This window comes from Enterovibrio gelatinilyticus (assembly GCF_028683095.1).
Taxonomy (GTDB): domain Bacteria; phylum Pseudomonadota; class Gammaproteobacteria; order Enterobacterales; family Vibrionaceae; genus Enterovibrio; species Enterovibrio gelatinilyticus.
Window position 1 is genome coordinate 1 of record NZ_JAJUBC010000021.1, and the last position, 57,671, is coordinate 57,671.

General features: G+C 46.4%; 46 protein-coding genes and 5 tRNA genes (1 of these 51 running past the window's edge). 30 read left to right on the forward strand and 21 right to left on the reverse strand.

Annotated features, from left to right (window positions below; translation table 11 throughout):
* Positions 1-82: 82 nt before the first annotated feature.
* Entirely contained in the window at positions 83-952 is an 870-nt protein-coding gene (locus tag LRP50_RS16860) for a DUF3943 domain-containing protein (protein WP_420791234.1), read from the reverse strand.
* A gap of 482 nt (positions 953-1,434) precedes the next feature.
* Here LRP50_RS16860 and LRP50_RS16865 point away from each other — a divergent pair, with 482 nt between their 5' ends.
* Complete coding sequence (locus tag LRP50_RS16865; protein WP_274165635.1) at positions 1,435-2,685, forward strand: CinA family nicotinamide mononucleotide deamidase-related protein; 1,251 nt, start codon at positions 1,435-1,437, stop codon at positions 2,683-2,685.
* 103 nt (positions 2,686-2,788) lie between these two features.
* Here LRP50_RS16865 and glsA read toward each other — a convergent pair whose 3' ends face one another.
* From glsA to ubiG, 8 genes are all read right to left on the reverse strand, one after another.
* On the reverse strand, positions 2,789-3,727 hold the full coding sequence (gene glsA, locus LRP50_RS16870) for a glutaminase A (protein ID WP_274165636.1): 939 nt from the start codon (positions 3,725-3,727) through the stop codon (positions 2,789-2,791).
* A complete protein-coding gene (gene gadC / locus LRP50_RS16875) occupies positions 3,724-5,271 on the reverse strand; it encodes a glutamine/gamma-aminobutyrate antiporter GadC (RefSeq protein WP_274165637.1) in 1,548 nt (515 codons plus the stop codon). Before gadC ends, glsA begins: the two co-directional genes overlap by 4 nt.
* 84 nt (positions 5,272-5,355) lie before the next feature.
* Complete coding sequence (gene gad / locus LRP50_RS16880; protein WP_274165638.1) at positions 5,356-6,735, reverse strand: glutamate decarboxylase; 1,380 nt, start codon at positions 6,733-6,735, stop codon at positions 5,356-5,358.
* A 285-nt stretch (positions 6,736-7,020) separates the two neighbouring features.
* The gene (locus LRP50_RS16885; protein WP_274165639.1) at positions 7,021-7,311 is read right to left on the reverse strand and encodes a 2Fe-2S iron-sulfur cluster-binding protein; all 291 of its coding nucleotides are present in this window, start codon (positions 7,309-7,311) and stop codon (positions 7,021-7,023) included.
* On the reverse strand, positions 7,308-8,441 hold the full coding sequence (nrdB, locus tag LRP50_RS16890; RefSeq protein ID WP_274165640.1) for a class Ia ribonucleoside-diphosphate reductase subunit beta: 1,134 nt from the start codon (positions 8,439-8,441) through the stop codon (positions 7,308-7,310). Before nrdB ends, LRP50_RS16885 begins: the two co-directional genes overlap by 4 nt.
* Before the next feature lie 66 nt (positions 8,442-8,507).
* Complete coding sequence (nrdA, locus tag LRP50_RS16895; protein WP_274165641.1) at positions 8,508-10,787, reverse strand: class 1a ribonucleoside-diphosphate reductase subunit alpha; 2,280 nt, start codon at positions 10,785-10,787, stop codon at positions 8,508-8,510.
* A gap of 400 nt (positions 10,788-11,187) precedes the next feature.
* Positions 11,188-11,844: an HAD family hydrolase gene (locus LRP50_RS16900; protein WP_274165642.1), complete on the reverse strand. Its 657-nt coding sequence runs from the start codon at positions 11,842-11,844 to the stop codon at positions 11,188-11,190.
* 49 nt (positions 11,845-11,893) lie between these two features.
* Entirely contained in the window at positions 11,894-12,607 is a 714-nt protein-coding gene (ubiG, locus tag LRP50_RS16905) for a bifunctional 2-polyprenyl-6-hydroxyphenol methylase/3-demethylubiquinol 3-O-methyltransferase UbiG (protein WP_274165643.1), read from the reverse strand.
* A gap of 639 nt (positions 12,608-13,246) precedes the next feature.
* On the opposite strand from ubiG, the gene gyrA reads away from it, so the two are divergent.
* The 11 genes from gyrA to pyrF all read left to right on the forward strand — a co-directional run bounded on the left by gyrA (position 13,247) and on the right by pyrF (position 26,994).
* Positions 13,247-15,934 carry a DNA topoisomerase (ATP-hydrolyzing) subunit A gene (gene gyrA, locus LRP50_RS16910; RefSeq protein ID WP_274165644.1) on the forward strand — a complete coding sequence of 896 codons (2,688 nt, stop codon included), beginning with the start codon at positions 13,247-13,249 and terminating at the stop codon, positions 15,932-15,934.
* Between the two features lie 295 nt (positions 15,935-16,229).
* Positions 16,230-17,312 carry a 3-phosphoserine/phosphohydroxythreonine transaminase gene (gene serC / locus LRP50_RS16915; protein WP_274165645.1) on the forward strand — a complete coding sequence of 361 codons (1,083 nt, stop codon included), beginning with the start codon at positions 16,230-16,232 and terminating at the stop codon, positions 17,310-17,312.
* A gap of 289 nt (positions 17,313-17,601) precedes the next feature.
* Positions 17,602-18,981, forward strand: coding sequence for a uracil-xanthine permease family protein (locus tag LRP50_RS16920; RefSeq protein ID WP_274165646.1), 1,380 nt, complete (start codon positions 17,602-17,604; stop codon positions 18,979-18,981).
* A gap of 143 nt (positions 18,982-19,124) precedes the next feature.
* Positions 19,125-20,222 (forward strand): ion channel, encoded by a 1,098-nt coding sequence (locus tag LRP50_RS16925; RefSeq protein WP_274165647.1) that lies wholly within the window; start codon positions 19,125-19,127, stop codon positions 20,220-20,222.
* A gap of 112 nt (positions 20,223-20,334) precedes the next feature.
* On the forward strand, positions 20,335-21,618 hold the full coding sequence (gene aroA / locus LRP50_RS16930) for a 3-phosphoshikimate 1-carboxyvinyltransferase (RefSeq protein WP_274165648.1): 1,284 nt from the start codon (positions 20,335-20,337) through the stop codon (positions 21,616-21,618).
* A 171-nt stretch (positions 21,619-21,789) separates the two neighbouring features.
* The gene (gene cmk, locus LRP50_RS16935) at positions 21,790-22,476 is read left to right on the forward strand and encodes a (d)CMP kinase (RefSeq protein ID WP_274165649.1); all 687 of its coding nucleotides are present in this window, start codon (positions 21,790-21,792) and stop codon (positions 22,474-22,476) included.
* A gap of 103 nt (positions 22,477-22,579) precedes the next feature.
* Positions 22,580-24,250, forward strand: a complete 1,671-nt coding sequence (gene rpsA / locus LRP50_RS16940) for a 30S ribosomal protein S1 (RefSeq protein ID WP_274165650.1) — start codon at positions 22,580-22,582, stop codon at positions 24,248-24,250.
* 75 nt (positions 24,251-24,325) lie between these two features.
* Positions 24,326-24,604: an integration host factor subunit beta gene (gene ihfB, locus LRP50_RS16945; RefSeq protein ID WP_028022728.1), complete on the forward strand. Its 279-nt coding sequence runs from the start codon at positions 24,326-24,328 to the stop codon at positions 24,602-24,604.
* A 227-nt stretch (positions 24,605-24,831) separates the two neighbouring features.
* On the forward strand, positions 24,832-25,116 hold the full coding sequence (locus LRP50_RS16950; RefSeq protein ID WP_028022727.1) for a LapA family protein: 285 nt from the start codon (positions 24,832-24,834) through the stop codon (positions 25,114-25,116).
* 6 nt (positions 25,117-25,122) lie between these two features.
* Positions 25,123-26,292, forward strand: coding sequence for a lipopolysaccharide assembly protein LapB (lapB, locus tag LRP50_RS16955; protein WP_274165651.1), 1,170 nt, complete (start codon positions 25,123-25,125; stop codon positions 26,290-26,292).
* A 6-nt stretch (positions 26,293-26,298) separates the two neighbouring features.
* Entirely contained in the window at positions 26,299-26,994 is a 696-nt protein-coding gene (gene pyrF, locus LRP50_RS16960) for an orotidine-5'-phosphate decarboxylase (protein WP_274165652.1), read from the forward strand.
* Positions 26,995-27,123: 129 nt separating this feature from the next.
* Here pyrF and LRP50_RS16965 read toward each other — a convergent pair whose 3' ends face one another.
* From LRP50_RS16965 to pspF, 6 genes are all read right to left on the reverse strand, one after another.
* A complete protein-coding gene (locus LRP50_RS16965) occupies positions 27,124-27,930 on the reverse strand; it encodes a peptide ABC transporter ATP-binding protein (RefSeq protein ID WP_274165653.1) in 807 nt (268 codons plus the stop codon).
* Entirely contained in the window at positions 27,914-28,924 is a 1,011-nt protein-coding gene (locus LRP50_RS16970) for a peptide ABC transporter ATP-binding protein (RefSeq protein ID WP_028022723.1), read from the reverse strand. Before LRP50_RS16970 ends, LRP50_RS16965 begins: the two co-directional genes overlap by 17 nt.
* Positions 28,924-29,811 carry a putrescine export ABC transporter permease SapC gene (sapC, locus tag LRP50_RS16975; protein WP_274165654.1) on the reverse strand — a complete coding sequence of 296 codons (888 nt, stop codon included), beginning with the start codon at positions 29,809-29,811 and terminating at the stop codon, positions 28,924-28,926. Before sapC ends, LRP50_RS16970 begins: the two co-directional genes overlap by 1 nt.
* Positions 29,798-30,760 (reverse strand): ABC transporter permease, encoded by a 963-nt coding sequence (locus LRP50_RS16980; protein ID WP_274165655.1) that lies wholly within the window; start codon positions 30,758-30,760, stop codon positions 29,798-29,800. Before LRP50_RS16980 ends, sapC begins: the two co-directional genes overlap by 14 nt.
* Positions 30,761-30,763: 3 nt before the next feature.
* Positions 30,764-32,383, reverse strand: a complete 1,620-nt coding sequence (sapA, locus tag LRP50_RS16985; protein WP_274165656.1) for an ABC transporter substrate-binding protein SapA — start codon at positions 32,381-32,383, stop codon at positions 30,764-30,766.
* Positions 32,384-32,492: 109 nt separating this feature from the next.
* Positions 32,493-33,494, reverse strand: coding sequence for a phage shock protein operon transcriptional activator (gene pspF, locus LRP50_RS16990; RefSeq protein ID WP_274165657.1), 1,002 nt, complete (start codon positions 33,492-33,494; stop codon positions 32,493-32,495).
* A gap of 185 nt (positions 33,495-33,679) precedes the next feature.
* Here pspF and pspA point away from each other — a divergent pair, with 185 nt between their 5' ends.
* From pspA to tyrR, 6 genes are all read left to right on the forward strand, one after another.
* Positions 33,680-34,345, forward strand: coding sequence for a phage shock protein PspA (gene pspA / locus LRP50_RS16995; RefSeq protein WP_028022718.1), 666 nt, complete (start codon positions 33,680-33,682; stop codon positions 34,343-34,345).
* Positions 34,346-34,369: 24 nt separating this feature from the next.
* Positions 34,370-34,600, forward strand: coding sequence for an envelope stress response membrane protein PspB (gene pspB / locus LRP50_RS17000; RefSeq protein ID WP_274165658.1), 231 nt, complete (start codon positions 34,370-34,372; stop codon positions 34,598-34,600).
* A complete protein-coding gene (gene pspC, locus LRP50_RS17005; RefSeq protein WP_274165659.1) occupies positions 34,597-34,983 on the forward strand; it encodes an envelope stress response membrane protein PspC in 387 nt (128 codons plus the stop codon). The genes pspB and pspC overlap by 4 nt, the downstream gene beginning before the upstream one ends.
* A gap of 74 nt (positions 34,984-35,057) precedes the next feature.
* A complete protein-coding gene (locus LRP50_RS17010; RefSeq protein ID WP_274165660.1) occupies positions 35,058-36,452 on the forward strand; it encodes a YcjX family GTP-binding protein in 1,395 nt (464 codons plus the stop codon).
* Positions 36,453-36,461: 9 nt separating this feature from the next.
* Positions 36,462-37,475, forward strand: a complete 1,014-nt coding sequence (locus LRP50_RS17015; RefSeq protein ID WP_274165661.1) for a YcjF family protein — start codon at positions 36,462-36,464, stop codon at positions 37,473-37,475.
* 332 nt (positions 37,476-37,807) lie between these two features.
* Positions 37,808-39,346 carry a transcriptional regulator TyrR gene (gene tyrR / locus LRP50_RS17020; protein WP_274165662.1) on the forward strand — a complete coding sequence of 513 codons (1,539 nt, stop codon included), beginning with the start codon at positions 37,808-37,810 and terminating at the stop codon, positions 39,344-39,346.
* A gap of 19 nt (positions 39,347-39,365) precedes the next feature.
* Here the strand turns inward: tyrR and LRP50_RS17025 are convergent, their stop codons facing one another.
* The gene (locus LRP50_RS17025) at positions 39,366-39,836 is read right to left on the reverse strand and encodes a methylated-DNA--[protein]-cysteine S-methyltransferase (protein WP_274165663.1); all 471 of its coding nucleotides are present in this window, start codon (positions 39,834-39,836) and stop codon (positions 39,366-39,368) included.
* Between the two features lie 32 nt (positions 39,837-39,868).
* Between LRP50_RS17025 and rimJ the strand changes: the two genes are divergently transcribed.
* Positions 39,869-40,456 (forward strand): ribosomal protein S5-alanine N-acetyltransferase, encoded by a 588-nt coding sequence (gene rimJ, locus LRP50_RS17030; RefSeq protein ID WP_274165664.1) that lies wholly within the window; start codon positions 39,869-39,871, stop codon positions 40,454-40,456.
* Positions 40,457-40,597: 141 nt separating this feature from the next.
* Here rimJ and pyk read toward each other — a convergent pair whose 3' ends face one another.
* The gene (pyk, locus tag LRP50_RS17035; protein ID WP_274165665.1) at positions 40,598-42,043 is read right to left on the reverse strand and encodes a pyruvate kinase; all 1,446 of its coding nucleotides are present in this window, start codon (positions 42,041-42,043) and stop codon (positions 40,598-40,600) included.
* A 145-nt stretch (positions 42,044-42,188) separates the two neighbouring features.
* The gene (locus LRP50_RS17040) at positions 42,189-43,043 is read right to left on the reverse strand and encodes a MurR/RpiR family transcriptional regulator (protein WP_274165666.1); all 855 of its coding nucleotides are present in this window, start codon (positions 43,041-43,043) and stop codon (positions 42,189-42,191) included.
* A 315-nt stretch (positions 43,044-43,358) separates the two neighbouring features.
* On the opposite strand from LRP50_RS17040, the gene LRP50_RS17045 reads away from it, so the two are divergent.
* The 11 genes from LRP50_RS17045 to LRP50_RS17095 all read left to right on the forward strand — a co-directional run bounded on the left by LRP50_RS17045 (position 43,359) and on the right by LRP50_RS17095 (position 54,615).
* Positions 43,359-44,195 (forward strand): NAD(P)H-binding protein, encoded by an 837-nt coding sequence (locus tag LRP50_RS17045; RefSeq protein ID WP_274165667.1) that lies wholly within the window; start codon positions 43,359-43,361, stop codon positions 44,193-44,195.
* A gap of 617 nt (positions 44,196-44,812) precedes the next feature.
* Positions 44,813-45,490, forward strand: a complete 678-nt coding sequence (gene psrA / locus LRP50_RS17050; RefSeq protein ID WP_274165668.1) for a TetR family transcriptional repressor PsrA — start codon at positions 44,813-44,815, stop codon at positions 45,488-45,490.
* A gap of 52 nt (positions 45,491-45,542) precedes the next feature.
* On the forward strand, positions 45,543-47,837 hold the full coding sequence (locus LRP50_RS17055) for an acyl-CoA dehydrogenase (protein ID WP_274165669.1): 2,295 nt from the start codon (positions 45,543-45,545) through the stop codon (positions 47,835-47,837).
* Between the two features lie 159 nt (positions 47,838-47,996).
* A complete protein-coding gene (fabV, locus tag LRP50_RS17060; protein WP_274165670.1) occupies positions 47,997-49,199 on the forward strand; it encodes an enoyl-ACP reductase FabV in 1,203 nt (400 codons plus the stop codon).
* Positions 49,200-49,499: 300 nt separating this feature from the next.
* Positions 49,500-49,573 (forward strand) — tRNA-Cys (locus LRP50_RS17065).
* Between the two features lie 3 nt (positions 49,574-49,576).
* A tRNA-Gly gene (locus LRP50_RS17070) sits at positions 49,577-49,652 on the forward strand.
* A gap of 79 nt (positions 49,653-49,731) precedes the next feature.
* A tRNA-Met gene (locus LRP50_RS17075) sits at positions 49,732-49,808 on the forward strand.
* Between the two features lie 33 nt (positions 49,809-49,841).
* Positions 49,842-49,917, forward strand: a tRNA-Gly gene (locus LRP50_RS17080).
* A gap of 83 nt (positions 49,918-50,000) precedes the next feature.
* Positions 50,001-50,087 (forward strand) — tRNA-Leu (locus tag LRP50_RS17085).
* A gap of 935 nt (positions 50,088-51,022) precedes the next feature.
* The gene (locus tag LRP50_RS17090; RefSeq protein ID WP_274165671.1) at positions 51,023-53,443 is read left to right on the forward strand and encodes a family 20 glycosylhydrolase; all 2,421 of its coding nucleotides are present in this window, start codon (positions 51,023-51,025) and stop codon (positions 53,441-53,443) included.
* A 353-nt stretch (positions 53,444-53,796) separates the two neighbouring features.
* A complete protein-coding gene (locus LRP50_RS17095; RefSeq protein ID WP_274165672.1) occupies positions 53,797-54,615 on the forward strand; it encodes a helix-turn-helix transcriptional regulator in 819 nt (272 codons plus the stop codon).
* Positions 54,616-54,631: 16 nt separating this feature from the next.
* On the opposite strand, the gene LRP50_RS17100 is transcribed toward LRP50_RS17095, so the two are convergent.
* The 3 genes in view from LRP50_RS17100 to LRP50_RS17110 are tightly spaced (at most 58 nt apart) and all read right to left on the reverse strand, a layout consistent with a single transcriptional unit that may run on beyond the window.
* Positions 54,632-55,999, reverse strand: a complete 1,368-nt coding sequence (locus LRP50_RS17100; RefSeq protein WP_274165673.1) for an MATE family efflux transporter — start codon at positions 55,997-55,999, stop codon at positions 54,632-54,634.
* Entirely contained in the window at positions 55,996-56,904 is a 909-nt protein-coding gene (locus LRP50_RS17105) for a Gfo/Idh/MocA family protein (RefSeq protein ID WP_274165674.1), read from the reverse strand. Before LRP50_RS17105 ends, LRP50_RS17100 begins: the two co-directional genes overlap by 4 nt.
* Before the next feature lie 58 nt (positions 56,905-56,962).
* Positions 56,963-57,671: the 3' portion of a phytanoyl-CoA dioxygenase family protein gene (locus tag LRP50_RS17110; protein WP_274165707.1), read on the reverse strand. 230 nt of this gene lie beyond the right edge of the window; only the last 709 of its 939 coding nucleotides appear in the window; its start codon lies beyond the right edge, outside the window; the stop codon is at positions 56,963-56,965.

The window sequence follows — 57,671 nt, forward strand, 5'->3', positions numbered from 1 at the left end:
GACCCCCAAGAATTGGTTGTCCAACTATTGGGGGGCAGTTCAGTAGTCGGCTTTGTGTTTATATCGATTGCGAAAATCAGGCTTAGAATTTAAGGCTGACCTGCATACCAATAAACTGGCTGTCGTATGGCGCGCCCGCATCGGCAGCGAATCTTGCTGCGTCATGGTTGTTAAACCACGGGTCGTAGTTCATTCGAACGTCGGTATCACCTTGCCACCAATCGGTCACCCAGTAGTGGATATGACCCACAGGGTTCAGGAAGAACAAGCTGACGCCACCTAGGGTGTCAGAACCCATCACTTCACCACCATCGGCTACGATCTCTTTCTCTGTCAGATACATCCATTCACCCACTGCTGCGCCAAATAGTGGCGTAACAATGATGTCTTGAATAGAAGGGATTTCTGCAAAGCTTTCTACGCCATATTCCCAGAAAAAGGTCGACATGGTGAAGGAGTATAAGAACGACTCGAATTCAGTGAAGCCGGAGTGACGCGCTGCGGTGTAGTAAACACCACCGAAGTACGGGTGCATCACGTAGTTCAGGTAGTGGTCATCTTTATCCCAGACTGGGCCTGCAGACACGTTATCCCACCATTTTCCTGCAAGGTTACTGAAATCGCGATCTTCCGGTGTCCAGTTAGTCACGCTTTCTGGTAAAAACGTCATCAAGCCGACTGTCGCCACACTTAAACCCAAGATGGTATAAGTTTGACCCATCAAGTAGTCCCAGTCTTTTTCTGGGGCAGTAGACAGATACTTTGGCAAACGATGAGCAGGAGATTCGTTAAAACGCATAGCGCTATCTACTGGCTGATCTTGCGCATCGTTAAGAGCAAGGGAGTCAAAACCATAACTGTTCGAGTAGGAATAAGCTTGCTGCTCGAAGTTGATGGTTGAAGCATCAAAAGCCAAGGCCGTTTGAGAGCAAAGCAAAGCGGCCGCAGCCAAGGTTGAGCGATAACGCACGTAGGATCTCCCACACAACAAAAAGCCAAACCATTCAGCGTTGCCATGTAGCCGAGGTTTGGCGAGAAAAAGTGTTCAAAAATAACAGTGGTATTTGGTCGGTGTATGAGACACGTCCATGATAACCACGCTGAAGCATGGGAGTCATAACCGAAACAAAGTGCTAATTGTGAGGCACTCGCAATTAAGCCGCTAATCATAGCAACGTAAAGGGTCATATTTCCACCAAAAACTAGACATCCATCGCTATTTTAATAGTGGTGTGTCTAGAGTGTTCATGTTTAGTGCGAAGTGCGGCGAAAGCTTGGGCGGAAAAACGGGTGTTTTTCTTGGTGTGGCTGTCAACGATGTCTGTGATAAATACCCGTACTGAATCTGTTTAGCCGTCGTGAATATCGCTGGTTGCGATAGTGTTAAGTGTCTGTGCATAATGGCTTTACACTATCGCTTATAAGGAGATATCAGTGGGACAGAGCAAACTTCGAGTCGCAATGCTAAGTACTGGCGAGGAAGTGCTACACGGTGATATCACTGATACCAATGCAGCTTGGCTATCGAGACGTTGCTTTGAAGAAGGCTTTGCGCTGCATAGACGTGTCACTGTAGGTGATGCGGTTGATGATATCGCGATTGAGCTAGTTAGATGCAGCCAAGTGTCAGACGTCGTGATTGTTAATGGCGGTTTAGGGCCAACCACGGATGATCTCACAACAGAAGCGATGGCAATGGCGATGGATGTCGATCTTGAGTTGAACAACCATTGGCTAACTGAATTAAAGGCACGGTTTGAAAAAAATGGTAATACCATGCCTAAAAGTAATATTAAGCAAGCCATGCTGCCTGAGGGTGCTGAGCTGGTGGATAACCCTGTAGGCAGTGCTTGTGGATTTTCAGCCACGCTTAACGATTGCTTGTTCTTCTTTACGCCAGGTGTGCCAAGTGAGTTCAAGCACATGTTTGACAACGAAATCGTACCTCGCCTTCAAACAGGCTTTCCAAACACGACCAAGCAAGAAATTCAGCGCTTATATACCTTCGGCTTCTCCGAATCCCTCCTCAATGACAAACTAGAGCTTTTGTCGCTGCCGAATGAATTTGAGATCGGGTATCGTTCTTCACTGCCTTTTATCGAAGTGAAACTTTTTTCACCTCGCCAGCATAGTGACATCTCGCTGATCACTGACGCGATCCGCAATGTATTGGGCGATCGTTTGGTGGGGGATGGTCAACCCATGTTGGAGTCGGTTGGCAATCTCCTAGAGCAGAGCAAGGTGACAATTTCCGTTGCGGAAAAATTCTCTGGCGGGTACTTGGCCAATTGGTTAAATCAAACAGAAGCTACGAAAGAAGCGTTTGTTCAAGGTTGGGTGCTGAGTGAATCTAGCCTAGTTGCTGAAGGCGATTACAATCCGTTAGCAGCGGTGCTCGCGATGGCGACAGCATCTCGTGAGAATGCGGGTGTTGATATCGGTTTAGCCTGTGGGAATATGGAAGCGGGTCGTGTTGCACTTGGACTGTCTGCTGCTGATGGTGATTGGGGTATTGTCGTGAAGCCCCGTCGTTCTCAAAGCAATGAGAACTTCCGTTGTTACACTGCCACCATGCTGCTAGACATGTTGAGACGCTATCTATGCGGATACGAGATGTTCCCCGATATCGCCTCTTTGGTGACTACAGAGTCGTTGCATATCCCTGTCGACAGTGAAGCTGAGTAAACATGATAAAGACGCCTGATACAGTCAGGCGTCTTTCTATAATGATCTTTTAATCTCAACGTCAGTGGAAGATCTCAGCACTCAAGCAGCATCTTGAAGTTGCTTAGGTATACAGGTTTAGGTTTAGCTTTTTGGCCACATGCGCAATCATTCGTTGCGCTCTCACGCTGTTTCCTGATTCATCCAACGGGGGAGAAAACGCCGCGATACCGAGTTTTCCGGGCGCGACAGCGAGCACGCCACCGCCAACGCCACTTTTTCCCGGCAGCCCTACTTCAAATGCCCAATCACCTGAATAGTCATAGAGACCTTCCATCGTCATTTCGGCAAGTACTGGAGCTACGTTTTGTGCCGCGATGATTTGTTCGCTCGATAGCGGATTCATGCCTCGGTTTGCAAGTGTCGCGCTCATCACTGCGAGATCTTTACAAGTCACGAGTGTGGAGCATTGCCGTGTATAAACATCGCAGGCTTCCATGGGATCACAAAAACAGTTACCCGCCGCATACAAGAGCCATGCAATCCCTCTATTGTGAAAGTTGGTTGTTTGCTCTGATTCATTGATTTCATCGGAAAGCATGATTGAGGCAGCCGTCATCCGCCGTTGCATATCTAAAATGCGCGCCCATCGGTTTTCGGGGTCGGTGGCGTTAAGCAAACTGACACTAGCCATGGCACCCGCATTCACCAGAGGTGAAAGCGGTTTATCTTGGTGTTCACATAGCGCCATCACTGAATTGAAAGGAAGCCCTGTTGGCTCTGCGCCAATCTTCTCTCGCACTATTTCGGGGCCAACATCCTCCATGAGCAGTGCCAGTGTTGCGACCTTAGAGATAGATTCGATAGCAAAACCGTAGTCACTGTCACCCGCTTGATAGATCTCGCCATTTGCTGTGACAATCACTAAAGCGGCAAGATCCGATGGCACTGATGCAAGATACGGAATATAGCTGGCATTTTCGCCACCGGGTAATGTCTTAAATTGGCGATAGGTATCATCAACCAGTGACTGCAGTGTGTCTGGTGAAGGCATGATGTTCATGATGCTGCCCCCTTGCCTTCGCGATGACTCTCCGTGACGCCTTCAGTGTGTTTATCGGAATCATTTTGCAGGCCGGGATGCACGCCTTCAATTTGCCATGTGAAAGGGGCAAAGTCAGAGTTCTCATCTCGCCAATGGGGTTTGCGAACGGCGTAGATCACAAAGGGAATGGCGATGAAAAACAGACTCAATCCAACCAAAATAGAAATGAACACGGTAGGGCTGCCAACGGCAATCTGACTAGGTGGAATGAAGCTGAATGCAAAGGCAATGGCGGATGCAGTAAAACCGACGCCTGCAAAGATGTATAACCCCGTTTTTCCTCCTGGCACATTGTAGGGGCGAGGACGGTTAGGTTGGCTAAATCGCAGGTAGATAGCGGCTGAAAACATCAGCATGTACAGCGTAAGATAAATAACGGCGGCAAGTTGACTGAGAATTTGATACGCCGCTTCGACCGAAGGTAAAACAACAAAGGTCACCGCGAGAAAGCTCACGATGATCCCTTGAACCAAGAGTATGTGGATAGCCATGCCATTCTTGTTGGTCTGCTGCCAAAACCGCGGCATATAGCCCGCTTTCGCGACTTCCAGCAGGCCGGTCGAAGGCCCTGCGACCCATGTGACAATACCTGCCAATACACCAATAGCGAGACAGATAGCCATGATAGGGCCTAAAAAGCTCAGCCCGGCCCATCGGAACATATCGAAGTATGCGACTAATAGACTCTGTGTCAGGTTGATGTCAGCGCTCGGGATCACGAAGGCGATGGCCAGTGTGCCGAGAACGAAGATCACCACGGTTCCTAGCGCGGCAATACCAATTGCTATTGGGTATGAACGGGTTGGATTGTCGAGATCTTTAACGTGGATGGCGTTCATTTCCATACCGGCATAAAACAGAAAAATACTGGCGGCGAGTACAACGTTATTGAAATTTGAAAGATCTGGAATGACGTCTTTCCATTGCATCTCTATCTGAATTTTTTCACCACTGAGCAGGAAGGCAAACCCCAGTATGATGAGAATAATAGCAGGAACAATGGTGCCGATAATGCCACCCCATTTGGACAGTAATGTAAAAGCTGCTACGCCGCGAAAGGCAATAAAGGTCGCAAACCAATAGATAGCTAATACGATAGCGAGGACGAAGAATTTATTCTGTGAGAGAGCGGCATCAAAGGTTTGATCGGGTCCTATAAAGGCCAAAGAGACGGCTCCAAATGTCAGGGCAGTCGGGAACCAAACACACACTTGTACAAACAACAAGAACATAGCCATGAAAGCCAGTTTGGGGCCAAAAGCTTCACCTATCCACCTGAAAATACCGCCTTTTTCTGGCCAGCCTGTTGCCAGTTCTGCGGCCACCAATGAAACAGGTATTAGGAAGAATACAGCGGCAAACACATAGAAAAAGACCGAGCTAAGACCGTACTCTGCCTCTGCAGGTAAACCTCGCAAACTGACAACCGCCACAATGTTCATGATGGCGAATGTAACCACACTTATTTTGCCTGTGGCAGCAGCACTGCTTTTCTTATCCATTTTTTAATCCTATGGAGTGAAGGCCACACGAAACGGTGGCCTTTGGACTAAATTGAACGATTTAACGCCCCCGTAAGTGCAGGACTAACCGTGGTGGAATGAGGACGTTGTACTCGATTTTGCTTGTGGATATTGCTTGAAGTACTCGAGGCATCGTTTGAGGTCTTCAAGCAGTAAGGCAACCATATCTTTGCTTACGCCATGGCGTATCATGATGCGCTGTATCACTGTGTCTTGGCGGTTACTTGGAAGCGGGTAGGAGGCAATTTGCCAACCGCGCATTCTCATGCGGTCTGAAAGGTCATAGAGTGTGAATCCCCAGTTTCCTTCTTTTAAGCTGTAGCTAAGGGCGGGTAGTCCGCCTCGTCCGTTATAGAACAGTTCGAAGGGGCCAAGTTTAGCGATTTCGTCAGCTAACCATTGAGCGGTGCTTAAACAAGACTCTTGGATTCCTTTGTACCCTTCAAAGCCTAAACGTAGAAAGTTGTAGTATTGCGCGACGATTTGACCGCCTGGGCGTGAGAAATTGAGTGCAAAGGTAGGCATGTTTCCGCCGAGGTAATCAACATTAAATACTAACTCATCGGGTAGATGTTTTTTGTCTCGCCATACCACCCACCCAACTCCGAGAGGCGCCAAACCGAATTTGTGGCCTGAACTGTTAATCGACACAACCCGTGGCAGTCGAAAGTCCCATTTCAATTCGGGAGAAACAAACGGAGCGATAAAGCCACCCGATGCACCGTCGACGTGGATAGGGATATCCAAGCCGGTTTTTGCTTGAAGCTCATCGAGTTTGTTTGAAATAACTTCTACGGGCTCATAAACGCAGGTATAGGTAACACCAAGAGTAGGTACGACACCGATTGTATTTTCATCAACGTATTGTGAGAGTTTGTCGGGATTCATTCCTACTTCGTCGCCATCGAGCGGTATTTCACGCATTTCAACATCAAAGTAGCGAGCGAATTTGTGCCAGCAGATTTGAACGGGGCCACAGACAATGTTGGGTTTGTCCGTCGCTAAGCCGAGCGCCTCGCGTTTTTTTCGCCAGTTCCACTTCATGGCAAGGCCACCCAACATGGCGGCTTCTGATGAGCCTGTGGTCGAACACCCCACGGTGGTTTCGCTTTCGGGGCTATTCCAAAGATTGGCAAGAATATGAACACAACGTGCTTCAATTTCCGCTGTTTGCGGGTATTCGTCTTTGTCGATCATGTTTTTGTCTATGCAAGCATCCATTAATTCGTGGACACTTGGTTCCATCCATGTCGAGCAAAACGTGGCGAGATTCTGTCTGGCATTACCATCCATGAGCAATTCATCACGTAGCAGTTGTGCGATGAGTTCTGGCGGTTGACTTTGTGTGGGTAGAGCGTGTTTGGGGAGCTGAGTCTGAGAAAGGGCTTCTTCATATAGATCTTCTGTTTGAAGGTCGTTTCCTTTGGTGAAATGTAATCCCATACATTGTCTCCTAGCGCGCCGCAAAAAAGTTGGGAATGAGAGCATTAATGATTAAAACTCATTGAGCTATCAGTATTGGAAAGACGACGGAAAAGAAGTGACCAATATATGAGATAGAATGCACTAACAATGAAAGTTTTTTGGACATCGAGCTTCTATGGTGCAGAAGATCGACAGCATGGGCAGATAAGAGGACAGATAAGAGGATTGATACGAAGAATATGAAGGTTTTATTGGGGGATTAGCGAGGAGTTATGTTGAAAAAAAAGCGCCGCAAAACCTGAGTCAGAGGTTAGCGGCTTTTTTAGCTACAAAAGAAAGCTGGTAGTCGAATTCCAATTCTACGTTGCCAGTAGGTACCGAGCCACAAGTCAGGATTTCTCCCGCAGCGACATAGGCCATGGCATCTTGCTGAGTTACCGAACCGTTATCGAGTTTGCAGCGACAAGCACCACATACGCCGTTACGGCATTGGAATTCAGGTTGAAGTCCTGATTGTTCGAGTTGGTCGAGCAGTGGCTGGTGGGTATTGCCCACCAGCAATTCGCCATTCACTTTGATAGTGATTTGACTCATAGTTCGAAGTCACCCAAATCATCGATATTCATGTCGTTATCAATTTGGCCGACAAGGTATGAACTGATTTCTGCTTCTTGTGGTGCCACCTGAACATTGTCAGAAGACAACCATGCATTAATCCAAGGGATCGGGTTTTGAGACGCGTTTGAGTATGCAGGCTTCAGTCCAACCGCAGACATACGGAGGTTGGTAATATATTCCACATATTGGCAAAGAATATCCTTGTTCAAGCCGATCATCGAGCCGTCTTTAAACAGGTATTCTGCCCACTCTTTTTCTTGCTCAGCTGCTTCTTTAAATAAGTCGAAGCATTCTTGCTCGCACTCTTTCGCAATGTCTGCCATTTCTGGGTCGTCATCGCCACTGCGAAGGATATTCAGCATGTGCTGTGTGCTAGTTAGGTGCAATGATTCATCACGCGCAATCAATTTGATGATTTTTGCATTGCCTTCCATCAATTCGCGTTCTGCAAAGGCAAATGAACACGCGAAACTCACATAGAAACGAATGGCTTCCAGTGCATTCACTGACATCAGGCAGACGTAGAGTTTCTTCTTAAGCTCACGTAGCGAAACCACGATGGTTTCACCGTTAATGGTGTGCTCACCTTCACCCAATCGATGGTAGTCGCTGGTGGCTTGAATCAAGTCATCGTAATACTTGGCAATGTCATTCGCACGCTTGATGATTTGATCGTTGGCGACGATATCATCAAATACAACTGACGGGTTGTTGACGATATTACGGATGATATGAGTATAAGAACGAGAGTGAATGGTTTCAGAAAAAGACCAAGTCTCAATCCATGTTTCTAACTCAGGAATAGACACCAACGGAAGCAAGGCAACGTTTGGGCTGCGTCCTTGAATGGAATCCAACAGGGTTTGGTACTTCAAATTGCTGATGAAAATGTGCTTCTCATGTTCAGGCAACTTGTTGTAATCAATACGGTCTCCCGAGACATCGACTTCTTCAGGGCGCCAGAAAAACGAAAGTTGCTTTTCGATCAGTCGTTCGAAAATTTCATACTTCTGCTGGTCGTAGCGCGCTACGTTTACAGGCTGACCAAAGAACATAGGTTCTTTGAGTGCGTTATTGTTTGTTTTTGAAAAAGTGCTGTAAGCCATTGCCGTAAAGATACCGTGTAAAATGAAACCTTAAAGAGGGAGCTGATGCTCCCTCCCATTTAGATATTAGATTTTGCAAGCACCGCCTGCGCAATCATCGTCTTGTGCGGCTAGATCTTGCTGTGCATCATCCGCGCCATCACGAGTGTTGTGGTAGTACAACGTTTTCACACCAAGTTTATACGCCGTCAGCAAGTCTTTGAGCAGCAACTTCATTGGTGTTTTGCCACCAGCTTGTTTGCTTGGGTCGTAGTTGGTGTTAGCGGAAATCGCTTGGTCGACGAATTTCTGCATGATACCGACTAACTGTAGGTATCCATCATTAGAACCGATGTTCCATAGTAATTCGTAGTTTTCTTTGTACTTGTCGTACTCAGGAACAACCTGCTTCAGGATGCCGTCTTTCGATGCTTTGACAGAAACAAAACCACGCGGTGGTTCAATGCCATTGGTAGCGTTCGAGATTTGTGACGATGTTTCTGATGGCATCAACGCTGACAAGGTTGAGTTGCGTAAACCATGCTCGACGATCTCACCACGAAGCGTTTCCCAGTCATAGTGAAGTGCTTCTTCACAAACCTTGTCCAAGTCACGCTTGTAGGTGTCGATAGGCAGCACACCTTGTGCATAGGTGGTTTCGTTGAAAGACGGACAAGCGCCTTTTTCTTTCGCTAGACCCACAGAGGCTTTCAGTAGGTAGTACTGAATTGCTTCAAAGGTGCGGTGTGTTAGACCATTTGCGCTGCCGTCTGAATAACGGACACCATTTTTCGCTAAGTAGTAAGCAAAGTTAATCACACCTACACCTAACGTGCGGCGGTTCATGGTGGCTTTGCGCGCTGCTGGTAGCGGGTAGTCTTGATAATCAAGCAATGAATCGAGAGCACGAATGGTTAAATCGGCCAACTCTTCAAGTTCGTCCAACTCTTTGATAGCGCCTAAGTTGAACGCAGATAGAGTACAGAGGGCGATTTCACCGTTGTCATCTTCCACGTTGGTCAAAGGCTTGGTTGGCAATGCGATTTCAAGACACAGGTTCGATTGACGAATAGGTGCAACGGCAGGGTCAAACGGGCTATGAGTATTGCAGTGATCAACGTTTTGAATGTAGATACGACCGGTTGAGGCACGCTCTTGCATCATCAGTGAAAACAGCTCAACCGCTTTGACAGTTTCACGCTTAATAGAAGCATCTTGCTCATATTGAACGTAAAGGCGCTCAAATTCTGCTTGGTCAGCGAAGAAAGCATCGTAAAGCCCTGGTACATCCGATGGTGAAAACAGGGAAATGTTTTCGCCCTTAATCAGACGGGTATACATCAATTTGTTGATTTGTACGCCGTAGTCCATGTGACGGACACGGTTTTCTTCAACGCCGCGGTTGTTTTTCAACACCAGCAGGTTTTCAACTTCACGGTGCCACATTGGGTAGAACAGTGTCGCCGCACCGCCACGAACACCGCCTTGTGAGCAACACTTAACGGCGGTTTGGAAATACTTGTAAAACGGGATACAACCAGTATGGAATGCTTCACCACCACGAATAGGGCTACCGAGTGCACGAATGCGACCAGCGTTAATACCTATACCAGCACGTTGGCTCACGTAACGCACAATCGCGCTTGCTGTCGCATTGATAGAATCAAGGCTGTCATCACACTCAATCAGTACGCATGAGCTGAACTGACGGGTCGGTGTACGAACGCCTGACATGATTGGCGTAGGCAGTGAAATTTTGAACAGTGACGCGGCATCGTAGAAACGGCGAATGTAGTCAAGACGCGTTTCTTTCGGATAGTTAGCAAACAGGCATGCAGCGACCATAATGTACAAAAACTGTGCACTTTCGTAGATTTCTCCAGTAACACGGTTCTGTACTAAATATTTGCCTTCCAATTGCTTAACAGCAGCATAAGAAAAATTCATATCACGCCAGTGGTCAATATAGCCATCTAGAATGTTCAATTCTTCTTCGGTGTAGTCTTCCAAGATGTGCTGATCGTACTTGCCCATGTCGACCATCTTACGAATGTGGTCAACAAGCTTAGGCGGTTCGAACTGGCCGTAAGCCTTTTTGCGCAAGTGGAAAATAGCAAGGCGCGCTGACAAATATTGGTAGTCAGGCGTTTGCTCAGAGATCAGATCAGCAGCTGCTTTGATGATGGTCTCGTGGATGTCTTCAGTTTTAATACCGTCGTAAAATTGGATATGAGAACGGAGTTCGACTTGTGATACTGAGACATTGTCTAGGTCTTTGGCTGCCCACTCGATAACACGGTGGATTTTGTCTAGATCAATGTTTTCCTTTACGCCACTGCGCTTTTGGACGGTAATTTGTTGGTTCATTTATCTTGTTCCCGGTATTTCCTTGCCTGAAGACGTGTTTTCGCAAGATTTCACAAGTTGCAAGGAAGAATTGTGATCAATATTAAACTGATGGCGTACGCATCCAAACACTACATATAGGGGGTTCGCCTTGCTTGAGTAACAAGATAGTGATGAGCTGATGATATTGCAAGTTAGCGAATATTCGCCTTCTGTGGATATCTTGGGGATGATGATTGTTATGTTAGTGCTTACTAACCCATTTGTCCTATAAGATGCAATGGCATAGAAAAATGCAATAATTTTTAGGGTACGGATGTAAATAAAAAAAAATATTATTCTTGCCTAGTAATACAAACAGTGATTCATCTTAACTGCATGAAAGTTGGTTATTTTGTGCGCTTTAGACGTGTGACAAAGATCAGAATAATGACAGAATTCCTACAGGACTGTTAAAAGTAAGATCTGCATCCCACTCAACAGGATTCTGCTCCTCTCCAATGTAACCCCATGCTGCAACAGCGGAATACATGTTGGCTGCTTTCGCCGCGATGATGTCATTTTCGATGTCACCTACATACAAACAGTCAGAAGGCAAAACGTTGATCAAACCAGCGGCATAGATAAGTGGATCCGGATGAGGCTTGGCTCGGCTGAGCGTATCAGCACAAACAAGCGCTGGGGTTTGAGAGAGAAATGGAAAGTAGGGGAGAAGCATCTTAGTGAGAAAGCTGGGCTTGTTGGTCATTATCCCCCAAGGAATATTACGCTCGGTAAGTTCAGAAAGGAGCGTATCGACGCCTTCATAAGGGGCTGTTGCGGTACAGATGCTGTTTGCATAGTGATCGAGAAATGCCAATCTTAGCTGGTCGATATCTATACCTTGCCGTGATTGACCAAACCCTGCTCTCAGTAAGCCGCGAGCACCATGGCTGGTGTTGGCTTGAATCTGTGTTTTAGTTAATGGAGGGAGACCGTGGTCGCGCAGAACATTATTTGCTGCGTTCGCCATGTCTGGTGCGGTATCGAGCAGTGTGCCGTCTAAATCAAACAGAACCGCTTTGATCTTCCCTTTCATTGACTGTCCTCATCCGTGACGTTTTGTCTTTAAGTAAAAAAGAGCCCGGTTATTCCGGGCTTTGAGTATGAACAATGTAGTTGACGTCAACGTTACGTGGCGACAACCAATACTGGTTAGTCAGCGGATTGTAGTGAAGGCCTGTCATGTGTTGTTCTGCAAGCGGCGTAGCATCAATCATCTTTAAAAGTTCTGACGGGCGAATAAACTTATTGTGATCATGTGTCCCTTTTGGAACGATTTTCATCACATGCTCGGCACCGACGATCGCAAATAACCAAGACTTAGTGTTGCGATTTAATGTGGAGAAGAAAACGTGGCCGCCAGGTTTTACCATACGAGCACAAGCTGCTATCACTGAGGCTGGATCTGGAACATGCTCGAGCATTTCCATACACGTGACAACATCGTATGTGCCTGCGTTAGCATCGGCATGTTCTTCCGCTGTTGTTTGGATATAGGAAACGCTAGTACCTGTTTCTAACGCGTGAAGGCGTGCTACTGTCAAAGGCTCTTTGCCCATATCTAGGCCCGTCACGTCAGCGCCTTCGCGAGCCATGCTTTCTGCAAGAATGCCCCCGCCACAACCCACATCCAGTACTTTTTTGCCAAAGATGCCAGCCGTACGCTCGATGACATAGTTCAAACGAAGAGGGTTGATCTCGTGCAGCGGTTTAAACTCGCCGTCTAGATCCCACCATCGTGAGGCCATATCTTCAAATTTCTTGATTTCTGCGGGGTCGACATTTTGTGGGGTCGTCATTGCGTATTTGTCCCTAAATTTTTTTGCCATTATAACCGCTTTATAATCAACAGCGAAATGCAGAAAACGTTGAGGAGAAGGGACAACGAAAACCGGAGGCAGATCCCCCGGCAATGATGTGTTTAACGAACGAATGAATCGGTAATAAAGTTATGCTGCGTTGGTAACGGCAACTGCAGCGAGCAGCCCCAACAAAGTGTATTTACCGATAATGATTGCCATACCCACTGCATTGATTGCTTTGTGTAACATAGCGCCTCCTTGTTGACACTTGATTGCGTCAGAACTTATTTTTCCTTACTAAGAGGATGGATATTGGGAGGCACTTCCCACTCTTCTTTTCTTTCTTTTATTACATAGTAAATCGTGACATGCACATGGTTGAAAAAAGGCGCTCATCAAATACTCAGAGAATCTAAAAAAATACGCCTACGCTTCTGTGAGCGATTCTCACAAATTTTTCTAGCTCCACCTTGCCATTGAACGTTTTTTCGCCCTGTCGTGCGTTAGAGCGCCAGAATAAGAGTAATTCGTGATTTATCTCGGGTTTAGGCTGTGACTCTTGGTCTAGTTTTATGGTATTCTCATCGTCTTGCACGTAGTCATTTTTGACATACTTACCTGAGGGATATTGGCTCCATGAGCGATCTTGCTAAAGAGATCACGCCCGTCAACATTGAAGATGAACTGAAAAGTTCTTACCTCGACTATGCGATGTCCGTCATCGTGGGTCGTGCTCTTCCTGACGTGCGTGATGGTCTGAAGCCAGTACACCGTCGCGTTTTATTCGCGATGAACGTACTAGGCAATGACTGGAACAAAGCATACAAAAAATCTGCCCGTGTTGTTGGCGATGTGATCGGTAAATACCACCCACACGGTGACAGCGCAGTTTATGACACCATCGTTCGTATGGCACAGCCTTTCTCGCTGCGCTATATGTTGGTTGATGGACAAGGCAACTTCGGTTCAATTGACGGCGACTCTGCGGCGGCAATGCGTTATACCGAAGTTCGCATGTCAAAAATTGCCCACGAACTATTGGCGGATCTCGACAAAGATACAGTCGATTACGTACCGAACTATGACGGTACTGAACAGATCCCTGAAGTCATGCCGACCCGTCTCCCTAACCTTTTGGTTAATGGTGCTTCAGGTATTGCTGTGGGTATGGCAACCAATATTCCTCCGCATAACCTGACAGAAGTTATTAGCGGTTGTTTGGCATACATTGAGAATGAAGACATCACTATTGAAGAGTTGATGACACACATTCCAGGCCCAGACTTCCCAACCGCTGCAATGATCAATGGCCGTAAGGGCATTGAAGATGCATACCGCACTGGTCGCGGCAAGATTTACCTGCGTTCACGCGCGGAAATCGAAGTCGAGAAGAACGGCAAAGAAACCATCATTGTTTCTGAAATCCCTTATCAAGTGAATAAAGCGCGTTTGATCGAGAAGATCGCCGAGCTTGTGAAGGATAAGAAGATTGAAGGCATCAGTGCACTGCGTGATGAGTCTGATAAAGACGGTATGCGCATTGTTATTGAATGTAAGCGTGATGCGGTAGGTGAGGTTATCCTCAACAACCTTTACTCGCAAACGCAACTTCAGACCTCTTTCGGTATCAACATGGTTGCGTTGGACAATAACCAGCCACGCTTGTTCGGCCTGAAAGATATGCTGAAGTGCTTCGTGAACCACCGCCGTGAAGTGGTGACACGTCGTACTATTTACGAACTTCGCAAAGCTCGTGATCGTGCTCATATCTTGGAAGGTTTGGCGATTGCATTGGCGAACATCGATGAAATCATCGAGATGATTCGTAATGCACAAACTCCAGCGATTGCACGCGAACAACTGCAGCAACGTGGTTGGGAGCTTGGTACTGTTGCTGCAATGCTTGAAGCAACAGGTGTTGACGCTGCTCGCCCAGAATGGCTAGAAGATGAGTTTGGTGTTCGCGATGGAAAATACTTCCTGACTGAGCAGCAAGCACAAGCTATCTTGGACTTGCGTCTACACAAACTGACCGGTCTTGAGCACGAAAAGATCCTTGATGAATATAAAGAGCTGCTAACACTGATTGGCGAACTCATGTTCATCTTGTCTAGCCCTGAGCGCCTCATGGAAGTTATCCGTGAAGAGCTTGAAGCGGTACGTGATGGTTATGGCGATGAGCGTCGTACCGAAATCACGGCGGCAAGCCATGACATTGATATTGAAGATCTGATCAATCAAGAAGACGTGGTAGTGACCCTATCTCATGAAGGCTATGTGAAGTATCAGGTTCTTTCTGATTACGAAGCACAGCGTCGTGGTGGTAAAGGTAAGTCTGCTACGCGAATGAAAGAAGAAGACTACATTGAGCGTCTTCTTGTTGCCAACACGCATGACACCATCCTGTGCTTCTCGAGCCGTGGTCGTATGTACTGGCTGAAAGTGTATCAATTGCCACTAGCTTCGCGCACTGCGCGTGGTAAGCCGATTGTTAACATGCTACCGCTTGAGCCAAATGAGCGCATCACAGCTATCTTGCCTGTGAAAGAATACTCAGAAGACAAGTTTGTCTTCATGGCAACGGGTGACGGTACCGTTAAGAAGACGCCGCTGACTGATTTCAGCCGTCCTCGTAGCGCAGGTATCATTGCAGTTAACCTTCGTGAAGGTGATTCACTGATCGGTGTTGATATCACGGACGGTACACGCGACATTATGTTGTTCTCTTCATTTGGTAAGGTTGTTCGTTTCTGCGAAAGCCCAGTTATCGATGAAGAAGGCAACGCGAAAGGCGGTGTTCGTGGCATGGGCCGTACAGCGGCAGGTGTTCGTGGTATTAAGCTTGCTGAAGGCGATAAAGTGGTATCACTTATCGTACCGAAGAATGATGGCGACGTACTGACAGTCACTGAGAACGGTTACGGTAAACGTACTGAACTTGGCCAATACCCAGCGAAGAGCCGTGCGACTCAAGGTGTTGTATCCATCAAAGTCTCTGAGCGTAATGGTTCAGTAGTTGGTGCGGTTCAAGTCACCGAGGGTGATGAGTTCATGATGATCACCAACGGCGGTACCTTAGTGCGTACGCGCGTTGCTGAAGTGAGTCAGGTAGGTCGAAACACCCAAGGTGTGACACTTATCCGTACTGGCGAGACTGAGAAAGTCGTTGGCCTACAACGTATCGATGAGCCAGAAGAAGAATTGATTCTGGACGAAAACGGTGAAGTTGTTGTTGATGCAGAAATTGTTGAACAAGCATCTGCAGAAGCACCTGTTGAGCCATCAGCAGATACCGAAGAAGACAAAGAAAACGACGAAGAGTAATTCTTCCCTCTGATTCTTTGTTATAAAAAACGCAGCTTAGGCTGCGTTTTTTTATTATCTTTCTAAACATCGACGTAACTATACCCAAACAACCTGAATCGAGCATCTGCAGGTTACTTGGGTATCGAGCGTATTTCCCGTTCCAATCCCTTGAGAAAGGTGATAAAACAAATAGAACATTATTTATTCATGACTTCCTACGCGCCTTATTCAGTAGCGCTGCCAGCAAAGGGATGAGTTGGCACTATTAAGAAAGTCATTATTAAGCGATTCAACGCAGGAGCATTCATAGATCATGGAAAAGGTACACAATTTCTCAGCAGGCCCAGCAATGCTGCCACAAGCCGTTTTGGAAAAAGTTCAGGCTGAACTGATTGACTGGAATGGCACTGGCTCGTCGGTGATGGAAATCTCCCACCGCAGCAAAGCGTTTTTGGCAGTAGTGGATGAGGCTGAGAAAAACCTTCGTGAATTACTGTCCATCCCTGATAACTACCACGTTCTGTATGCTCAAGGTGGCGCTCGTGCGCAGTTTGCTGCCGTGCCAATGAACTTACTAGGCAGTAACACCATTGCGGATTATGTTGATGGCGGGTACTGGGCAGCAAGTGCGGTCAAAGAAGCGAAAAAATACTGCACGCCTAACGTTGTGACAGTAAAAACAGAGATTGATGGTAAACGTGCGGTACTTCCAGCTAAAGATTGGAAACTAAGTAGCGATGCAGCATTCGTGCATTTCTGCCCGAACGAAACCATTGATGGTATTGAAATACGCGATCTGCCAGAGACTAGCAAGCCAATCGTTGCAGACATGTCGTCGACGATTTTGTCACGCCCGATTGATGTGTCTAAGTATGGTGTGATTTACGCGGGCGCTCAAAAGAACATTGGCCCGGCGGGCATTACCCTGATCATCGTCCGTGACGATTTGCTAGGCCGTGCGAAAGAATTCCTACCAAATGTACTTAACTACACGACGTTGGTAGAAAAAGATTCGATGTTCAATACCCCTCCAACGTTCGGTTGGTATCTCGCGGGTGAAGTCTACAAGTGGGTGAAAGAGCAAGGTGGCGTTGAAGCGATGCAGGTGAAGAATGAAGCGAAGGCTGCGTTGCTTTATGGCTATATCGATTCATCTGATTTCTACGTGAACAACATTCATGAGAGCAGTCGCTCATTGATGAATGTGCCATTCCAACTGGTCAACGCTGATCTAGATGAAGCATTCCTTGCGGAATCAGATGCGCGAGGCTTGAAAGCACTGAAAGGACACCGAGATGTTGGCGGCATGCGTGCATCAATTTACAACGCAATGTCGTTGGAAGGTGTGCAAGCATTGGTTGACTTTATGGAAGAGTTTGAAGCAAAACACGCATAACCTTTCATTCGCTATTGTGTCTGAAACCGCCCTTATTGTGGCGGTTTTTTTTTGCTTTTGTTTTGAGTTTGTTAAATGTGCGCGTTATTTAGCCAGATGATTTGGTAGCGGAACGCAAACGTTTGCTTTTTGGTTGTGGCTGGATAAAATGGCGCGAAAATCTTCCCCATAATCATCACTTAACTATCTGATTGTTCTGAGTAACAGCAATCACAGAAGACGACTTTCAGATAACTCCTTTGCCCATTCAGCGCACAGGAGTAAGTGTACTTAAAGCAGGTATCAGTAAATGAACGATTCTCATCGTGCAGATAATGTTCGTCCATCAGAACTCATCTATGGACTCTATGACCGACCACCTCTACCACAAACCTTGTTTGCTGCGGTTCAGCACCTACTTGCTATGTTCGTTGCCGTTGTTACACCGTCGCTTATTATTTGCCAAGCATTGGGCCTGCCGTCGGAAGACACGAATACGATCGTGAGCATGTCATTGTTTGCATCTGGTCTCGCTTCTTTTATTCAAATTCGAACACTCGGCCCAATGGGTTCAGGTCTGCTGTCTATTCAAGGTACGAGTTTCAATTTTCTAGGGCCAATTATTGGCTCAGGCCTTGCGATGAAAGCAGGCGGTGCGGATACAGAAACCATGATGGCAGCGATTTTTGGTACCATCATGATTGCCTCGTTGACCGAGGTTTTCCTTTCTCGTGTGCTTGAGCATGCCCAACGCATTATTACGCCATTAGTGTCGGGTATTGTTGTCACCCTTATTGGTCTCACACTTATCCAAGTGGGGTTAACCTCAATGGGGGGCGGTTATGCCGCCATCGAAAACGGGACTTTTGGCGAACCGAAAAATCTGCTGTTAGCAGGTTCAGTGCTCGCTGTCATTGTGCTACTCAATCGCATCAACAATCCTTACTTGCGGGTTTCTTCTATTGTTATCGCCATGTCTGTGGGTACCTTGATAGCGTTTGCTCTGGGTATGGTGAACACCGCGCCGACTGACAATGTGGAATGGCTTGCGATACCAAAGCCAATGCAATATGGACTTGCTTTTGACTTCTCGTTACTTGTTCCGTTGGTGATTGTGTTTTTGGTCACATCGTTGGAAGCGATAGGGGATATTACTGCAACGTCGGAAACGTCTGAACAGCCGGTTTCTGGTCCTGTATACATGAAACGCATTAAAGGCGGCGTGTTGGCTGACGGCGTAAACTCAGCGCTAGCAGCCGTGCTAAATAGTTTTCCTAATTCAACGTTTAGCCAAAACAATGGCATTATTCAACTCACGGGTGTAGCGAGTCGCTACATTGGCTTCTTTGTGGCGGGTATGTTGGTTATCCTCGGTCTTGTACCTGGCGTTGCGACCTTGGTTCAGTTAATTCCTGAGCCGGTACTAGGCGGCGCCACCATTGTGATGTTTGGTACGATTGCCGCATCGGGTATTCGCATCATTTCGCGTTGTGAACTTAACCGCCGTGCCATTCTCATCATGGCGTTATCTTTCTCTATGGGATTGGGTATTGCTCAAAAACCGGAGATCCTCCAGTTCATGCCAGATTGGGTGAGAAACATTCTTTCTTCAGGGATGGCGGCGGGTGGTTTAACAGCGATTATTCTTAATTTAGTGCTGCCAATGGAAGATAAACTGTCAGACAAATAAACCACTGACTAGAAAGGTAGCCAATCCGCAAAAAGGGTTGGCTATCTGGTTCGATTATTTCTATATATCTCTTCGTCGTTAACCGTCTTCTTATCCTCACTTTCGTATTTCAGTCTCTATACTGAGAAAGTGGAGGTGTCGCTATGTCAAATCGCTCTGAGTCTGCACAAGTTGGAAGTATGGAATCGTCTTCCGATTTATCACCGTCAACGACGAATGCAGATGCTAGTCATCATGAATCTATACCATTGCAAACACAGTCATTTCAGGCGTGCCAGTATTGTGATCCTGAAGGCGAACAACACGCATGTCATGAACCTGCAGAAGAGTCGGGTTTTTGCTTTTGGCATGATGAAAATGCTTCCAAGGATGCACCTGATGTAAAAGCGCGTCTTGAAGCTTATGCAAAAAACGGAGGACAACTTCGAGGGATCATTGTTAAGCGTGCTGACCTTCGAGATGTTAACTTGGTGAAACACGGCCCTGGCGGAGGTTACGACCTGAGTTATGCCAACTTCTATCGTTCGAATATGACGTCAGCTCACCTGTTTAATGCCAAGTTTGATCATGGAAGCTTGATGAAGGCCGACCTCCATGATGCCAATGTTCATTGTGCCAGCTTTATTAACTGTAATCTGTTGGGCGTAAAACTGACCGATACCAAGATCGACAACATCAAGGTTGGGAATATCCTTCAACAAGAAGCCGAAGGGAAAGTAGCAGAGCGGGCAAGGGACATGGAAAAAGCACTCGATCTTTACGAGCAATCTGAAGAGATATATCGGGATTTACGTAAGGCATCAGAAGCTCATGGCATCTTCACTATGGCAGGCTATTTTTTACAGAAAGAACTGACAATGCGCCGTTACCAAATGCCATATTTGTCAACGCAACGGGCGATGTCTAAGACAGTAGATTTATTTTGTGGTTACGGAGAAAGCCCCATTCGCGTGGTGTTTTTCTCCCTTGCTTTGATATTGATAAGTGCGATGCTCTATTTCATTACTGGCATTCAGTATGCTGGAGACCCTGTCGGCTATTCGTCTGAACTTGGGTTAGGTAGTAATGCGCAGGCATTTGCAGAGTGTCTCTACTACAGCGTCGTGACGTTTACGACTTTAGGGTATGGTGACTACATACCCGTAGGGATGTCGCGATTAGTTGCTGCGACGGAAGCCTTTACTGGCAGTTTCACTATCGCGCTCTTCGTGGTGGTTTTTGTGAAGAAAATGACGCGTTAACAGTTAGACCAATGTAAATAATCAAAATAATCGAAAGCAGCGGGGGCTAGCCGAACCGCTGCTTTTTCGTTACTCTCGGGGTACGAAAAATTAAGGATCCCAAGTATTTCACATGGAGCAATTGACGTTACAACCTATTTCAACCATTAATGGTGAAGTGAACCTTCCTGGTTCAAAGAGCGTGTCAAACCGCGCATTGCTTTTAGCCGCACTCGCTAAAGGCACAACACGACTAACTAACCTGCTCGACAGTGATGACATTCGTCATATGCTCAATGCCCTGACAAAGTTGGGTGTGACATATCGTTTATCTGACGATAAAACAGTCTGTGAAGTTGAAGGCCTAGGTGGTCCTTTTCGTACGTCAGAATCTATAGAATTGTTCTTAGGCAATGCTGGAACGGCAATGCGACCACTGGCTGCAGCGTTGTGTGTTGGCCAAGGCGATTATGTGCTGACAGGCGAGCCTCGCATGAAAGAGCGTCCAATTGGTCACTTGGTTGATGCGATGGTGACGGTTGGCGCAGACGTCACTTATTTGGAAAACGAAAGCTACCCACCACTAAAAATTGTGAGCAAAGATATCAATGGCGGCGACGTCGAAATTGATGGCACAATTTCAAGCCAGTTTTTGACTGCACTTCTCATGACAGCGCCCCTATTTAGCGGTGATACTAATATTCGCATCAAAGGCGATTTGGTATCTAAACCTTACATCGACATTACATTGCACATCATGGCGCAGTTTGGTGTTGAAGTTGCTAATAACGATTACCAAACCTTCCAAGTTAAGGGCAACCAGTCCTACATTGCGCCAGGTGACTTCTTAGTCGAAGGGGATGCTTCTTCAGCATCGTACTTTCTTGCGGCTGCGGCGATTAAAGGCGGCGAAGTGAAAGTGACGGGTATTGGTAAGAAAAGCGTTCAAGGCGATGTTAAGTTTGCAGACGCGTTGGCAGCAATGGGCGCAGAAATTGAATGGGGTGATGACTATGTGATTGCTCGCCGCGGTGAATTGAAAGCCGTAGATTTAGATTTCAACCATATTCCTGATGCTGCCATGACCATTGCGACTGCGGCATTGTTTGCAGAAGGCACCACGTCTATCCGTAACGTATACAACTGGCGAGTAAAAGAAACAGATCGCCTGTCTGCTATGGCAACGGAGCTGCGTAAAGTGGGCGCGGAAGTGGAAGAGGGCGAAGATTACATCACTATCACGCCAACGGCTAATATCCAGCACGCTGAGATTGACACGTATGATGATCACCGCATGGCGATGTGCTTTTCGCTTGTTGCATTAAGCGATACACCAGTGACCATCAATGATCCTAAGTGCACATCAAAAACGTTTCCTGACTATTTCGAAAAATTGGCCGGGTTGTCAAAAAGCTAAATTTGATTGGCATTGCGAACGTGAAAAACAGGTCGGCTCATCGCCGACCTATTTTTTTGGTCCGTAGTTCCCTATAATACGCCCCCGATTCCTCAGAGCGGCGTATTGTTCGGTGAATCGTTGAATATTTGTCTTATTACCGCTTTGAACGTACATGATTTGGAGAAGTCTATGTCTACTCTCGCACCCGTAATTACTGTTGATGGCCCAAGCGGCGCTGGCAAAGGAACACTTTGCATGCTGTTGGCTGAAAAACTGGGTTGGCATTTGCTCGACTCTGGTGCGATCTATCGTGTACTTGCTCTTGCTGCCATTCATCACGGTGTTGACCCTGAGTCAGAAGATGCATTGGTTCCCCTTGCTGCTCACCTTGATGTTCAGTTCAAAGCTGAAGGTGAGTTGGTGAAAGTTATTTTGGAAGGCGAAGACGTATCTAGTGAGCTTCGCAAAGAAGAAACGGGTATGGCTGCATCGAAAGTGGCTGCCCTGCCACGTGTTCGTGAAGCGTTACTCCGCCGTCAACGTGCTTTTGCAGAAGCGCCAGGGCTGGTTGCTGATGGCCGAGACATGGGAACGGTTGTTTTCCCTAAAGCGGAAGTGAAAATTTTCCTTGATGCTAGCGCTGAAGAGCGCGCTACTCGCCGCATGAACCAGTTGCAACTAAAGGGGTTAGATGTTAACTTTGACCGCCTTTTGAACGAAATTCAGGAACGTGATGACCGAGATCGCAACCGCGCAGTCGCGCCATTACGTCCCGCGGACGATGCACTATTGCTAGATTCAACTTCTCTCAACATTGAGCAGGTGCTTGAGCAAGCATTGTCCTATATTGAAAGTAAATTTACCGTTACTTCTTGAAGTAGCGGCAAAGCCGTTGGTCGCAAGGATGATGACCGACATTAATATCAACCCCACGTGGTAGGATACCCGTGGACGTTTAAACTAATTGAAGATCAAATTAATGACTGAATCTTTTGCTTCACTCTTTGAAGAATCGCTAAAAACGATTGAAACTCGCCCAGGTGCCATCGTTAAAGGTACTGTTGTAGCTATCGCGAACGGTTACGTTCTTGTTGATGCTGGCCTGAAATCAGAGTCTTCTATCCCTGCAGAGCAATTCAAAAACGCTGCTGGCGAACTAGAAATCGAAGTTGGTGCTGAAGTTGACGTTGCACTTGACGCTATCGAAGATGGCTTCGGTGAAACTCAACTGTCTCGTGAAAAAGCAAAACGTCACGAAGCTTGGATCCAACTTGAGAAAGCTTACGAAGAAGCTGAAACTGTTATCGGTGTTATCAACGGTAAAGTTAAAGGTGGTTTCACTGTTGAGCTGAACGGCATCCGTGCGTTCCTACCTGGTTCACTGGTTGACGTTCGTCCAGTACGTGACACTGCTCACCTGGAAGGCAAAGAGCTGGAGTTCAAAGTTATCAAGCTAGACCAGAAGCGCAACAACGTTGTTGTTTCTCGTCGTGCTGTTATCGAATCTGAAAACAGCGTTGAGCGTGATGAACTACTTGCTTCTCTGCAAGAAGGTATGGAAGTTAAAGGTATCGTTAAGAACCTGACTGACTACGGTGCATTCGTAGATCTAGGCGGTGTTGACGGCCTGCTTCACATCACTGACATGGCTTGGAAACGCGTTAAGCACCCATCAGAAATCGTTAACGTTGGTGACGAAATTCTGGTTAAAGTTCTTAAGTTCGACCGTGACCGTACTCGCGTATCACTAGGTCTTAAGCAACTTGGCGAAGATCCATGGGTAGCAATCGCTAACCGTTACCCAGAAGGTCACAAGCTGACTGGTCGTGTAACTAACCTAACTGATTACGGCTGCTTCGTAGAAATCGAAGAAGGCGTTGAAGGTCTAGTACACGTTTCTGAAATGGACTGGACTAACAAAAACATTCACCCATCTAAAGTTGTTAACGTGGGTGACGAAGTTGAAGTTATGGTTCTGGACATCGACGAAGAGCGTCGCCGTATCAGCCTGGGTCTGAAACAATGTAAGAACAACCCATGGCAAGTATTTGCAGAAATGCAAAACAAAGGCGATCGCGTAACTGGTAAGATCAAGTCTATCACTGACTTCGGTATCTTCATCGGTCTTGACGGCGGTATCGACGGCCTAGTTCACCTGTCTGACATTTCTTGGAATGTTGCAGGCGAAGACGCTGTTCGCGACTTCAAGAAAGGCGATGAGATCTCTGCAGTAGTTCTTCAGGTTGATGCTGAGCGTGAGCGTATCTCACTAGGTATCAAGCAAATGGAAGAAGACCCGTTCAACAACTACCTAGCTGATTTCAAGAAAGGTACTATTGTTAAGGGTAAAGTAACTGCAGTTGACGCTAAAGGCGCAACCGTTGAGCTGATCGAAGGCGTTGAAGGTTACCTACGTGCTTCTGAAGCATCACGTGACCGCGTTGAAGATGCAACTCTAGTTCTTGCAGTTGGCGACGAAGTTGAAGCTAAGTTCACCGGTGTTGACCGTAAGAACCGCGTAGTTAACTTGTCAGTACGTGCGAAAGACGAAGCTGAAGAGCAAGAAGCAATGGCAACTCTGAACAAAGCTGACGAAGCTGCGTTCGGTAATGCAATGGCTGACGCGTTCAAAGCTGCGAAAAGCGAATAATTAATGCATTGTGAGGGGGAAAATTTCCTCCTCTACAGTTATACTGTTGAGAAACATACTAAAAGCGGGGTGTACATGACCAAGTCTGAGCTAATCGAAAGACTATGCAGTCAACAAACCCATCTTTCTGCCAAACAGGTAGAAGATGCCATCAAGGAAATCCTTGAACACATGGCCACTACACTCGAGGAAGGTGACAGAATCGAGATTCGTGGTTTTGGTAGTTTCTCTTTGCATTATCGCGCTCCTCGTGTTGGACGCAATCCAAAGACAGGCGACAAGGTTGAGTTGGACGGTAAATACGTTCCTCATTTTAAACCTGGTAAGGAGCTTCGCGACCGAGTTAACCTTTAAGGTTGATTTGCTTTCGAACAAAAAACGGCATGCGTTATGTGTGCCGTTTTTTTTATGCCTAATACAATGGTCTGACAAGGCAAATTGCTGCATAATCACTGGTATACCCAAGCCACTTTGAACCATACAACTTAAGGTGCCTTAGGTATAATAGTCCAACAAGCAAGTCATCGATGTTAGACGTTTCAGTCTTGCTCATCGTTGGAAGAAATTAAGAGGGAATGACTGTGAAGATTATTGGTATCGTTTTACTGGTCCTGTGTTTTCTAATCACGCTTGCTCTAGGTGCGCAAAATCAGGAAGTGGTTAATTTTAACTACCTGGTAGCACAGGGTGAGTTTAGATTGTCTCTACTACTGGGCGTGGTATTTGGTTCTGGATTCGCACTCGGCTGGTTGATTTGTGGCATGTTGTACATCAGAGCGAAGATGTCAGTGGCTATGATGAAAAAACAAGTCAACAGACAGCGCCAGGAGTTGGACAAACTGAGAATCGACGCCGTTAAGGAATAATCGTAAATGCTTGAGCTGTTGTTTCTATTGCTACCAATCGCCGCTGGTTACGGTTGGTATATGGGCAATAGGAATGCTCGTCATCGTAAGCAGGATCAGTCTCATCATTTATCGAGACAATATGTAGCAGGTTTAAACCTCCTTTTATCTGATCAATCAGACAAAGCCGTTGACCTGTTCATCGAACTGCTCCAAGTCGATAACGAGACTATTGATACCCACTTAGCACTCGGCAATCTTTTCCGTTCCCGTGGAGAAGTAGACCGTGCGATTCGTATCCACCAAAATCTCATCGCTCGTCCTAATCTTACTCTCGATCAACGCAATCTCGCGCTTCAACAGCTTGCCAAAGACTATATGGTCGCGGGGTTCTTTGACCGCGCAGAGAAAATTTTTCACCAATTGATCGATGAACCTGACTACAAGCAGTTTGCCCTGCAGCAGTTGCTTGCGATTTACCAACAGACGCGTGAATGGGATAAAGCCATTGATATTGCAACGCGTTTGGTTAAGTCAGGGAAGAGCAAACTCAAACGAGACATTTCACATTTCTATTGCGAGCTTGCCATGCAGATGCTGGCTGACGGCGATGAGAAAGCCACAAGACAATTACTCCGTCGCGCATTGTCGTCTGACAAGGGATGCGTGAGAGCATCGATAATGTTGGCCCGCATCGACATAGGAAACGAAGATTATCGCGATGCCGCAAGAGGTCTCGAACAGGTGCTGGAACAAGACATCGACTTTGTCAGCGAAGCATTACCGTTATTGGCAACCTGTTATCAGCACATGGACAAAGAAATGTCCTTGGTTCGCTTCCTTAAAAACTGCATCGAGAAAAACACCGGTGCATCGGCTGAGTTGATGATGTCTGACATCATTAGCGATCACGAAAACCCAGCCATGGCGCAGAGCTTCTTAACGAGACAGCTCACCAAAAACCCAACCATGAAAGGCTTCCATAAATTGATGGAGCTCCACGTTGAGCAAGCAGAAGAAGGCCGAGGTAAAACCAGCCTGACGACACTTAAGCATTTGGTTGCGGAACAGTTAAAAGTGAAGCCACATTATCGCTGCCGAAAATGTGGCTTTTCAACTCACTCGTTGTACTGGCATTGCCCATCATGCAAAGGGTGGGGTTCGATAAAACCCATCAGAGGTCTAGACGGAGAATAATTAGGAATGCAGGATCCAAAAGTTATTGTTGCATTAGATTACCCAAACATTGATCAGGCGCTTGCGTTTGTCGATCGTATTGAGCCAGGTAGTTGCCACCTGAAAGTGGGTAAGGAAATGTTTACCCTTTATGGTCCTGACTATGTGCGCAAGCTTCATGATCGTGGTCATACTGTTTTTCTGGATCTGAAATTTCACGATATTCCTAATACCTGTGCACGTGCTGTTGCGGCGGCAGCAGAATTGGGCGTGTGGATGGTGAACGTTCACGCAAGTGGTGGTGAGCGAATGATGGTTGCAGCGCGTGAAGCATTGGAACCGTATGGGAAAGATAAACCACTGCTAATTGGCGTGACAGTGTTGACCAGCATGGAACAAAGCGATCTTATGGGTATTGGTATCAACCGAGAGCCACAAGAACACGTAATGTCTCTGGCTTCGCTCACACGTAATGCGGGCTTAGACGGTGTGGTGTGTTCAGCGCATGAGTCGAACATGCTGAAATCAGCGCTGGGACAAGACTTCAAACTGGTGACGCCAGGTATTCGTCCAGCGGGTTCTGATGCAGGCGACCAACGCCGTATTATGACCCCTGTAGAAGCAGTGACCGCGGGTTCTGATTACTTGGTTATCGGTCGTCCCATAACGCAAGCAGCAGATCCTATGCAGGTGCTCACAGAGATTAACGCCTCTTTGGCTTAACACGATAGGCCCGATCATTTGGTCTGAGCAAACGCTGTTAGCGCAAATGTCAAAAGAGCGGCTTTTAGCCGCTCTTTTCGTTTTCATTCAGTGATGGAATTGCCTCGAGTCAGGCCAATAAACCGCACGTTATGCCATGTTGTATCTTGAACGTCGGTCCATGGTTGGCGCTGTGAAGTGACTTTCAATAAGACGCTGCGTCAATGCATGTTGCGGGTCAGAAAAGACAGACTGCGTTGTGCCAGATTCAACCACTTCTCCATTTTGCATCACCATCACTTTGTCAGCGACATGCTTGATAACTCCCATGTGTTGTGACACATAGATATAGGAAAGCCCCATTAACTCCTGCAACTCTAGAAGTAGGTTTAGGATCTGGGAACGCATAGACATATCTAAGCCATTCAGTGCTTCGTCCGCAACAATGACACAAGGCTGCAGAATTAGCGCTCTTGCCAAGGAGATGCGCTGTTTTTGCCCAGTCGCTAACATTTGCGGATAGAAATAGGCATGTTCTGGTAAAAGTCCGACTTGGCGTAGCGTGTCATTGACTCGACGCTCACGCTCTTGCGGCGTCATATTGGTATTTCGCTTAAGAGGGCTTTCGAGTATTTGACCAATTTGATTACGAGGATTCAGCGATGTATTAGGATCTTGGAAAATCATCCGAATTAACTTACATCGTGTTTTGTAATCATTTGGTCGAAGCACTTCGCCATTCACGCGTACTTCGCCACCTGTCGGCATGACAACACCCGCTAGCATTTTCGCTAACGTCGATTTTCCTGAGCCATTTTCACCGATGAATGCCAGAGTTTCGCCCGCGTCCAATGAGAAAGATACAGGCTTTACCGCTTCAATCACGCGCTTAGTGAAAATACCGGTGCGGTATTGATAGTTTTTGGATAAGCCATCAACTTCAAGCAGTGCGGTCATGTTTTTTGGCTTCCATATTGAGAGGGAAATGACAGGCGAATTTGTGATTCTTCACTTTGATGGTGCGTGGTACTTCAACACACTTTCGTTGTGCGTAAGGGCAGCGAGGCCCCAATCGACAACCGATCGGGAGATGCTGTAACGGTGGAATAGAACCAGGAAGCGCCGCCAGTTTACTTTTATGGGGAATGTCTTTACTGAAATCAGGCATGGCACGAAGTAAGGCATCAGTGTAAGGGTGATGCGGCTTTTCGATAATTTGCTTTCGTCCTGCCGATTCAACCGACTGACCACAATACATCACAGTGATACGGTCGGCCCACTGTGTGACTGTCGTGAGGTCGTGACTGATTAATAAGATGGTGGTGTTAGCAATTTGGTTGGTGCGGCTTAGAAGACGGAAAATTTGCGCCTGTGTAATGGGATCCAAATCGGCTGTTGGTTCATCAGCAATCAATAGTTGAGGGCGATTGGCGATGGCCATGGCAATCATCACCTTTTGGCATTCCCCATCTGTTAACTCATAGGGGTAGCTTTTCATCACGCGTTTATGATCTTTGATACCCACCTTGTGAAGCAGTGCGATAGATTGTTGTTTACGCCAAGATAAGCGCTGCCACCAACTTCCGCTAAATGAGCTCGAAGGAATGGCTTCTTCTAACTGATATCCCACTTCTTCTGAAGGGTCGAGACAGGTCGACGGCTCTTGGAAGATCATTGCAATGTCTTTACCAACAACATGGCGACGCTCACGAGCAGGCAGTGAAAGTAGGTCAATATTACCCAGTCTTAAGCGATCCGCACTGACACGCCAGTTGTCTTTGGTGACGCCACAAATGGCTTTTGCAACCAGACTTTTTCCTGAACCAGACTCGCCAACCAAGCCTCGGATCTCACCCTCATTGATGGTTAAGCTCATACGGTCAACCGCTTTGACGGGACCTTGAGGCGTATCAATTTCAATGGTGAGGTGTCGTATATCTAACAGTGGCATTATTCTGTTCCTGCGTTTAACGCTTGGCTAACGCCGTCACCGACGAGGTTGACCACAAGTACACTTATCATGATAGCTAATCCGGGCAGGGTAACAGTCCAAGGGGCTGTAAACACCAATTCGATGGAGTCTCCCAGCATTGCGCCCCATTCTGGGGATGGTGCTTGTGCACCCAAACCCAGAAAACCGAGTGCCGCAATATCTAAAATAGCAACGGAAATAGCACGTGTAAGTTCAGTGCTTAGGACAATCAAAATATTCGGCAGTACTGAGTGATACAGTAAATAGAAGCTGTTTGCGCCATCGAGCCGCGAAGCCAATATGTACTCTTTTTCCATTTCGGCATGCACCGCGGTATAAACGGCACGAATGAAACGGGGTATCAGAGCAAGCCAAACCGCCAACAGAATGCTGACTTCACCCGGCCCATAAAATGCCACCACAATAATGGCAAGAAGCAGAGAGGGGATTGACAGTATGGTGTCTAGTAAATGGTTGAGAAAGCTTGATTTTAGGCCAGATGTCATGCCAGCCAAAATACCAATCAATACGCCAAGTACAGCGGCGGCAAGTGCGACCAATACGGCATAGCCAAAGGTTAAACGTGATCCCGCAATCAGACGAGACAGCATGTCGCGCGTTAAATCATCGGTTCCCAAAAAGTAATCAACGGTACCTGCGTTGTCCCATGACGGAGGCTGCAGCAGGTGACCCGTCTGAAACTGTGGGTCGTAAGGGGATATCCAAGGCGCAAGCAGTGTGATGAGTATGAGGATGCATAGCCACCAGAAGCCGAAGACCGCTAAGGTGTTTTCACGAAATGCTTTCCATGAACGCTCTAGCTGCGTCGGGATGTGCTGCTCTAAATAAACGCTATTTGAGGGCATACCATTCCTTCCTTGCAAGCGGGCTGATTGCCGCACCGGCTAAATCGGAGAAAATGTTGGCAAGCAGTACCACGCTGCCTACAGCCAATACGCCTGCCTGTACCGTGACATAGTCTTGAAAACTCAGTGCGTTGAGTAGCCAAGTTCCGATGCCAGGCCAGTTGAATATGGATTCAGTGATGATTGCGAACGTCATCATGGTGGAGATTTGGATACCAAATTTGGGAATAATTGGAGGCAACGCATTCTTTAATACGTGTCGCATGACGATCTCTGATTTAGACAAGCCTTTAGTGGCAGCGGCTTTAATGTAATTTTGACTCATCACGTCTGCCACAGAATCGCGCAGCAACTTAATGATTTCGGTCGTGGGCGCGACAGCGAGCACGAGCGTTGGCATCACAAGATGTCGAATGATGTCTTCGATAGCCTGGCTGCGTTGGGGGTGATTGGAAATCAACACATCCACTAAGGCAAAGCCAGTGACCGTAGGGATCTCAAACAACAAGTTGTAACGGCCAGAAACAGGTAGCCAACCTAGATAGAGTGAAAACACCATGATCATCAAGATAGCCATCCAAAAGATAGGCATCGAAAATGTCAGTAACGTGATGGAGGAAATCATAATGTCAGCGGCAGACCCGCGACGAATTCCAGCCAAGGTACCAAAAGGAATACCGATGATGAGCGCCAAAAGAAAGGCAAAAAAGCACAGTTCTAGGGTGGCAGGAAACACCTGAGAAAGTGATTCAGTTACCGGTAGACCGCTGGCTGAAATACCAAGGTCACCTTGCATTAGCTGGCGTAGATATTGAAACCAGCCAGTCCAAAATTCTTGTTGATTAAAAACCGAAAAAGGGTCGAGCCGAACAATGTTGTAGCCGATCAATGTCAGAATCAGCAAAGTAATAATGAAGAGATTGAGCCTGCGAATCGCGTAGATCAACATAGATCACTGGCTCCTAGAAACATTGGCAAAAGATTTGTCTCCGAAAGGACTCAGGGTAATTCCCTGAAGCTTGGCATTTCTCGCTTGATAATGAACGCCATGTGCGAGAGGAATAATAGGCATGCGTTCTTGTAAAATGGCTTGTGCGTTTAAGTAGAGTTCACGGCGATCTTCTCGCACATCCGTCGCGATAGCAGCATCAAGGTAACGGTCAAAATAGCGGTTACACCAATTGGAAAGATTCCAACCCGTAAACTTGGCATTGCAAGACAAGAGCGGGCGAAGGAAATTATCAGGGTCGCCATTATCTGCAATCCAGCCCGTCAGCACCATATCTAAATCAGCGGGATCTTGTCTAAGTTGTTTCCGGTTAATATCTTCTTGTGCCACGAGATTCACTGTGATGCCAATCATCGCGAGGTTTGATTGAATCAACTCTGCCGCTTTTCGTGGGCTAGGGTTATAGGATTTTGGCGTGAGCGGTACAAGAAGGTCCACCGTAAAGCCGTGACGATACCCCGCTTTGGCCATCAACCCAAGCGCCAGTTGAGGGTCAAAGGCAATGGCGTTTTGCTCGTCATATGCCCATGACATCGGTGGCAACATGCCTGTGGCTGCGGTTCCTGTTCCGTAGTAAACCGATTGAATGAGTGTATCGCGGTTAATCGCCAAACTAATGGCCTGACGCACCTCTAGTTCCGACAGCGCGGGGTGACGGGTGTTGAGCGCAAGGAAGGCGACGTTCATGCCTGTTTGTGATGCAAGAACGAAGTCAGGGTTCTTTTTGATGACTGACAATTGGCTGGCGATAGGAGAGGACAAGACATCGCACTCACGTGTGATCAGCTTGGTAAATGTGCCTGTACCTCGGTTGCTAATGTCGTAAGCAATCTGCTCCATGGGCGCTGCGCCATTCCAGTATCCCCAGTGGCGTTTTAAGCGAATGTACCGATGAGGCTGATAGTCATCCAAAAAGAAAGCGCCTGAACCGACAGGGTGAGTGTCGATTCGTTCTGGTGTACCAGAAGAAAGCAAGTGCTGGGCGTATTCAGAGGAGTGAACAACGGCATACGTAGTAGCGAGAGAAGAAAGGAAAGACACATCAGGGCGCGATAAGATGAATTTGACTTTGTAGTCCCCAATGGCAACCACATCATCGATCAGGCTTTCAAAATCCATACTGTCGAACCAAGGGTATTCCCCCCCAGAAACCTCATGGTAGGGATGCTCCGGATCGATAAGTCGCTTAAAGCTAAAAACGACATCTTGGGCGCTGACACCGCGATGGGGAATAAACCACTCAGTGACTTGAAACGTCGCGCTGCGTCGAAGATCAAACGTGTACTCTTTGCCATCTTCACTCACTTGCCAACTTTGCGCCAGCATGGGAATGGGCTGGTAGGTATCGGGATCAAGCTGCAACAGACGGTCGAAGATCTGACTGGATAGGGCGTCAGCCGTCAGACCACCATCGGTGAGTTGGGGGTTAAATGTATTTGGCTGACCCGGGCCGCAATAGATGAACCCGCGGTTTCGCGCAGAGTTGTCGGAGAACGGATCTTCGCATCCTGCCAATAGGAGAATGGTAACGCTTGCGAGTAGCAAGCGGCTTAGCGCGCTCATAAGCCAATGATTAGGTAATAAAGTTAAGATGTTAATTTACCACTGAAGCAACAAAGTCACCAAGTCACGGTGCAAATAACAGAGTGATTTCAGAACAACAAACCAAAATTCATTCTGATTCGGTGTTTTCCTCACCAACCAAGTTGTATTTACGTAATAAGCCTCTTACTTGATGGTAGCTCAAGCCCAGCAGTTCTGCGGCGCGTCTTTGGTTGAACTTGGCATGTGTCATGGCATATTCGACAATGTCTTTTTCTTGATTCTGTTGCCACTGACGCAAATCCATCGGCAAGATAAATTGAGGTTGTGCGGTAGGTTCAGGTGTTGCTGAAGTTGTCCACGGCGCTTGATACGGGTCTAACAAGATGGCGTCGACAGGCGTGTCTTCGTCTGCATGCCGATAAATAGCACGTTCAACCACGTTCTTTAGCTCACGTACGTTGCCGGGCCAGTGATAGTCGTGGAGTGCTTTCATGGCATTTGCCGTAAAACCAGAGAAGTAACGATAGCCCAGCTCTCGACACATCTTCAGCGCGTAATATTCGGCTAATAAAGCGATATCGCCTTGGCGTTCTCGAAGTGGTGGAAGGTGGATGACATCAAACGCGAGCCGGTCGAGCAAGTCAGCACGAAACTTCCCGTCAGCGGCGAGTTCAGGCAAGTTTTCGTTGGTGGCACAGATGAGTCTTACGTCGGAGCTCAGCATATCGCTGCCGCCGACACGCTCATACTCACCGTATTCAATCACGCGGAGCAGTTTTTCTTGAACCCCAAGTGGCGATGTTGCCAGCTCATCTAAGAAGAGCGTGCCACCTTCTGCACGTTCAAATCGCCCTTTGTGTCGACCTTTAGCGCCACTAAAAGATCCCGCTTCATGACCAAACAGTTCGGAATCAATTAACCCTTCGCTCAAAGCCGCACAGTTCAGGCTGACGAGTGGACCATCCCATCGACGTGATAAGTAGTGCAGTCGCTTTGCGATGAGCTCTTTACCTGTGCCCCGCTCACCCAGCAAGAGGACGGGACGATTCAGTGGCGCGATTCGAGAAACATGATCGAGCACTGATAGGAAGTGATCCGATTCGCCAATAAGATTGTCAGGTTTCTGCATGGTTAAATTTACCAACTGTTAGTTTATTTCATCATACCTTGGTGGCGGCATAATGCATAAAATAATTTAAACTAATGATATTAAAGAAAAATAAAAGTTGGCACAGTGTTTGATATAAGAAAACCAATGAGGTCATTCCTCAATCGGTAGGCGCAAAGGGCGCATTCGGAATAAGGAGCATCACAATGGGTATTTTCTCTCGCTTTGCAGACATCGTTAACGCTAACGTCAATTCGCTATTGGATAAAGCAGAAGATCCACAAAAAATGGTTCGACTGATCATTCAAGAAATGGAAGATACGTTGGTAGAAGTGCGCACATCTTCAGCGCGTGCGTTGGCTGACAAAAAAGAACTGGCGCGTAAAATTGATGGTATCGAACGCCAATTGGCTGATTGGCAAGAAAAAGCCACGTTAGCACTACAGAAATCTCGCGAAGATCTGGCACGTGCCGCGTTAATTGAAAAACAGAAAGTGCACGATATCTTGCTGACTTTAAATGAAGAGTTCCATTTGGTAGAAGAGACCATTGGGAAACTTGGCAACGAAGTCGCTGAACTGGAAACCAAGCTGGCAGAAACGCGAGCGCGTCAACAAGCGTTGGTCATTCGTCGTGAAGCGGCAGGCAAACGCTTGGATGTGCGTCGTCAACTCGACACAGGACGTACTGATGAAGCGTTAGCAAAATTCGAGCAGTACGAGCGTCGTATTGATGAGCTTGAAGCTGAAGCCGAGAGTTACAGTGTTGGCAAAGGCAAACGCCTAGAAGACGAATTTGCTGACCTTCAAGCGCAAGATGAAATTGAAAAAGAGCTCGCTCGCATGAAAGCGGAACTCAAAGACAAAGAATAAAACCTAACAAGGTAAGGAGTTGGCATGTCAATGGCGTTTTTATCTATCCCACTGGTGGTGTTTCTTGTTTTCGTTGCACCCCTCTGGCTGTGGCTGCATTACCGCAGCAAGCGTCAAGTTGGTCAGGGATTGAGTGGTGACGAATTCGAACAGCTGCAAGCGTTGGCAGATCGCGCAGAAGCGTTGCAGGACCGCATTCATTCATTGGAGAGAATTCTTGATGAAGAAGCACCAAATTGGAGACATAAACAATGAGTAAAACGTTGTATCGTGATCCCGTGAACGGGAAACTCGGCGGCGTTTGTGCAGGGATCGCCGATTACTTTGGTGTAGAAATCTGGTTGGTAAGGATTATTACCGTGTCGGCTTTTCTTATTGGACTGGGCTTTTTCGTGATAGTGGCATATGTGGCCGCAACCTTGATTCTCGAAAAAATGCCGCCGGAAGAAGCAAAGAAAACTAACCATTTCCGCGAACATCAGGTCAAACAAAAGCCTTGGCAACAAGGTAAATCAGCGAGTAACTTATTGGCAGATGTTGATCAGGAAATGATGCAGATGGAGCAAGAGGTTGCCAAAATGGAAGCCTATGTTACATCGAGCGAATTCGATCTCAATCGTCAGTTCAAAAAGCTTTAATTCTCAGACTGACATCCTCATCCCTCGCTAATGTAGCGGGGGATTTCTGGTTCTAAGAGGAGCTTCCGCTGTCAATGAAATCCGTTAAAAGTCATGTCAATAAGTGGGTAAGCCGCGGCCTAGATCGTCATGTACGTCTCGCTGTTACTGGGCTTTCTCGCGCGGGTAAAACAGCCTTTATCACGTCACTCATCAACCAATTGCTTCATAGCGCGACCAATCCGAGAATGCCGCTGTTTCAGCCGGTACGAGATGGGCGTGTGCTTGGTGCTCGAAGAGTACAACAGACACAACTGCACATTCCTGCGTTTGATTATGATCAGGGGATTCAAGCGTTGCGCTCTCAGCCCCCTCGTTGGCCTTCTCCCACGCGTGACGTGAGCGAGATTCGCTTGGCGATTCGCTATCGTCCAGATAGCGGACCGATGAAACTGCTGCAAGATACTGCCACCTTGTACTTGGATATTGTCGATTATCCCGGGGAGTGGCTGCTAGATTTGCCTTTGTTGTCGATGAGCTTTGATGAGTGGTCGAGAAAACAATCGGGTATTTTGAGTGGTAAGCGCCAAACACTCGCGCAAGATTGGTTGGCGGCTTTAGACGAGTTTGATCCGTTAGCTGAAGCCGATGAGGCGCATATCGCTGCTCTTTCTGGTAAGTTCACCGCCTATTTGCATGCCTGTAAAGATGAAGCTGGCCTGCATTGGGTGCAGCCTGGGCGCTTTGTATTGCCTGGCGAATATGCTGGTGCGCCAGTGCTTCAGTTTTTCCCGCTGGTCAGTGAAAAGTACGGTGAAAGCCAACTGGCGCAAGCATCTAAAAACAGTAACTATGCGATACTTAAACAGCGTTACGATTATTACTGTCAGCATATAGTAAAAGGTTTCTACCAAGAGCACTTCTCGAAAGTGGACAGACAAATAGTGCTGGTGGATACGCTTCAACCGTTGAACGCAGGGCCAGAATCATTCAACGACATGCGCTTGGCGCTTGAACAGCTTATGCAGAGCTTTCGATATGGCAAAAGCGGGCTGATGCGTCGATTGTTCTCACCGAGTATCGACAAGATATTATTTGCCGCGACTAAGGCCGATCATGTTACGCCTGATCAGCACCCTAACCTCGTGTCTTTGCTGCAACAGTTGATACACGAAGCGTGGCAAACCGCCGCGTTTGAAGGCATTGATATGGAATGTATTAGCTTGGCATCCATTCAAGCCACAGAGCCGGGTATGGTTGATCATAAAGGTGAAACTGTTGCAGCACTTCGCGGAACGTTAGAAACTGGGGAGCCAATGTTAATGTACCCCGGCGATGTGCCTGGGCGTTTACCGGGCGATGCGTTTTGGCAAAACAATCAGTTTGAGTTTCGTCAGTTCAGGCCCATGCCAAATGATGTTGACGAGCCTTTGCCCCACATTCGAGTTGATAAAGCACTGCAGTATTTATTGGGTGACAAACTCAGATAAAGGTACGACATGAGCGACTATAAAAAAGCGATGGTGTTTGAAGACACCCAAAAGCCAAAAGATGATGCGCCAGAGTTGACGCTTCAAAAGCAGTTTGACAGTGAGGCAGCAGCGTTTGCTGTCACAGAGATAGAGCCTGAAACTGAGGCAGAGCAGATCCTTGAATCAGCGCTAACCGCGAAGAAAAAGCGTTGGGGTGTTCGCGCGCTCGCTGTGGCTGGTATCGGCCTTGTTGGTTGGCAAACAATAGACAGTGTGTGGACAGCAGTTCAAGCTTCAGATTGGCTCGCCGTAGGCTGGAGTGGCTTCGTGGCTGGTATTGCGGCTATGGGCATCGCGGCTTTAGGCCGTGAATTCATTGCCTTGCGCCGTTTGAAAGGTCGACAAGATGAGCGCGAGCAGGTGCTGTCTATCATTGATGCGGATGGTATTGGCAAAGCCAAAAGCGTATGTGAAAAGTTGGCGAAGCAGGCAAACAGCGAAATGACGGCAGGTTATGACAAATGGCAGACCTCGCTAGCGGCAACACACAATGATAGAGAAGTCTTCGAGTTATACGACCAAATGGTGGTGGTTGAGCAAGATATTCGTGCCAAGAAAATGGTCACGAAATACGCTTCTGAAGCGGCAGTGATGGTCGCATTGAGCCCATTGGCACTCGCTGACATGCTGCTGGTGGCGTGGCGAAACTTTCGTTTACTAGAACAAGTATCGACCATTTATGGCGTCAAGCTTGGTTATTGGTCTCGCATTCGTTTGTTGCGCTTGGTACTGGCGAACATGGCATTTGCAGGTGCAAGTGAAGCCATGACCGACATCGGGACAGATCTCTTGTCTGTTGATTTGGCGGGCAAACTGTCTGCGCGTGCAGCACAAGGTTTGGGCGTTGGGTTGCTTACCGCAAGGCTAGGGTACAAAGCGATGGCGGTAATGCGACCATTACCTTATGTCGGGACGAAAGCGCCAAAGCTATCTGACATGCGAAAGCAATTGTTACGAAGGCTAACATCAAGCAAAAAATAGTACTTACATGGGGCGGTGAAGCCACCGCCCTAAATTGATTTCGGGACACGGCGAAGTTATTCCCTCGTCGATTGACTGTGATTTCATTCCTTTCGTTTATTCAAACCCCTAATTTCTTCAAACCTTAAGTTTCTCCTTTCACGTTTTATGTCTTGCCGCTTGACTCATGGGGGCTTGAGGCGCAAACTTCCAAAACTGTCAACAATTCCTGACACTTTACATCGAGTTTAAATGCTGAGTAATGTGACAGTGTATTGCTGCAATTTTTCTCATCAACATGGTCGATTTCGAAACGTTGGAATCTTCGACCGTACTGCTAGCAGGACATCACCGTGAGACTACAGGTCTTTTGCGAAGATCGACTTGGCTTAACCCGTGAGTTACTCGACATTCTGGCTCGACGCAGCATTGATCTGCGTGGCATAGAAATCGATCAAGTCGGTATCATTTACCTAAATTGCCCTGAAATCGAATTTGAGGAATTTCGACAGTTGATGTCGGAAATTCGTTTGATCAGTGGCGTTACTGATGTCAGGAAAATTCAATTTCTCCCCGCAGAGCGAGAACATCGCGAACTTCGAGCATTACTTGAAACGCTCAGCGATCCCGTATTTTCCGTGAGTTTGAACGGTAAGGTCGATTTGGCAAACAAAGCCGCTTTTCGACTGATGGATACGGAAGAATCACAGTTGATCGGTGAAGCCGCGAATAATCTCTTCCCTGATTTCAACTTCACGCATTGGCTAGAGCGAGATAACGCGAGTCAGGTGTGTCGTCAGGTCGTGATATCTGGCATGGACTACTTGATGGAAGTGATGCCCGTGTATGTCACGGACAGTGAAGACAAAGACTTGCTTGCCAGTGCCGTTATCCAGCTTAAACAAGTCTCGATGAGTCACCTGCCTACAACCTTGTATCGCACGCAGGGTGAGCATGGTTTTGAGCATCTTGTTGGCCAGTCGAGCAAATTCCGTGCGCTTGTCAATCAAGCGAAAAAGTTCGCACTGCTAGATGCCCCGTTGTTGATCCAAGGTGAAACGGGAACGGGTAAAGAGTTGCTGGCAAAAGCGTGTCATCAACGTTCGCATCGTGCGGATAATCCATTTTTGCTCGTGAACTGCGTCTCAATGCCAGACGACGCCGCTGAAACCGAACTGTTTGGTTGCGCACCGGGTATTGACCATGATGGTAAAAAAGGCCAGTTCGAGCAGGCTGACGGCGGGACAGTGTTCTTGTACGAAGTGGGAGAAATGAGCCCGCATTTGCAGATCAAGCTACTTCGATTTATGCAAGATGGTACTTTCCGCCGCGTCGGAGAAGAGCGTGAAATCAAAGTCGACGTTCGTGTGATTTGCTCCACGCAGAAGAATCTCGCAGAGCGTGTGTCAGCAGGGCAGTTTAGAGAAGATTTGTATTATCGACTCAACGTATTGTCACTCACTGTCCCTTCACTGCGCGAACGTCCATCGGATGTTCAGCCGTTGGCAGAGTTGTTCCTTAACCAATTTTCTGCGGAGTTGAGTCAAGAGAAACCGATGCTTCAGCAGGGTGTGCCTGAATTTCTCACCCAGTATTCTTGGCCGGGAAATGTCCGACAGCTTCGTAATGTCTTGTTCCGCGCAATGACACAGATTGAAGACGGTTGTTTGACCAAAGAGGACATTCAGCTGCCAGAAACCGAACAAGCTGCATTCCTTACTGAAGAAACCATGGAAGGCTCATTGGATGACATCATGAAGCGTTATGAGTCTGGCATTTTGTCGAACTTGTATCGCAGCTATCCATCGACACGTAAGCTTGCAAAACGTTTGAATGTCTCGCATACCGCGGTGGCAAACAAATTGCGTGAATACGCAATCGGCAAAAAGTAATCGTAAAAAAGCGGCTAACCTAGGTTGCCGCTTCTTCCAATTGCAATAGCTTTTGTTTTACCTCAACGCCGTAGCGATACCCTGTGAGTTTGCCATTACTGCCTATCACCCGATGGCAAGGCACAATAAACGGAATAGGATTGACGTTACTTGCCATTCCTACAGCGCGACAGGCTAGGGGGTTTCCAATGGCTTCTGCAATCTGGCTATATGTTCGTGTTTCGCCATAGGGGATGTCGCGGATGGCTTGCCAGACTTGGTGTTGAAACTCAGTGCCATGAGGGGCGAGGGTGACATCGAATTGGGTGCGATCGCCAGTCAGAAATTCGAGCAACTGGTTTCGATATGTTGCGATCTTTGATTTGGAGTGTTTCCACTCTAGGCTCTGTTCAAAGGGATGATGAAGACACAACGAAAGTTGTCTAAGTCCTGATTCATCCGCCAACATATGTATTTTCCCCAGCGGGGAATCAAAGCTATCGTAGTACATAAGACCAGTCCAAAAGGTAGACAGGAGGCAAGTTGTCAATCGAGATTATAAACCCTTTCCCTAGTTTAAACGTCGACAATCTTGTTATTCGAGCGATTCAAAAGGCTGATGTCGCAAGAGTGGTTCGATATTTTCAGGTCAATCGTACTTTCTTGACTCCGTGGGAGCCGCTAAGGCCGGATGGTTTTTTTACCTACGAAGGATGGGAAAGGCGTGTTATTCAGCTTACCGAGCTTCAACGACATGGTCTGGCGTACTATTTCCTGATCTTCGAACAAGGAAGTGAAGAGATAGCGGGAGTTATTACCTATAACAACATCATGCAGTTTCCTTTCCATGCCTGCAATGTTGGGTATTCGTTGGCAGAAGCTTCTCAAGGTAAGGGCTTAATGAGGCGTTCACTAAAAGTGACCAACCAATGGCTGTTCGATAACTTAAATCTTCATCGCATTATGGCTTCCTATATGCCTCGTAATACACGTAGCGAAGCGGTCCTCTTAGAAGCAGGTTTCGTAAAAGAAGGGGAAGCGAAAGACTATCTACTGATTAATGGTCAGTGGGAAGACCATATCTTAACCTCTGTAATCAATCCGCACTGGGTGGCATCTATCAATGAGTGATATTTCCTTCGTCGAAAGGGCGCTCAAACAATCATAACCAGAAATAACAAAGCCCCTTATGAGCAGGGGCTTTGTGTTATGGCGATGCCAGCATCGCCATTTGAAGGCAGTTATCTGATAACTGTCATTTGAGAGCTGCTATCAGGTCACGGTGATCAAACGCATAGTATTGGTCGCGCCAACATAACCCATCACATCACCTTGCGTGAAAATCACCACGTCCCACGGCTGCAGATGGCCTTGTTCTTTGAGTAAGGTGATCGCTCGGTGTGCCACATCGGGGCCGGCACCAGTGTCACTTTGGAAATAGACAGGTGTAACACCACGATAAAGAGCAGCTCGACGCAATGTTGCTTCGTGTTGTGACAGAGCAAAAATTGGTTTGCCCGAACTGATGCGTGACATCATCAGTGCTGTTTTACCGGATTCCGTTAACGACACCATGGCTTTGACTTTTGGCATGTGGTTTGCCGCATACATGCTCGCCATGGATACCGTTTCTTCAATCAACTCGAACTCTTTGTTGAGTCGGTGATTAGAGACGTTGATGGATGGCATTTTCTCGGCACCAATACACACTTCAGCCATCGCTTTGACCGTCTCAAGCGGGTAATCACCTGCAGCGGTTTCTGCTGACAACATGACGGCATCAGTACCATCAAGTACGGCATTTGCAACGTCCATGACTTCCGCACGTGTTGGCATCGGCGCTTTGATCATCGATTCCATCATTTGCGTGGCTGTTATCACGCAGCGATTAAGGGCACGAGCACGGCGGATGAGTTTTTTCTGCACCCCAACTAATTCAGGGTCACCAATTTCTACCCCGAGGTCGCCACGTGCCACCATCACTACATCAGACGCTTCAATAATGTCATCGATGTTTTCGTCTGTCGCGACTGTTTCTGCACGCTCTACTTTAGCGACTAAACGGGCATCTAAGCCTGCATCACGCGCCAATGAGCGGGCAAGGCGCATATCTTCGCCATTGCGAGGGAAAGATATCGCAAGGTAATCCACGCCGATTTTCGCTGCGGTCAGGATGTCTTGCTTGTCTTTGTCTGTCAGTGCGGGTGCAGAAAGGCCGCCGCCCTTTTTGTTGATGCCTTTGTTGTTCGACAGTGGACCACCGACTGTCACGTCAGTATGAACACAGGTGCCTTCAACTGAAATGACCTTAAGTTGCACGCGACCATCGTCGAGCAACAAGATATCGTCTGGCCCCACATCTTTAGGTAAATCTTTGTAGTCGAGGCCAACTCGGTCTTTATTGCCCTTGCCTACAGGTAAATCACTATCGAGGATAAAGCGGTCACCCACCGCGAGGTTGATTTTGCCGTCAGCGAAAGTAGAAACGCGAATTTTGGGGCCTTGTAGGTCACCGAGAATACCAACGTGTGTACCGAGCTTGGCTGCAATTTCACGTACTTGATCAGCGCGTTTAATATGGTCTTCTGCGCTGCCATGCGAGAAGTTCATTCGTACCACGTTTGCACCACTGGCAATGAGCTGTTCGAGTACTCCTTCTTTATCAGTAGCAGGGCCTAATGTTGTTACGATTTTTGTTCGTCGCATTGGGTCAGTCATGAAAGTCCCCTGAGAATATGATGTTTGTTATTCACGGTCGGTGAGTAATTGATATTTTGATTAGTAGAGTAAGTGTAGTTGAGAGAGCGGGAGAGAAAGAAAAAGGGCAGACTTTCTGCCTACCCTTTCAATTACCTATGTCTATTTAGGTCAGTGCTTCTTTGTTGAAGCGAGAATCTTTAATCGCGTCTTTAACACGTTTCAGGTTCTCTCTGAACCCTGGTCCACGTCGTAAAGTGAAGCCTGTGGCCAGTACATCAATCACGGTCATTTGCACAACTCGGCTTGCCATTGGCATATAGATGTCAGTGTCTTCTGGTACATCAAGCGTGATCGTTAGTGAGCATACTCTATCTAGCGGCGAGCCTTTTTCGGTAATGCCGATAACCGTCGCACCGTTTTCTTTTGCCAATGTCGCTACGTCAACCAAGGATTTGGTTCGGCCCGTATGGGAAATCACGACAACAACATCACCATCACTGCAGTTAATGCAACTCATGCGCTGCATAACAATGTCATTAAAACAGACAATTGGGATGTTAAAACGGAAGAACTTGTTCTGTGCATCGTGAGCGACAGAAGCAGATGCCCCTAAACCGAAAAATGAGATTTTTTTTGCTTGAGTGAGCAAGTCGACGGCGCGATTGATTTGTAGAGTATCGATGCTGTTTTTAGCAACATCCAAACACGCCATGGTGGATTCGAAAATCTTCGCCGTGTAAGCATCAGCGCTGTCGTGTTCTTCGACGTTACGGTTAACATATGGCGTACCGTTAGCGAGGCTTTGTGCGAGGTGAAGTTTAAAGTCTGGAAATCCTTTTGTGTCTAAGCGACGACAAAAGCGGTTAACAGTAGGCTCACTCACGTCTGCCATCTTTGCCAAGGTAGCAATACTTGAATGGATGGCTGTCTGAGGTGAAGCGATAATAACTTCTGCTACCTTTCGTTCAGACTTACTAAAATTTTCAATATTCTTTTGTATTTTTTCTAGCGTGTTCATTCAGATTACCGCTTGGCTTCCGATGTCTAAATTATCAGTAGGGCATGTCGACATAGCTAGTCGGCTCTTACTGACCTCATGGGTACAAATAACTCTAAGCTCAACAATGTTATAGTTGAGTCTAACGGGTGAATTCTCTTTATGACATTTTAACCAAGAATTGCCTGTAAAAAATTTGTATTCATTCACGCTTTTAGTTGCTTAATTACACCAAAGCGGAGCTTTTTTTCAGCAATCGTGCGCTAGATTCCGATCTTGTGGCACGCATTCGTTGATTTTGTCGTGCATATGAAAATAGGTTACAAGGAACTTTCGATGTCGAAACCATATAAAACAGTATCAGTATGCGGGTGTGGATGGCTGGGGTTAGCGTTGGCTGAAAATCTTGCCAATAACGGATTTGGCGTAAGTGGTTCAAAGCGAACTGACGCGGCAGCGAGAGCGTTATCTCATCAGGGAATTCAAGGTGTGGTTTACGACATCTATGACGATAACACGGAGGATGAGGCATCTTCACTGTTTTCGAATGATGTGTTTGTCGCCAATATTCCGCCCGGTAGACAAACGTTCGAGCGCGAAAAGTTCGTGACCGCAATGAAAACCTTGGTGGACCGCGCGAAAGCGGGAGGCACGAAGCAATTTATTTTCATCAGTACCACATCTGTTTATGGCAGTGCGATGGGTAAAATTGTCGAGAGCACCTTGTGTGAGCCTGATACGGAATCCGGTAAAGCACACCATGACATTGAACGCTATGTGCTGGCGCAATTTCCAGATGGTGGTGTCGTACTTAGGTTCTCAGGGTTAGTGGGAGACACACGCCACCCAGCGAAACACATGGCAGGTCGCACTGGCATAGCAAACGGACATGACCCAGTGAATTTGATTCATCGTGAAGATTGTATTCAGGCCATTTCAGCCATTATTCATCAGCAAAGCGGTGGAGAAACTTTCCACCTAAGTGCATTAGCTCATCCTTCTCGTCGAGAGTTTTATCGCTGGGCGGCAGGAGAAATGGGTTTAGTTCAACCTGAGTTCATTGAAGATGGTGGGGAAGGTAAGTGGATATCCCCTGACTATACGGTGCAGCATTTGGGGTTGAGTTTACGTTATTCGTCGCCCTATGACATGCCACTGCCTGAGCTGATTTAACGTACGTCGCTTGTCATTGCGGGTAAAAAAGCGCAGAAAAAAACCCGCTTCCAAGGAAGCGGGCAACAAAAAATTTGAAACAGGAGTAAGAAAAAGCAGCAGTATCTAGTGATAAGTTAGAATTCATGTTTGGCGGCCAGCGTTACATTCAAAGGCACTTATCATCTATCTACATGTATTGAGACGCCCCTCATTTGAATTAGTTCAAAATAAAGTGAATTTTTTTCGTATTTTTTTTCGCTCCCCATTTTTACTTCTCCGATCGGTTGCTGGCGTCATGTTACTCGTCAAACAAGTGGTCATAGTCAACCGACAAGTCGAAAAAAAGCCCGCTATCAATATCTGATACGGGCTCTAGAAGATCTAAAATTCTAAAAAAAAGCAGTGGCATTATATGTGACCTGCGCTTTCTCGTTTTGTTCCCATTAACGGCACTTTAATTCTTATAAATGAGCAAAAAAACATTAGCAAAGCCATTAACTTTTTGAATTTGTGTGAGTAATTTTTTTTGTTTCGAATGTGGTACGTGAAGGCGTCACAAGAGTAAATGTTTTGGGCTTGTTATTAATGCTAACGAGATGTAAAGTTAAACAGTTGTTTAATACAGGTGAATGAATATGGCAGGGAAAGGTGAAACCAAGAGCAAAATTCTTGACGCGGCTGAGCAGCTGTTTGCCGAGCATGGCTTCAAAGATACCTCTCTTCGCACGATAACGAGTAAAGCGGGGGTGAACCTCGCATCTGTCAATTATCACTTTGGCGATAAAAAATCGCTGGTTCGTGCTGTGCTTGCGCGATACCTAGAAGAGTTTATGCCTCAGCTCGAGCGGGAACTGCAAACACTGCTGGTGAAAGACAATATCTCGATGGAAGACGTGTTTACCTGCACGAAGCAACCCTTGTTAGGGCTCGACACTTTCCGTCGCCGCGGCGCTTCTGTGTTTATGCAGTTGATAGGCCGAGGCTATACCGATGTGCAAGGCCACTTACGCTGGTTTATTACAACGCGCTACGACAGTGTGTTGAAGCTGTTTACCCAAGCGGTGGTGAAAGCGAACCCCTCACTCAAACCGGAACATGTGTTCTGGCGACTTCACTTTACCCTTGGCGCAGTGATTTTCACCATGGCATCCAATGTCGCGCTAGGGGAAATTGCTGAAAACGATTTTGGACACAATGTTTCAACCGAAGACATTGTTGACAGACTCATTCCTTACTTGGCAGCGGGCGTAGATGCACCTGTGAGTAATGATTTATCTCTTGTATCAAGCGATTCGTCGCGTAGTGCAAGCTAAAACTATAAAAATAAAAAACATTAACGTCTGACGAAACAAAAGGATCTGAATCATGAGCTCTCAACCATCGCTAAGAAGACGCTATTTGAGCGACCCTGCGTTTAAGTTCTTCAAAAAAGTACTTCCACCGTTGTCGATTACAGAACGTGAAGCAATGGAAGCTGGCAGTGTTTGGTGGGACGGCGAATTGTTCGCTGGTAATCCAGACTGGGGTACCTTGCTGCACTACCCTAAACCTCGATTGTCGGACGACGAGCAGGCGTTCATTGATAACCAATTGGAAACCTTGCTGGCGATGTTGAATGACTTTGAGGTCGTTCAAGAACGAAAAGATCTGCCTCCAGAAGTGTGGGAATACCTCAAACGAGAAAAATTCTTCTCGTTGATCATTCCGAAAGAGTTTGGTGGGCTGGCATTTTCGGCTTACGCGAACTCAACCATTGTTTCACGCATTGCGACACGTAGCCTAAGTGCAGCGGTAACCGTCATGGTGCCGAATTCTTTAGGTCCCGGAGAGCTTCTTACTCACTATGGTACTGAAGCGCAAAAAGATTATTGGCTGCCACGTTTAGCCAATGGGGATGATGTACCATGTTTTGCATTGACTGGCCCAGAAGCAGGCTCTGATGCTGGCTCTATCCCTGATAAGGGCGTGGTTTGCATGGGTAAGTTCAATGGCGAAGAGGTGCTGGGTATTCGCTTGTCGTGGAACAAGCGCTACATAACGCTAGCACCTGTTGCCACCGTATTGGGTTTGGCATTCAAGCTTGATGATCCTGATGGCCTCATTGGTGATACAGAGAATTTAGGGATTACGTGTGCGTTGATCCCAACAGATCATGAAGGCGTTGAAATCGGCGAGCGTCACAACCCGCTAGGTTTGTCATTCATGAACGGCCCGACACGTGGTGAAGATGTCTTCATCCCAATGGATTGGGTTATTGGTGGACAAGATTACGTGGGCAAAGGCTGGCGCATGCTGGTGGAATGTCTGTCGGCAGGGCGTGGTATTTCATTGCCAGCGCTTGGTACAGCGGTGGGCCACTTAGCAGCACGCACGACTGGAGCCTACTCGTACGTACGTAAACAATTTGGCATGCACATCGGTAAATTTGAAGGCGTTGCTGAAGCGTTAGGGCGTATCGGTGGTCACACCTACATGTTAGAAGCGGCACGAACGCTAACTACCACCTCGCTCGACATGAAAGAGAAACCGGGTATTGTCACGGCGATTGCCAAATATCACATGACTGAACTGGCGCGTACCATCTTGAATGACTCGATGGATATCCATGCGGGACGTGCAATTCAGCTGGGGCCATTGAACTACATTGGTCACCATTACTTCGGCATGCCTGTGGCTATAACGGTAGAAGGTGCAAATATCCTGACGCGAAACCTGATGATCTTTGGTCAGGGCGCGACACGATGCCACCCGTACGTGCTTCAGGAAATGGAAGCGGCAGCGAACACCGATGATGCAAAAGGTGCGCAAGAGTTTGATGGTTTGCTCATGAAGCATATCGGCTTTGCATCGAAAAATGTCTTGATGGCGTTCACCAATGCCTTTACTCGTTCGCGCTTAAACCGTTCACCGGTGTCAGGCGAAACAGCAGATTACTACCGTCAACTGTCGCGCATGAGCCGAGCGTTAGCGGTAACCGCAGATGTCTCTATGCTGTCGCTCGGCGGCGAGTTAAAACGTCGTGAAATGTTGTCTGCTCGTTTGGGGGATGTGCTGAGTCATCTCTACTTGGCATCAGCAGTCTTGAAACGTTATGAAGACGAAGGCCGCCAGCAAACAGATTTACCTTTCGTTCACTATTCGTTGCAGCACTGCTTACATCAATGTGCGATAGCCTTTGATGGTGCGTTCAACAACTTCCCGCGTAAGGGCGTTGGTCGTACATTGAAAACGCTGTTATTCCCGATTGGCCTGCATTTTGATGCCCCTTCAGATGCTATCAGCAATCAAATTGCGGATTTGTTGATGACACCAGGCGCACATCGCGAGCGTTTAACGCACCTTTGTTATGTAGGAACAAAAGAAGACGACCCTGTCGCCATCATGGAACGCGCATTTGAAGCGATGGTGGCTATTAAGCCACTAGAGAAGAAAATGGCCGTGGCTGCTAAGCAAGGGCAAATTCCTGCGAAGGGCATATTGGGCGACAGGCTTGAAAAAGCCCTAGAACTGAATGTATTGACACAAGAGGAAGTCGACAAAATCAAGCAAGCTGACGCATTGCGTTCGAAAGCGATTCAGGTTGATAACTTCGAACCATCTTGGTTTGTTGATACAAGTAAGCAACCTGCGAAAAGTGGCAAGAAAGGAAAAGCCGCGTAACTCGTAGCGAGATCTTATCGACAAAAACGCCGCAATTGCGGCGTTTTTTTACGTTAACACCTCCAACCACTGACTGAAACGCGCCTTTTGCGACAAAAACGAGTGCGAAAACAAGATGAAGTATTTATCCTAAGCCCAACTTTGAAAGGAACATTAAATATGATCATCAAACCGAAAATTCGCGGATTTATCTGTACGACCACTCATCCAGTAGGATGTGAGGCCAACGTAAAAGAGCAAATCGAATACACCAAGGCTCAAGGTCCAATTGCAAATGCACCAAAACGTGTGCTCGTAGTCGGTTCATCTAGTGGCTATGGCCTGTCATCGCGCATTGCAGCAGCGTTTGGCGGTGGTGCAGCGACCATCGGTGTGTTTTTCGAAAAACCGGGCACAGAGAGAAAGCCAGGTACTGCAGGTTGGTACAACACTGCTGCATTCGACAAACTAGCGAAAGAAGAAGGCCTCTATTCTAAGAGCTTGAATGGCGACGCGTTCTCTGACGAAGCGAAAAAGAAAACCATCGCACTGATCAAAGAAGAGCTCGGTCAGATCGATATGGTGGTTTACTCACTGGCATCACCAGTACGTAAGTTGCCAAAAACGGGCGAAGTGGTGCGTTCATCGCTGAAGCCAATTGGTGAGGTGTATACCTCAACAGCGGTTGACACCAACAAAGATGAAATCATCTCTGCAAGTGTTGACCCTGCTACTGATGAAGAAATCAAAGACACCATCACCGTTATGGGTGGAGAAGATTGGGAACTTTGGATTCAAGCCCTTTCTGATGCCGGCGTATTGGCTGATGGTTGTAAAACTGTCGCATACAGCTACATCGGTACCGAGCTGACTTGGCCAATCTACTGGGATGGCGCTTTGGGCCGTGCCAAGATGGATCTAGATCGTGCTGCATCAGCATTAAACGACAAGCTTTCTGCTACAGGTGGAACGGCTAACGTTGCAGTACTAAAGAGTGTTGTGACACAAGCGTCTTCTGCGATTCCAGTGATGCCTCTATACATCGCCATGGTATTCAAGAAAATGCGTGAAGAAGGCGTGCACGAAGGCTGTATGGAACAGATTTACCGCATGTTCAGCCAGCGCCTATACAAAGCCGATGGCTCGGTTGCAGAAGTGGACGACAAAAATCGTCTACGTTTGGACGATTGGGAACTGCGTGACGACATTCAACAGTACTGTCGTGAGCTATGGCCTCAAATCACCACAGATAACCTGAAAGAGCTGACTGACTACGTTGAGTACAAAGAAGAGTTCTTGAAGCTGTTTGGTTTCGGTATTGACGGTGTTGATTACGACGCAGACGTTAACACTGAGATTGATTTTGACGTTCAAGCCATCTAACAGTAACGGATAAACCGTTAGCTTGTTATTGAAAAGCCAGCAAAACCTTGCTGGCTTTTTTGTATCTCGAATACAGAGAGCGTGTTCTATAAGGGCTGTGAGAAAAATTTCCAGAGCTTTTTGCTAAAAATTTGATCAATGTGGCTGATATTTATCATATTTGCTCAATAAGAAAGCAAACGAACTAAAACCCTTAAATTAATGCGTGACAGCCTCATAAAGTTAGGTAGAATGCGGCACATACCAACGAGGAAGGCAACTTCCCCAGTGAGTATGAACCCCTAGGGGTTGGGAAACAAAGGCGCGTTGGCAGAGTGGCTATGCAGCGGATTGCAAATCCGTGTACCTCGGTTCGACTCCGGGACGCGCCTCCATTTGCGACACTAGCTCAGCTGGTAGAGCGCAACCTTGCCAAGGTTGAGGTCACGAGTTCGAACCTCGTGTGTCGCTCCAAATTTTGTCTTCTGATACGTCGGGAGATAAAGCTCTGAAGAAGAGTAAGTTTACGCCGTACTTTGAACGGTTAATCGGACGCGGGATGGAGCAGTCTGGTAGCTCGTCGGGCTCATAACCCGAAGGTCGTTGGTTCAAATCCGGCTCCCGCAACCACATTTTATTAATCGTTGAAAAACGATTAATACTGCGACACTAGCTCAGCTGGTAGAGCGCAACCTTGCCAAGGTTGAGGTCACGAGTTCGAACCTCGTGTGTCGCTCCAAATTTTGACTTTCGATTCATCGGAAGTAAGTATGTAGAAATACATACGACGATGGTGCCTATCATCGCAATCAAGAATTGCGTGCCCTGGTGGTGGAATTGGTAGACACAAGGGATTTAAAATCCCTCGACGTTCGCGTTGTGCCGGTTCAAGTCCGGCCCGGGGCACCATCTTTAAGAAAGCTCACCGAAAGGTGGGCTTTTTTTTCGTCTGTATATTTTGTTCTAAGCCTCTAAGCCCTTTTAAGTGCAGCCGCCGGACGAAGTAAGAAATATGGCTGTTATGTCTATTTACAAATCTATCCCCGCATCTACATCTTTAAAGACTTTACCTAGTCCTCGAATGAATAATGATACAGATCTAAATGGAAGATTAACTATCACTTCTAATACGTCATACCATGAAGTCTCATTGTCATGTTTTGGGGGCCACAAATAATGCGAGCAGACAAATCCAGCAGCACTTACAAAAAACAGCAACCAATCAAAACTGTAAACAATCAGGTCAACAATGAAGTATGCGCTTATTATGAATATCGAAACTGATAGAAAAACCCGAAAATTATTCATAATCCCTAGTCCACGCAATGTCACGATAATGGGCACTTCCTTGCCCAAGAGAACCAGCTTAATCGATTATAGAGTAGGGTGCAAAGCAGTTAGGAAGGAATGGAAAATTGATTGATTACTCAGTGACAAGAGCTTTGGCTCGGGTCAAACCCGCATTGTTTTCTGAGTGGTATTTGTATCCAACATCTTGCTTTATGCGCAAACAACGTACCTCTAATTCTCTAAACATCTAGGCCGCTGAGTTACGGCAAAATACATTCGTAAAAGCTATATTTAACCGCGAAAATAACCCTTGAGTTGGTAGTGGAAACGGTGCGTTAACATATTGAATTAAATGATTATTCTTGCACTCAATCGCATAACTGTGAGCCCTTCTAAAATTATTAAACGCCATGTCGAAAAATAGCTGCTAAAAATCACGTTAATCTATTGATAGCCTTGTTGGTTGTTCTATTAATTTATAGCTTGAATTTAATCGCAAAGCACTTAGCTAAAAATGCTATTCGCCAATAAATAATGTGTATTGAAGGAAAACTATGAAGAAGTCCGCTGTCAGTTTATTGATCTCTGCCGCTCTGTTGTCCCCTGTAACTCTTGCTGATGCGCCAAACACTGATCTTCAATTAATGCCTTACCCAAGCTCGGTCTCTCTCCAAGAAGGCAACACCGAGATTAACCAAGATTTTTCTTTGTTCATTTCAGGTTATAGCTCCGAGCGTGTTGAAAAGCTGAGTCAACGCATTATTGATCGTGTGCAAAAACAAACAGGTTTGCTACTCAACAATCCGATTGCAGACAAACAATCAGATGCAACCCTAGTGATTGATATAAAAGCGGCATCAACGTCTTTGGTACAGACTATTGATACCGATGAGTCTTACAAAATCACTAGCAAAAATGGACAGATCACGCTTTCCTCGGCGTATCCAGACGGCGCAATTGATGGCGCAGAAACCTTCTTGCAATTGATAACGACCGATGCAAACTCAACCTACGTACCGAACGTAATAATCGACGATGAGCCACGCTTCAAACACCGTGGCTTGTTGATCGACTCATCGCGACATTTTGTTGAGCTTGAAACCATCAAGCGTCAAATAGACGGCATGGCATCGGCGAAGTTGAACGTACTCCACTGGCACCTTACGGATGACCAAGGCTGGCGCATCGAATCAAAAGCCTATCCATTGCTTCAAGAAACATCGCTTGGTGGGCAGTTCTATACACAGGAAGAACTTAAAGACGTGGTAGCGTATGCACGCGATCGCGGTATTCGAGTTATCCCTGAAATCAACCTGCCATCGCACGCCAGCCAAATTGTAAAGGCGTACCCTAACCTCGGTTCAGGTGATGCATCAACTTATGAGGGCACTGCGGAGTGGGGTGTGTTCCCACCGCTACTCGACCCAACTAATCCAGATGTATTTACCTTTGTTGATGCAATTGTGTCAGAGATGGCAGCCATTTTCCCTGACAAATCCCTGCACATTGGGGGTGATGAACCCTTGTATGGTGAATGGGAGAAGAACGCAAAAATTCAAGCGTACATGAAGGAACAAGGCATCAAAGACCCTCGAGCCTTACAAGCTTACTTCAATGCCAAAGTTCAAGAAATCCTAGCAAAATACGACAAAGACATGAGCGGTTGGGATGAAATATTCCACCCTGATTTGCCAAAGACAATCACAATCCAATCCTGGCGTGGGCATGAATCTCTCGCGGATGCTGCAAAAGAAGGCTACACAGGCATTCTTTCCACGGGTTACTACATTGACCAACCTCAGCCAACGAGCTACCACTACCGTAACGACCCAATGCCGTCAGGATTGACCGTTGATGACGCTCTGCACAGCGGCGAGACGTTCGAAACCTACACGTGGAGCAAACCACGTGGTAAAGGATCTGACCGAACCGGAACCCTGACCATTATCACTGACAAAAACGGTCAAGCGCGTGCATTCACTGATTACGCAGGCAAACCTCGTGCTGAAGTGGTTGTCACGGAATACGAAGCAGGCAAACGTTTCGTCGGTCATTTCGACAACTTCATGTCTTACACCAATTTCGTGTTAGACATGGAGAACGGAAAGATTGAGGGTGACACCTCATATCAAGTTATTGGTAACGTTCGTTGGCCAACCTTTGGCGATAAGACTGCGGGTACCGATATGGCAGGAACCGTTATTCCAGACAACATCAAACCCTTCGCACTTCCTAAGAACCTAGAAACGCAAATTTTGGGTGGTGAGATGACACTTTGGGCCGAAAACGTAACTGACGAAACACTGTCAGTACGTTTGTACCCACGTGCCTACGCGATTGCAGAACGCCTATGGTCACCAAAAGAGCTCACAGACGAAGATTCTATGTACGAACGCATGCAATCTGTATCTGCGTGGGCTACGGTCTCTGTTGGCTTAGATCATGAAACCACGCCATATACTATGCGAGTTCGATTGGCGGGTACCACCGATGTAACCGCGCTAAACACCTTGGCCACGTATATTGAACCCGCTCAGTATTACGCGCGTAACTGGATCAAATTCAACAATGGTGTTTATCATCAATTCGAACGTTTGAATCGCTATGTTGATACCTTACCAGTCGAGTCTTACCGTATACGCGACATGGAAAAACTGGCTCTGTCTAACGAAGAAAAAGACATCCTCACACTCCAAGGTGACTTTTATAACATTATCGCCAATCACAATGCGGTGGTTAGCCTAATGGCAAACAATCACGCCATGAAGGATTCTATCCCGGTTGCTGAACACGCATTCGCGATGGCGAAATTAGGAAACCTATTGATTTCAAAAAAACTCAGCAATGAAACCCTAAGTCGCGCGGAGTTCACGAAATACGCGAAGCAGATTTCTGACTCTGCACAACCGCAAGATGAAATCATCGTTGCCTTGGTGAGACCGGTAGAAGTGCTTCTTCAATCGTTGAAAAAATAACAGTTCCAATACGCCCGTAGATTTCAAATACCAAAGCCTAGGGGATTCCTAGGCTTTTCTGTCTTGTTGTTTTTTTGAAAGGGTAATTTTAGTCGCCTTAATAAAAGCGCAGTGATGACAATGCTTTGAATACATGAAATGGCGAATCATCTTGGGTGTAGGTTCCTCTGCTTGACTATGAAAGCAGAAATCTAATATGCAGGTCGCAACTTAACCAAAAGTAACCTTTTGGCACTGGATTAACTGTTAGGGAAACCAATAGTCTACTCAATGCACAAATTTACGCTGATTAAGGTTTTAAGTTGGACTATTTTTGCTTTGAAAAAATCAATAACTTGCCGGCACCCATGCACTTGGATTTTGACAATGAGGGAGTTGCACAACAAATTGGTAAAAACTTAGTTCGATATCGGCGTACTACAGGTGCGAAACAGCAATCAATGGCAGATGCCTTTGGTGTGTCAATTGCACAATACCGAAAGTATGAGAAAGGTGTTGATGTTGCAAAAATGCATTCAGTAGCGAGATGGTCAATTGTGACAGGTTCTCCGAACAATTTACTGTTGTGTGGTACTGAATATTCACCGTATCTAAATATATCCTCATCGTGTTGGGAAATGGCTCCGTTTTATTGCACGGTTTCTCATGCTAGCGATGCCACCTTCAATTCGCTGTGTCTGCTCAGTCAAGAGATCACGAAGAGCACGATCACACCCATTGTGAGTTCGGGATTAGTCCCCGATTTAAGTGATGTACTCCTTGATATTGAACTTAACTACTACGTTAAAGTGGCAAAAAACATGATGTTAATTCGTGACCACTTGGGGCTGTCTCAAGAGAGACTGGCTGAGTTTCTCGGTATATCTGATAAGACGTATCGACAGTATGAAAAACCGTGCAATCATCCTCGAATACCATTCACCTTTTTTGCCCGTTCTCATGCCGCCTTACAATTGGATAATCGTTGGTCTGAAACTGGTACATCAGATTTTTCTATATTCAATCGCCGTAGAAACAATCGACTCTCAATGTTATCTCCGATTATACGTGGGGCTAACGAAGCTCAGAAAGCATCGCTATCTCAGATGTTCAATGCTGTATCTCAAGAGTTGATTGAGATACAGCTTGAAAAAGAGTTAGCAAACTATCAGTCCATGGGGACTTCTTTATAGCCTGAACAATGACAGGCTAGGCGAACACTTGGGGTTGGTTTTTCCAGTGACCATTTCGCCAACGTGTTAAGCATATTGCACACCGGAGATACTCGTCCACGAGCAAAGCTAACCAAACGCCGATCAAGCCATAATCGAGTACGATGGCAAAGAAATAAACCATGGGTAAACAGAGTAACCACATACTGGTAATGGATAGTCCAACTGGGTACTTAGCATCACCAGAAACAACGAGACTGTTAACGACGACCATATTTATAGCGCCTGCAGGATGGCGAAGTAGATCAATTGCTAGCAAAGTAGCACCTAAAGCCAAGATGTTGGGATCTTGGGTGAAGATGAGAAATGCGTAATCGGACAACATCCAGATGATGAAGAGCATGAAGCTGCTACCAGCGACGCTAAGAGTAATACTTTGATTTATCTGATTTTTGATCTTCTCAAGTTCACCTGAACCCAAAAGGTGAGAGATGATAATTCGGTTCCCCACGCCAATTGATTGGGAAAATATAATGGGAATCAAAATCAAGTTAAGAGTGTAGATTCTTGTCGAGATAGCCAATGCACCAAGTGAAATGACGGTGATCGTAATAAAAAATCTATTAAGCTCATAAGACATAGGCTCCATTGTGGCTGGGACACCTATATTTAACACTTGTGATAAATAAGATTTGAAATCTTTAAAGCTGCCAGAAAAGTCAAATTTGATTTTCTTCTTTATGTGAACAAAGTAGATAACAATGACTAATCCGGTAAAATATGAAAGGGCTGAGGCCAATGCCACACATTCAACACCACTAAATCCTATGTTTAATCCACCGAAGAGAAAGAGCGTATTAAGCCCAATGTTAACGGCGTTGGCAACTAGCGTTGATTGCATGTTCAGCTTTGTCCAGCCATTTACATTTAAAATACTACCGTAGCCTATTTGGATGGACTTAATTAATAGTGCAGGTGTGAAAATAAGTAAGTAGGCGGATGTGAGATCATTCATCTCGCTACTCAACCCCATCATTGTGCCTATTTCATTATGGAGTAATAAGTATGCGATCATAACTGTTAGGCCAATGAAAAAATTGAATATAACAGTGTATAGATAGTTCTTTGCTAACTTGTCATGTATTTTTGCACCTAGCATTCGCCCAAGAACGCCTGTGGTGCCGATGGATAATGAATGCAATATAACAATAGGGATGACTACAACTGGCATCAATGTTCCAATTGCAGCGGCAGACTGTTCGGATATTTTATTCAAAAAAAGTATGTCTGTGAAGTTAATTAAATATGTTAATAGAACTTCCAAAAAGATAGGCCATGTGATTTTTATTAGCCCCATACTGACAGCTTCAGTATTTTTTGACTCGTCTAACGTCTTGTCGGTCATAGTCTATCCATGATGTGTTGAGTAATCGTTTCACAAACTGAGTGTGTACTATAGCTTCGTTGTGTGTGACCTATGTTGGATTCCCTATTTCTTACTATATCAAGCCAATGTTCAACCATTGAGTGAAACCCTTTTGTATATAGCGTATCACTCCAATCAGAAGATCTAATTATCTGCTCTGTCCCATTGATGCAGTAGACCCCTTGGGTGAAATTGTTAAATAGATAGCTTTCATTTATAAGAGAAAGCTCAACGGACTCACATGTCTTTCCATATTCTCTATTCATGCTGGCGGTCAAAATCTTCCCTGATTGTTTCCAATCCACATTGATGGTGGACAATTTACTCCCTTTCCCAATGAAGTTTATGTTTATGTCTACATCTGAAAGTTCACCATCAATGTTGACTGAATCAATAACATGAATAAAATCATTGAAAATGTAATCTCTCGGCATTGCAACTAAATTGACTCTGTTTTTTTTCCAGTGAATGCTTCTTAGATCGTTTGAATGAATGGCTTCATTCCAAATTGGTATATATCTTCGGTTAAATCCTACAAATAGCGGGGTATTCTTTTGTTCTGATAACTCGGACAGTTCACGAAATTCGTGAAAAGTCATTGCTCCAGGCTTATCAACAAAAACAGGGATGCCTAACTTTAAAAAGTAACTAGCGATTGTGTGATGTGATTCACTAGAGGTATGGATCATGACACCGTCAGGATTTAGCTCTTTCAAACTGAAAATATTGGTACAGCCTTGTTTTATTTGGTATCTATGGCAATGATTCTTTAAAACTTGTATGTTTCGTGAGCATAAAATAAGTTCAATATTGGGCGTTTGCGACAGAATTGGTAAGTAAGCTTTAGATGCAATATCCCCTAGGCCAATGAGTGCTATTTTCATATTATTCTCTCTCGGTACATGAATGCAGCACGATGACTGCACTCATAAAAGTAGGTGACTACCAGCGTTTGACCCCAAGTAGCTTTTCCCCAAGAGAGCTTAACTTGGCTCTGTTATATGGTTCAGGATCGAGTTGCCCATTCAAGTTTCTATGACATTCAGGGGCTCTCATTTTCATGAAGCAGTCTATTCTTTCATCGCGACTTTGCTCTACTTCTGTTGGTATTGAGTCAATATCATCAGCACGAAACATAGTGATAAATTGAACAAAACGAGGCATATGGTAGTGATTGCTTACACACCCGTGTGGCAGGCGTGCATCCCAGATAATTAAACTACCTGCAGGAGCATCAATAGTAATAATATCCTTCTCCGTGAATTCCATGACATCACGTAGAAATAAACCTTTTGAACCAAATTTTTCTAGTGCATTCGCGTGCTCGAATTTACCATCTCTTATTTTCTTATAAACGCTAGGGACACATGCAAATGCACCCTGGTTTTGATGTGTATCAGTAAGGTATATGAGGCCTTGATATAAGTTTTTATTTCGTAGACGGAAGTCATAGTCCCAATGCATGGGATTTTCATCGTTACCATATGCTTCTAAATCATATCTGCATGGAGGTCTGAATGAGGCTCTGTCCATTGTAACCCAAAGTTCATCTTCATCAAGGAGATGACGAAAAGTATTATATATCTTAGGATGTTGCCTTATGTCCCAAAATGCGGGGTGTTGATGTAAAGGTACCAATCCAATAGAATTT

Excerpts from the sequence above, each read along its gene's own strand:
- LRP50_RS17040 (WP_274165666.1), bottom strand. The coding sequence starts at position 43,043 with ATGAACACGCTAGAAAAAATACAAAAGAATATTGAAAATTTTAGTAAG.
- LRP50_RS17105 (WP_274165674.1), bottom strand. The coding sequence starts at position 56,904 with ATGAAAATAGCACTCATTGGCCTAGGGGATATTGCATCTAAAGCTTAC.
- pspA (WP_028022718.1), top strand. The coding sequence starts at position 33,680 with ATGGGTATTTTCTCTCGCTTTGCAGACATCGTTAACGCTAACGTCAAT.
- sapA (WP_274165656.1), bottom strand. The coding sequence starts at position 32,383 with ATGAGCGCGCTAAGCCGCTTGCTACTCGCAAGCGTTACCATTCTCCTA.
- ihfB (WP_028022728.1), top strand. The coding sequence starts at position 24,326 with ATGACCAAGTCTGAGCTAATCGAAAGACTATGCAGTCAACAAACCCAT.
- pyrF (WP_274165652.1), top strand. The coding sequence starts at position 26,299 with ATGCAGGATCCAAAAGTTATTGTTGCATTAGATTACCCAAACATTGAT.
- gyrA (WP_274165644.1), top strand. The coding sequence starts at position 13,247 with ATGAGCGATCTTGCTAAAGAGATCACGCCCGTCAACATTGAAGATGAA.
- LRP50_RS17100 (WP_274165673.1), bottom strand. The coding sequence starts at position 55,999 with ATGACCGACAAGACGTTAGACGAGTCAAAAAATACTGAAGCTGTCAGT.
- gad (WP_274165638.1), bottom strand. The coding sequence starts at position 6,735 with ATGGGATTACATTTCACCAAAGGAAACGACCTTCAAACAGAAGATCTA.
- gadC (WP_274165637.1), bottom strand. The coding sequence starts at position 5,271 with ATGGATAAGAAAAGCAGTGCTGCTGCCACAGGCAAAATAAGTGTGGTT.
- pyk (WP_274165665.1), bottom strand. The coding sequence starts at position 42,043 with ATGACTGACCCAATGCGACGAACAAAAATCGTAACAACATTAGGCCCT.
- glsA (WP_274165636.1), bottom strand. The coding sequence starts at position 3,727 with ATGAACATCATGCCTTCACCAGACACACTGCAGTCACTGGTTGATGAT.
- LRP50_RS17010 (WP_274165660.1), top strand. The coding sequence starts at position 35,058 with ATGAAATCCGTTAAAAGTCATGTCAATAAGTGGGTAAGCCGCGGCCTA.
- nrdB (WP_274165640.1), bottom strand. The coding sequence starts at position 8,441 with ATGGCTTACAGCACTTTTTCAAAAACAAACAATAACGCACTCAAAGAA.
- LRP50_RS16925 (WP_274165647.1), top strand. The coding sequence starts at position 19,125 with ATGTCAAATCGCTCTGAGTCTGCACAAGTTGGAAGTATGGAATCGTCT.
- rpsA (WP_274165650.1), top strand. The coding sequence starts at position 22,580 with ATGACTGAATCTTTTGCTTCACTCTTTGAAGAATCGCTAAAAACGATT.
- LRP50_RS16885 (WP_274165639.1), bottom strand. The coding sequence starts at position 7,311 with ATGAGTCAAATCACTATCAAAGTGAATGGCGAATTGCTGGTGGGCAAT.
- LRP50_RS17045 (WP_274165667.1), top strand. The coding sequence starts at position 43,359 with ATGTCGAAACCATATAAAACAGTATCAGTATGCGGGTGTGGATGGCTG.
- pspB (WP_274165658.1), top strand. The coding sequence starts at position 34,370 with ATGTCAATGGCGTTTTTATCTATCCCACTGGTGGTGTTTCTTGTTTTC.
- sapC (WP_274165654.1), bottom strand. The coding sequence starts at position 29,811 with ATGCCCTCAAATAGCGTTTATTTAGAGCAGCACATCCCGACGCAGCTA.
- LRP50_RS17025 (WP_274165663.1), bottom strand. The coding sequence starts at position 39,836 with ATGTACTACGATAGCTTTGATTCCCCGCTGGGGAAAATACATATGTTG.
- ubiG (WP_274165643.1), bottom strand. The coding sequence starts at position 12,607 with ATGACGACCCCACAAAATGTCGACCCCGCAGAAATCAAGAAATTTGAA.
- LRP50_RS16970 (WP_028022723.1), bottom strand. The coding sequence starts at position 28,924 with ATGCCACTGTTAGATATACGACACCTCACCATTGAAATTGATACGCCT.
- LRP50_RS17015 (WP_274165661.1), top strand. The coding sequence starts at position 36,462 with ATGAGCGACTATAAAAAAGCGATGGTGTTTGAAGACACCCAAAAGCCA.
- LRP50_RS16900 (WP_274165642.1), bottom strand. The coding sequence starts at position 11,844 with ATGAAAGGGAAGATCAAAGCGGTTCTGTTTGATTTAGACGGCACACTG.
- LRP50_RS17090 (WP_274165671.1), top strand. The coding sequence starts at position 51,023 with ATGAAGAAGTCCGCTGTCAGTTTATTGATCTCTGCCGCTCTGTTGTCC.
- lapB (WP_274165651.1), top strand. The coding sequence starts at position 25,123 with ATGCTTGAGCTGTTGTTTCTATTGCTACCAATCGCCGCTGGTTACGGT.
- nrdA (WP_274165641.1), bottom strand. The coding sequence starts at position 10,787 with ATGAACCAACAAATTACCGTCCAAAAGCGCAGTGGCGTAAAGGAAAAC.
- LRP50_RS17055 (WP_274165669.1), top strand. The coding sequence starts at position 45,543 with ATGAGCTCTCAACCATCGCTAAGAAGACGCTATTTGAGCGACCCTGCG.
- cmk (WP_274165649.1), top strand. The coding sequence starts at position 21,790 with ATGTCTACTCTCGCACCCGTAATTACTGTTGATGGCCCAAGCGGCGCT.
- pspC (WP_274165659.1), top strand. The coding sequence starts at position 34,597 with ATGAGTAAAACGTTGTATCGTGATCCCGTGAACGGGAAACTCGGCGGC.
- pspF (WP_274165657.1), bottom strand. The coding sequence starts at position 33,494 with ATGCAGAAACCTGACAATCTTATTGGCGAATCGGATCACTTCCTATCA.
- fabV (WP_274165670.1), top strand. The coding sequence starts at position 47,997 with ATGATCATCAAACCGAAAATTCGCGGATTTATCTGTACGACCACTCAT.
- aroA (WP_274165648.1), top strand. The coding sequence starts at position 20,335 with ATGGAGCAATTGACGTTACAACCTATTTCAACCATTAATGGTGAAGTG.
- LRP50_RS16920 (WP_274165646.1), top strand. The coding sequence starts at position 17,602 with ATGAACGATTCTCATCGTGCAGATAATGTTCGTCCATCAGAACTCATC.
- LRP50_RS16965 (WP_274165653.1), bottom strand. The coding sequence starts at position 27,930 with ATGACCGCACTGCTTGAAGTTGATGGCTTATCCAAAAACTATCAATAC.
- serC (WP_274165645.1), top strand. The coding sequence starts at position 16,230 with ATGGAAAAGGTACACAATTTCTCAGCAGGCCCAGCAATGCTGCCACAA.
- psrA (WP_274165668.1), top strand. The coding sequence starts at position 44,813 with ATGGCAGGGAAAGGTGAAACCAAGAGCAAAATTCTTGACGCGGCTGAG.
- LRP50_RS16980 (WP_274165655.1), bottom strand. The coding sequence starts at position 30,760 with ATGTTGATCTACGCGATTCGCAGGCTCAATCTCTTCATTATTACTTTG.